Genomic DNA, 56,634 nt, shown 5'->3' with positions numbered 1-56,634 from the left:
AGACCGGCTATCATTCTGAGGGTTGTGGTCTTTCCACAGCCGGACGGCCCGAGGAGTATCATGAACTCGCCGTCCTTAATATCAAGGGTCATGTCTTTGACGGCGGTAAAGTCGCCAAACTGCTTCCACACATGGATGAGCTTAACTTCCGCCATCTCACCACCCCCTAAAATTTAAAGGAAAGGTCAGCGCCTCCCCCTGAGGAGGAGCGGCACTATTGCGAGGCCGACTATGAAGGCCGGGCCGCAGATTCCGCCACCCTCCTCAGTCGAAGTGCCTGCCTGCTCAGTAGTAGTTGTCTGCCCGGTGGTGGTCGTGGTAGTTTCCTCGTTAGTAGCATTCGTCGTAGTAGTCTCCTCAGTAGTGGTGGTTGTGTTCGTGCTCGTCTCAGTCTCAGTTGAGGTCTCGGTCTGGGTCTCTTCTGCCGGAGTCTCTGTAGAAGTCTCTTCTTCCCCGCCAGTTCCCTGGACGAGCGGTATCATGGTGACGGTTGCGAGTTTCATGTTTTTGGCGTCGTAGGAGCTGAGCTGTTCCTCCTGGGTCGGTTTGAAGCCTTCTGGGACGAGGAGGTCGTAGACTCTAGGTGCGACGCCGTTTATGACCGCGTCTGGGTCGGCTCCACCACCCTTCCACTGTTCAGCCTCGACTGCTACAGGCCTCCACTTGTCCGGGCCGTAGCCGTCCTGCGAGCCGACGAGGACTGTGGCGTAGAGCCCGTACTCTCCAACCTCTGGCAGGTACTTCTTCGGGAGTTTGACTATTATGGCGTTCTTGACGGGGTCTGCCGAAATCTGCATCTCGCCCTGCAGGGCGGTTCCGTCCGGGAGGACTATGAGGTTGCCGTAGTCCCAGCCGGCAATCCTCAGGGCGATGTCCCATGGGTGCTTCGGGTCGAGCTGGACGTTGCTTCCGGGCCCGTCTGGGAACATCTTGATTGCGCTCGTGTTGCCGCCCTGTGCAAAGTCAAAGTACACCTCTATTATCTGGAGGCTGAAGCCGTTTGGCCCGTTCCACGGGTTGTCTGCGAGGTTCTTGAAGTAGAACTCAAGCGTCCAGTCGTCGCTTCCCTCGGTCATCTTGAACTTGAGCAGGTCGAGGTGTCCCGGTTCGAAGACTTTGTCAGTTGGGTAGGTGTAGGTTCCCGGCCCGTGGTCGTCACCCGCGGGGTCGTTAACGACTATACCCTGCTTGAGGAGCGGGACGGCCTTAACGGTGGCGAGTTTTATGTTTTTGGCGTCGTAGGAGCTGAGCTGTTCTTCCTGGGTCGGTTTGAAGCCTTCTGGGGCGAGGAGGTCGTAGACTCTCGGAGCAACACCGTTTATGACTGCGTCTGGATCAGCTCCGCCTCCTTTCCACTGCTCGGCTTCAACTGCTACAGGCCTCCACTTGTCAGGCCCGTAGCCGTCCTGTGAACCAACGAGGACGCTTCCCCAGAGGCCGTAGTCCTCGCTTATGGTGATGTACTTCTTCGGGACTTTAACTATTATGGCGTTCTTGACGGGGTCTGCCGAAATCTGCATCTCGCCCTGTATGGAAGTTCCGTCCGGGAGGACTATGAGGTTGCCGTAGTCCCAGCCGGCAATCCTGAAGGCCACGTCCCACGGGTGGTCTGGGTCAAGGTTGACATTGCTTCCCGGCCCGTCGGGGAACATCTTTATCGCCGAGCTGTTTCCGCCCTCCTTGAAGTCGAGGTAGACTTCGATTATCTGGAGGCTGAAGCCGTTTGGCCCGTTCCACGGGTTGTCAGCGAGGTTCTTGAAGTAGAACTCCATGACGTAGGCGTCGGTCTGCTCAAGCACCCTGAAGCGGAGGAGGTCGAGGTGTCCCGGTTCGAAGACCTTGTCGGTCGGGTAGGTGTAGGTTCCCGGCCCGTGGTCATCTCCTTCAGGGTCGGCGATGTCAACGATTGTTACTCCTTTGACCTCTGTCGGGAGCTTAAGCTCGACAGGGGTTGTTATGACCTCAAGTTCTCCGTCCTTGACAGTGGAAACCGCGAAGTAGAAGTCCTCAGGGGTCTCTATGTAGTCGAATGGCACGACGACCTCAATTCCCTCGTCGGTCTTCCTGACGGTCGCCTCTCCAAGCTTCTCGCTCCTCTCGTAGTCGGTGGCGGTGTAGACCTCGGCCTTTCCGTCGCGGTAAACGATGTGCTTGGTTATGAGGAGGCCGACGCTGTCCTTTGAGAACGGGAACATCGAGTACCTGAGCTCGGTCGGCCTCTCCTGGAGGAGGGTGAACGTGTTGCCGACGCGCTTGCCCTTCTCCCAGATGCTCACCTCAAACTCGCTGAGGTCGCCCTTGACCGCGAAGTGGATTCCGTCTCCGTCGAAGTAGACGCTAACTCCCTCCGCGAGGGGTGACATGCTGGAGTACTCCTTCACCTGGCCCTCTCCAAGGCCGTCGAGGGCCCTCGTAACGTATGGCTCGCCGTCCGGGAAGTAGTTTCCGAAGAGGTAACTCGGCGGCTCGACTCCGGCCAGCTTGTAAATCTCATAAAGGTAGGTCTTTAGGTAGCGGTCAAAGGAGTAGTCCTGGCCGCTGTTCTGGTCGCTCCCGTACCACCAGAACCAGTCGCTCGCCTCCGCTCTCAGAAGATACTCGTAAGCCTTCTCCCAGTCCTCCTGGCTCATCTTGTCCCTGTTCTCCATTAGAGCCTTTCTCGCGAGGTAGAGCCAGTACCAGCCGTAGTTCTCCTGAGGCTCGCCTATCCATGTTGAAAGGGTTCCGTCAATCCAGCTGCTCTCTGGCCACTGCATCTCCTCATTAACTCCGGCCATGTCGTAGAGGTCGCCGAGGCTCTCGGCCTTGAGGAGGGCGTTAACGTTCTCGCCGGTAAGGTCGAGGCGCTCCATCATCTTTGGGGTGAGCCTGTTGGCCTTGTCGCCGTAGAGCTTGATGTACTCGCTTGGGGTGACGGTTCTGATTAAGCCAGCCTTCTGGAGCTCGGTGAGCTTCTTGTAGAGCGTCTCAAGGAAGAGCTGGCCGTCGTAGGGGTAGTTCTCCCACGGGTTCTCGCCGTCGAGGGTGACGACGTAGACCAGCGAGCCGTCGTAGTTCTGCTTTTGTATCTTGAGGAGCTCGTTCACGAAGTCCTCAACTGCCTCGTACTGGTTCATTCCGCCGTATGTGAACCCAACGCGGTCGCTGAGAGCGTGGTCGCGCGGGAAGAGGTAAATCTTCTTTCCGTTGAACTCGGTCACCCAGGGCTTGTAGTAGTTCTCGACGGTTCCCTCGATACCGAGCCTCTCCAGGACGAGCTGGTCTGTCATGACCCAGGTCCAGCCGTTCTCGGCGAGGGTTTCCAGAGTTTTGTCGTTGAGGGCACTCTCGGCGGCCCAGCCTCCAACCGGGACGGCGGTTCCGTTTCCAAGGTACTGCTTGTACAGCTCGTCCGCCCTCTTCACCTGGTCGTCGAAGTCACCCTCCCAGCCGAAGTCGTTGAGTATCGGCCCTATCGGGTGGGCGTAGGGGACGACGGTCACCTCAACGTTGCCGTTTTCGAGGAGGAGGTTTATCTTCTCGTGCTCCTCGAAGGTGTGGTTGAGGAGCCACATCTGGGCTTCGAGGACAGTCTTGACGTCCTCCCTCGTGTAGCCGCCCTCATCGACCTTCTCGTAGAGGGCCTTGAGCTCGGGAGTGTCCGTTATGTACTTGTAGTCAATCCAGGCGAGATTGAAGAGGACGGCGAGGTCGATGTAGTCCCCCTCGGTGAACTCGTTCGTCACAGCGGCCTTCTGCTCCTCGAGCGGCAGGTTGGCGTACTTGGCCTTTGCGGCCATCATCTTGTCCTTCAGCTCTGTGTAGCGGTTCCAGAAGTCCCTTGTCGGGTTGCCGTTCGGGTCGGCTATCGGCTCGCCGTTCCACGGAATCGTGTGGTCAAAGAACCCTCCGGGGGCCTGGAGCATGAGCCATTTCTCCTCGACGGTGAGGGGCTCGCCGTTGGCTATCTTCTCGGTGATTATCTGGTAGGTGTCCTTCTTGCCGTTCATGTAGTCCGCCAGCTGGGCTATTAGCGAGCCGGAGAGGTCAATGGCAACATGAACGTCCGGATACTGGCTCAGGTAATAGGCCATCTTCCAGTAGTTGTTCGCCGCGTGGAGTCTGACCCAGGGCCTGGTATAGACGTCCTGGATCGGGTCGTAGTAGTAGGGCTGGTGCTGGTGCCAGACTATTATGACGTTGAGCGGCTTCGGCTCGGCCGCTCCGACCGTTTTCGCGTTCGCTCCAATCAGACTCCCAACCATCAAAAAGGCAAGGAAAAGGGCAGCGACCCTTCTCATTCTATCACCTCACTCCTTTAGACCTCCAACTGTAAGGCCGCTCCTTATGTAGTTCTGGGCGAGCATAAACATCACGAACACCGGCAGGGCGAACAGCAGGGCAGCGGCCGCGAAGTAGCTCCAGTCTATTCCCCTGCCTATGCCGCCCATGAGGGTGTATATCCAGACTGAAAGTGGCTGGTTGTTCCCGGTCAGCAGCAGGCTTGCAAGGACGAACTCCGTCCAGCCGCCTATGAAGGCGAAGATTGCAACGGTCGCTATTCCGGGCAGTGCCATTGGGAGGAGGACGTACCTGATTATCTGCAGGTAGCTGGCGCCGTCGACAAGCGCCGCCTCGTCGAAGTCGGGGCTTATGGAGTCAATGTAACCCTTGAGGAGCCACGTGTTGAACGGGACGCTTCCGGCGGCGTAGATGAGGGACATCACCGGCAGTTTGTCGTATAGGCCGAGCTTGACTATCATACCGTAGAGCGCTATGAGCCCTGCGATTCCGAGACCTCCTGACACTTGAGTGAACATCAGGTAGAAGTACAGCACGTGCTCCCTGCCGAAGAACTGCATTCTGGAGAACGCGTAGGACGCTGGGACGACGAAAACGAGGGTCAGCAACACTGTTAATGTGGCTATGATGAGGCTGTTCTTCAGGTAGCCGAAGAACTTGGAGTTCACGAACTTGCCGATGGCCGTGAAGCTGACGGTTCCGCTGTTCCTGACGACAACATACTTCTCCATCGGGCCTGAGACTGAAGTTCCGTCAACTGTTCCGCTCTTCAGCTCCACGTCCTTTATTACCGCAAAGCCGATTGTGCCGTCTTCGTTTATTCTCGTGAGGGTAAAAACACCTCTAACTTCTCCCTTCAGCTGTCCCTGGACGTTCTTTTCCGCTGAGACGTCGAAGACCTTGTTTTTAACGGGGACTTCAAATACCAGTCCGGTGAATGGCCCGTACTTGACCTTGCCCTTTATCGTTCCCTCTACGAGGTACAGCTTGCCGTCCTTGATGTAGGCGCTTCCCTCGATGGTTCCAGTGAAGTTCTCACTCACCTTACCTCCGGAGAACCCGAAGAGCACCTCGCGGTATGAGTCAAGGCTGACGTTTCTGGGTATCAGGTGGAGTTCAGTGGTCGCGAGCGTTGAGCTCGGCTCCAGCGAGACTGTGAATATGTAGTACACCGGGAAGAGTATGATGAACATGACGAAGATGGCCAGCAGGGTCATGAGGAAGCTCTTAAGGACTTCCCCCTTGCGTCTCCCCATCATCCTTTGGCACCCTCCTGGAGCTTCGTTATCCTGACGTTAACGTACATGTAGACGGCAAGAACCAGCGTGGCTATCACCATTATCGCCGCGGCCCTGCCGTAGTGCGGGCTGGCGCCGAAGGCCTTCCTGTAGCCGTAGAGCAGTATGAACTTGTCCTCGAAGAGGCCCGCGTTGTAGATGTATGGCACCATGAAGTACTGGAAGCTCGCCGCGCTGGTGAGTATCGTTGCGAATGCTATCGGCTTCCCAACGACGGGCAGGACGACGTGCCTGACCCTCTGCCAGTAGTTGGCACCGTCGATTATGGCCGCCTCTATCAGGGTGTCCGGAATCGACTGCAGTGCCGCTGTTATTACAGTCACCATGAACGGGTAGGCAAGCCAGACCTCAATCAGGTTGAGTGCAATGAAGCCCCAGGTGGGGTCGCTGATCCAGTTCGGCCCGCTGATTCCGAGGGACTTGAGTACCTGGTTTATGGGGCCAAAAATCGGGTCAAACATAAACTTCCAGACGGTGACCGAGAAGAGCAGGGGCAGGGCCCAGGGGATTATGAGCAGGGAGCGGTATATCATCTTACCCTTCACGTATTTGCTGTTGTAGAGCAGGCTGAGGAGGACGCCGACGACGACTTTCAGGGTGACGCTGGTCAGGACGAATAACCACGTCCAGAGAAAGGCCCTCCTGAACTTCTCGTCACTGAGTACCCACTTGAAGTTCTCCAGTCCGACGAGCTTAAGCGGTGGCGCATTGGGGGCCTGGATAGGGAAGTTTCCGAGCTGTGCGTTGGTGAACGCCAGGTAAACCGAGTACAGTATCGGCCACATGTTGAAGAACAAAAATGCTGCAATTCCTGGGAGTATTAGGAACAGGGCAATCATTGTTGTTTTCTTCATATTTGACCCCTCCAAGAAAAATTGTAGAAAAGTAAGAAGTCAACCCTCTATGTTTTCAAGTATCTCCTGCTGGTGATTCTTGAGGATCTCGGCTATGTTGGCGTTGGTCGGGTCCTTGAGTATTTCGTTGATGGCTCCGTCAACACCGCCCCAGACTGCGCCCATCTTCGGGCTCTTTGGCATCAGGTAGGCGTGCTGGACTGCCTGGCCAAAGCCGTAGATGACGGGGTCAGCCTGGATTTCTGGGTCGTTGAGGACTCCCTTAAGGACTGGAATGTATCCGAGCTGGAGTGAGAGCTCCTTGATAACGTCGGGATTGGTGGTGAACCACTTGACGAACTTCCAGGCGGCCTCCTTGTTCTTTATGCTCGCGGCGAAGTAGATGTTCTTGACTCCGCCGTAGGGCCTCGGCCAGTACTCCTTGCCGTCCTTGGTTATCGGCGGGAGCGGGACGACGCCGAAGTCTATGCCAGCTTTCTTGACGTCGCTTATGCTCCACGGGCCGTTCACCATCATTGGGGCGCGCTTTTCAAGGAAGATGCTCTGCTGGGTGTTGTAGTCGGCGGTCGGGGCCATGTATGGCCAGATGTTCTTAAAGAAGAACTCGAAGCCCTCTATTGTTTCGGGCTTGTCAAGGCCTGGCATTTCAGTCTGGTCGTCGAAGTAGTAACCACCGAAGGCCTGGGCAATGCCGGAGATGAAGTAGGCGTTTATCGGCCAGGCTATTCCGTACTTCTCGTTGTCCGGGTCGTAGTACTTCTCCATTATGGCCTTCATATCGTCGAAGGTCTTGGGTGGCTCGCTGACCATGTCCTTGTTGTAGATGATGGCGACGGTCTCAGCGGAGAAGGGCATGGCGTAGTAGTGGCCCTTGTACTGCATTGCGTCCTGGCCCATCGGGACGAAGAGGTTTAGGATGTCGTCGGTGACGTAGTCGTCTATGGGCTCAAGAAGGCCCGCATCGGCGAACTTCCCAATCCAGTCGTGGGCCCATATGAAGAGGTCTGGGCCCTGGCCGGTCGGGATGGCGGCCTTGAGGGCGTCCTCAAGGTTCGGCTTCTGCTCGAAGACTATCTCAACCTCGGGGCACATTGCCATGTACTCCTCTGCGAGGCTCTGGAAGACCTCAAGCTCGTTGGGCTGCATTTTGTGCCAGATTACGACCTTTCCGCTTCCACATTCCGTCTCCTCGGGCGTAGGAGTGGTTGTCTCCGTGGGGGACGGGGAGCTCGTGGTTGTTTCATTGGGGCTCGAAGAGCTGGTGGTTTGGCTCGTGCTCTCCTCGTTCGAGGAGATGCAGCCGCTGGCCACTACGCTAAAGGCCATAAGGCCTACCAAAATCAGGGCAAACAGGGCCTTTTTCATACTTTATCACCCGCCTCATCTTTGGTGATTAAGTATCATTCTTGGTGATATATATATCTTGCGCTCACCTGCCCACTCTTGTGGGTCTGGATAAAAATGTACATAGGGGTCTACTCCTTGAAAGTGAGCACAGCAAAAGACCACGGGCGGAGCACAATGCGCTGTGCTCCCCTTACTTTCCGATATCCTGCAGGAAGCTCCAGTTCTGCTTCTTCTCCTGAGTAGTTTATGGCCACCATAACTTTCTCCTCCTCGTAGGCCCTCTCGTAAACGAGCAGGCCATCCTCGAACTTCAGCGGTCTGAAAGTGCCGAGCTGGAGTGCCCTGCTCTCTTTCCTCAGGTTAATGAGTGTCCTCGTGACGTCAAGGATTTCGGTGTCCCACTCTCCCAGGTTCCAGGTCATTGGAGCCCTGCCTGCGCTCAGGCCGCCGTTGAGCCGACCCTTCAGCCCTATTTCATCGCCGTAGAATATCGAGGGGATTCCCTTGTACGTCATCAGGAAGGCGAGGGCACAGAGGTACTTTTTCTTGTCCCCGACGAGGTCGAGGAAGCGTTCGGTGTCGTGGTTGTCGAGGAAGTTGTACATAGCATATTCAGCCGGGCCCAGGCGGGCGCTTAGGAGCTCAAGACCGTTAAGGAACTCCTCCGCTGTGATTTCCCTTTCCACAAAGAACCTCAGGATGAGGTCGTAAAGCGGGTAGTTCATGGTGCCGTGAAAGGCGTCGAAGACCCAGGGCCGGGCGTCGTCCATGACCTCCCCCATCAGGTACGCGTCCTCTGGGAGGGCTGACCTGACTTCCCTCCAGAGCTCAGGGGGGACGCCGTGTGCGACGTCCAGCCTCCAGCCGTCTGCCCCCCTGTCGAGCCAGTACTTCATTACATCCCTCACGAAGCTCCTTACCTCTGGGTTGTCGTGGTTGAGCCTCGGCATCGCCCATACAGAGAAGAAGGACTCGTAATTCCATTTTAGCTCCTTGAGCTTCCTGTATTTTTCCACCCCTGGGAGGTCGGAGTTCAGGACTTCCAGGAACTCTTCAGGGACAGCGGGGAAGTCCAATATCCGGTAGAAGTCCTTGTAGCGGCTCTTCTCCCCCTTTGTGAGAACGTCCTGGAAGTACGGGTGGAAAAAGCTCGTGTGGTGGAAGACCCCGTCGAGAATGAGTTTAATGCCCCTCTCTTTAAGCTCCTGGACCAGCCGGGAGAAAGTCTCGTCCCCTCCAAGCTTTCTGTCAACGTGGAAGTAGTCGGTAACGTCGTAGCGGTGGTACGTCATGGACTCGAATATGGGGGTGAGGTAGAGAGCGTTTATACCGAGCTCTTCGAGGTGCTCCAGCCTCCGCCTTACCCCCTCAAGGTCGCCGCCGTGGAACTGCTCCCCACGGAGCCCTTCTTCTGGCGCATTCTGAAGGCCCTTCTCAAACCTGTCCGGCATTATCTGGTAGAACACCCTGTCAAAAACCCATCTCGGGGCTTCCAGTTTATAGGGACTAGCCCTGAAGGGCCCGAGGGTCTCGATTTCTCCATCTTTTCTCCGGATTTCAAAGCGATATTCGATCTCGCCTTTTTTGGGCAGGACGGCCTCAAAGTACTCAAAAAGCTCATCGCCGGCTTTTCTCCTCACGGGAAAGCTCTCGTTCCCAAGAACAACGGAGGCTTCTTTTACCAGATTGGGCTCAGACCGTAATATGATGTGGGTTCTCCCGGCGAAGGAATACAGGTAGACCGCACTGGGTCTGTGGAAAAACTTCCCCGGCCCCTTGATGACGGCGACGCTCGTCTCCTTCTCGAACTTGTACGATATACGTCTGTATGCTTCTCTCCTGGGATTTTCGGGGTCTACGGTGAACTTCCCCCCAAGGGAAAACGCGTAGTGCCAGACGCCTTCAGGGAGCTCGACCGTGATGCTCCACCGTTCTCCTTTCTTTTTCATTCGGAAGGAGCCCTCGTTGAAGGCGTTGAAGCTTCCGAGGAGATACGCATACTTTTCTCCCCCATAGGGGATTGAAAACTCGACTTCGGCTACTCTGCCAAATTTCTTGTCAGCCCTGAACCCGAAAGTTTTATACACTTCCACCACCACGTATCACTACTGATGAATAAACTGCCGCCGGTGAAATTTAAAAGGTTGGAGGTCATATCATGAGGGAGGAGGAAATAATTGAAAAGCTCCAGAGGCTCGGCCTTACTAAGTATGAGAGTTTAGCTTACATAACTCTTCTCAAACTCGGCCCCAGCAAGGCCACGGACATAACGAAGGAGAGCGGGATTCCGCACACGAGGGTTTACGACGTTCTCAGCTCCCTCCACAGAAAGGGGTTCGTTGACGTCATGCAGGGCTCGCCCAGGCTTTACAAGCCCGTCAACCCTGAGGTCGTTCTGGAGAAGATAAAGGAGGACTTCATAGAGGACATCGAGAACCTCAAGAAGGCTTTCCTTGAGCTCTACCGCGAGGTTCACGGCGAGGACCTGCCGGAGGTATGGACAATCCAGGGCTTTGACAACACCGTTGAGCGCGCGGAGTATGTGATAAGGACTGCAAAGCACGAGGTTCTGATAAACACCCCGTTGGAGTTCCTTAAGCTCTTGAAGGGCGATATCAGGGCTAGAAAGGATATAATCTTTGTTATAATCACGAACGTGGGTGAGGAAATTCCGGACTGGCTCAGGGCCGACAACATACTCCTCGCGAGGACTGGAGGAGCCCCCTGGTTAATGGCCAGCTGGGTAATCGGTGACATAGATTACGCCCTCTTCTTCGGTGCCCTTCCACGGGATAAAAGACGCGAGAAGTTCTACTCCTTCTGGGCCAAGAGCCCCAAGATTATCCAGAACTACATGCACTGGTTCTACACGATTTACTTCGACAACAGCGAGGTCGTAAAGCCCCTCAACTACGAGGCCCTGCCCAAGCCCCTGTCGCTGGTGAACATCAGGACTCTCATTACAGTCCTGAAGTACGTCAAGCTCCCGAAGAAAATTGAGGTCGTTGGAAGGCTCGTTGACACCAAGGAGCCCGTTACCATTGAAGGCGAAGTAGTTGATTACGAGTACACCCCGCTGACCGCCAACATAACCGTCAGGAGCGACGGTAAGGAGCTCAAGGTCGGGGGAATCGGAAGCTACTTCGAAGACGTCGAGGGAGAGAAGTTCATACTCCTTGAGTGATTCCGCTTTTCTTTTTATGGCTCTGTTGTATACGTCGAGTATATAGCTATATCCTCAAAGGTCTTATAACCTGTCCGGTCGAGTTTTGGTCGTGGAGAACGCGTTTTTGTGGATACTCTATGGTGCAGCCGAGATTGAAAAATTGGTTCGATGTTAATTTTTGTTCTTTGGTGTACATATCGTTTCTTGTGCCTGTATCGGTACCACAAAGCATATATACTTTTAGTATACATACCATCATGAGGTGTCCTCATATGAGCATGGGGAAAAGGCCCCTCTGGGGGATAGTTCTGTTGGGTCTTGTGATATCTGCCGTGATAGCCAGCGGCTGCATTGGTGGAACCTCAGAGTCCACTACCGGCACTGAGAGCACCAAGCTTGAAGGGAAGATTGTTTTTGCAGTTGGCGGTGCTCCAAACGAAATTGAGTACTGGAAGAATGTCATTGCTGAGTTTGAGAAGGAGCATCCGGGAGTCACGGTTGAGCTTAAGAGACAGGCAACTGACACCGACCAGAGAAGACTCGACCTCGTGAACGCGCTGAGGTCCAAGTCGAGTGATCCTGATGTCTTTCTGATGGACGTCGCCTGGCTCGGCCAGTTCATTGCGTCCGGATGGCTTGAGCCTCTCGATTCTTATGTTGAGAGGGACAACTACGACCTAAGTGTTTTCTTCCAGAGCGTCATCAACCTTGCCGACAGGCAGAACGGAAAGCTCTGGGCACTTCCTGTTTACGTTGATGCCGGCCTGCTCTACTACAGGACAGACCTCCTCCAGAAGTACGGCTACGACAAGCCGCCCGAGACCTGGGATGAGCTTGTAGAGATGGCTCAGAAGATACAGGAGGGCGAGAGGCAGGGCAACCCCAACTTCTGGGGCTTCGTTTGGCAGGGTAAACAGTACGAAGGGCTCGTGTGTGACTTCGTCGAGTATGTATACAGCAACGGCGGCGAGCTCGGACACTTTGAGAATGGCAAGTGGGTTCCGACCCTGAACAAGCCTGAGAACGTCGAGGCCCTTCAGTTCATGGTGGACCTGATACACGAGTACAAGGTGTCACCGCCGAGCACCTACACCGAGATGACCGAGGAGCCCGTCAGGCTTACGTTCCAGCAGGGCAACGCCGCATTTGAGAGGAACTGGCCGTACGCATGGGGACTCCACAACGCCAACGACTCCCCTGTCAAGGGCAAGGTCGGGATAGCCCCGCTCCCGCACTTCCCTGGACACAAGAGCGCGGCCACCCTTGGAGGCTGGCACATCGGTATAAACAAGTATTCCGACAACAAGGAGCTCGCCTGGGCCTTCGTTAAGTTCGTTGAGAGCTACGAGCAGCAGAAGAACTTCGCCATAAACCTCGGCTGGAACCCCGGAAGGACGGATGTCTACGATGACCAGGACGTCTTGAAGGCCGCTCCCCACCTGAAGAACCTCAGGAGCGTTTTCGAGAACGCAGTTCCGAGGCCAATCGTCCCGTACTACCCACAGCTCAGCCAGATTATCCAGAAGTACGTTAATGCGGCCCTTGCAGGTAGCATGAGCCCACAGGAGGCCCTCGACAAGGCCCAACAGGAGGCCGAGGAGCTGGTCAAGCAGTACGGCTGAAGTTCCTGTTCTTTCTTTTTTCAGCGGGTCTGCGACGTCCAATGAGGTGGTGCCAATGGGTGGTGCAAGGTACCCCGAAGAGAAGCTCGCCTATGGAATGCTGTCCCCCATGCTGGCGTTTGTGGTGCTCTTCATCATAATACCTGTTCTTGGAACCTTCTGGATAAGCCTGCACAGGGACGTGACCTTTATCCCGGGTTTTAAGTTCGTGGGGCTTGATAACTATATTAACGTGCTCAGCAAGAGAGAGTTCTGGTACTCCCTCTTCGTTACTGTGTCGTTCTCCCTCGTGAGTGTCGGTCTTGAGACGATACTCGGTCTGGCCTTTGCGCTCATACTGAACGAGCGTATGAAAGGAAGGGGAATTTTGAGGGCTATAGTCCTTATCCCTTGGGCGGTTCCCACCATAATTTCTGCCAGAACCTGGGAGCTTATGTATAACTACAGCTACGGCCTCTTTAACTGGATTCTGAACTCAATTGGGCTGGGTGGTGTTAACTGGCTTGGAAGCCCCCTGAGCGCGTTCTTTGCGGTGGTTTTTGCAGACGTGTGGAAGACAACGCCCTTCATGACGCTCCTTCTCCTTGCGGGGCTTCAGGCCATACCCGGTGACACGTACGAGGCCGCCATCATAGACGGGGCGAACATGTTTCAGAGGTTCAGGCACGTGACCCTGCCCCTCCTCAGGCCTGTCCTGATAGTCGCGGTGACGCTGAGGACGATAGACGCCCTGAGGGTGTTCGACGTCATCTACGTCCTCACAGGCGGGGGGCCGGGCGGAGCCACGATGTCCCTCTCCATGCTGGCCTTCAACTACTACAACCTCGGTGACTACGGCGTCGGCTCTGCAATCTCGATAATCACCTTCCTGACTGTCCTGAGCTTTACGGTGGTGTACCTCAAGGTAGGACGGTTCCAGGAGGGATTGAAATGAACGAGAAGTCCCTCAAAAAGGCCCTGCTAATCATCGGGGCGGCCCTGATGGTGCTGGTGTGCCTCTTTCCATTCGTCTGGATGATAATAATCTCGTTCACAAAAGACGCGACCTTCCTGGGGTCCCCCTACGTCCGCTTCGAGTTCACGCTGGATAACTACAGGACAGTCCTCAGCGACCCGACGCTCCACTTCCTGGACTACTTCAGGAACAGCATTGTCATAGCCACCATTGTGACAATCACGACCGTCATGACCTCCGCCTTAGGAGCGTACGCGGTCTCAAGGATAAACTTCAGGGGCAGGCTCGTGGTGCCCATCTTTGTCCTTGGAGTCTCGATGTTCCCGCAGATAAGCCTGGTGGGTTACCTGTTCAAGTTCATTGAAAAGCTGGGGTGGATAAACACCTACAAGGCCCTGTTTTTCCCCTACGTGGCGTGGACACTGCCCCTGGCCCTCTGGATGCTCCTCAGTTACTTCTCCCAGCTCCCCAAGGACCTCGATGAGGCCGCCATGATAGACGGCGCATCGAGAATTCAGACGCTTTACAAGGTCATACTGCCGCTGTCTGCACCGGCCCTGTTTTCAACGGCCCTCCTGGTCTTCATAGCGGCCTTCAACGAGTTCATGTTTGCCCTGCTCTTCACGACGGACTACAGAGCCAGGACGGTGCCCGTGGGCATAGCCCTGTTCCAGGGAGTTCACGGAGAGGTGCCCTGGGGCAACATAATGGCCGCCTCTGCAATCTCGACAATTCCGCTGGTCATACTGGCGCTCATCTTCCAGAGGTATATCGTCAGCGGGCTTACCGCTGGTGCCATAAAGGGAGAGTGAGGTGGTTGCATGTTTGAGGTAACTGAGTTTGGGGGAACGGGAAAGAGGCTCCAGGACTACAAGGGAATAATCGGTGAGGAAGCCCTGAACAGGATACTTGAAAAGGCGGAGCGCGTAAAAGGCGCGACCTTTGCCAACGTGAACTCGACGTCCTTTGGAGGTGGCGTCGCCGAAATCCTTCACAACCTCGTTCCCCTGATGAGGGACGTTGGGCTGGACGCCAGGTGGTTCGTCATCGAGGGCACCGATGAGTTCTTCAACGTCACGAAGAGCTTCCACAACGCCCTCCAGGGGAACAAGGAGCTCCGCTTAACCGAAGATATGAAGCGCCTCTACATTGAGACCAACAGGAAGAACGCCGGGGACGTTGACTTGGGCTCCTTCGACTACGTGCTCATCCACGACCCGCAGCCGGCACCGCTCGTCGAGTTCTATGAGAAGAAGCGGCCGTGGATATGGAGGTGCCACATCGACCTGAGCGACCCCAACATGGAGTTCTGGAAGTTCCTGAGGCGGTTCGTGGAAAAATACGACGCGTACATATTTCACATGGAGGAGTACGTACAGAGCGACCTTGAGGGGGACAAAGTCGTCATAATGCCGCCATCAATTGACCCCCTCAGCGAGAAGAACATGGAGCTGAGCGAGACTGAGGTACTCAGGACGCTTGAGAGGTTTGACGTCGACCCGGACAGGCCAATCCTCACCCAGGTCGCCCGCTTTGACCCGTGGAAGGGCGTCTTCGACGTCATTGACGTTTACAGGAAGGTCAAGGAGAAAATCCCCGACGTCCAGCTCCTCCTGGTCGGTGTAATGGCCCACGACGACCCGGAGGGGTGGGTGTACTTCGAGAAGACCCTGAGGAAAATCGGTGAGGACTACGACGTCAAGGTGCTCACTAACTTCAACGGAGTCCACGCGAGGGAGGTAAACGCCTTCCAGAGGGCAAGCGACGTAGTCCTTCAGATGTCCATCAGGGAAGGCTTCGGCCTGACAGTTACCGAGGCGATGTGGAAGGAGAAGCCGGTAATCGGGAGGGCTGTTGGGGGGATAAAGCTCCAGATCATCGACGGGGAGACGGGGTTCCTCATTAGGGACGTCAACGAGGCCGCGGAGAAAGCCATATACCTCATCAAGCACCCCGAGGTCGCAAGGGAGATGGGCAGGAAGGCCAAAGAGAGGGTCAAGGGGAATTTCATCATCACCAAGCACCTTGAAAGGTACCTTGACCTTCTGGCCAAACTTTCTTAACACCTTTATTTTTTGTGCATGTGGGTGGTGACGAATGGAAATCCCCTCAAACCTCATGCAGGCGCTGAGCGAGATTGGCTTTACAAAATATGAAATCCTGACATACTGGACGCTCCTCGTCTATGGCCCCAGCACTGCAAAGGAGATATCAACAAAAAGCGGGGTGCCATATAACAGGGTCTACGACACGGTTTCGTCCCTGAAGGCGAGGGGGTTTGTCACAGAGATAGAGGGCAGCCCCAAAGTCTATGCTGCCTACTCGCCGAGGATAGCGTTCCTCAGGTTTAAGAAGGAGCTTGAGACGATAGTTGAGCAACTGGAAAAAGCTCTGCGCGACGTAAAGCGGGACGACCACCGGCCAGCAATCTGGAGGAGCAGAAGCCTTGATGAGGCCCTTGAAATGTTCAGGGAGGCGATAGATTCCGCCGAGAACGAGGTAATCGTTGTTGTCCCCAGCGAGTTCTGGGGGCAGCTGGAGGAAGACCTGCTCCGGACGTTCGAGCGGGGAGTAACACTTTCTGTGTACACCGACAAGGCTCCGGATCCCTCCAAGTTCAGGGGCAGGGGCAACCTGTTTGTGAGGGAGTTTCAAAGGCTCAACCACATTATAGGGATGGCCGACGGCAAGGAGGTTGTTGCCGTCCAGAACGCTGCATTCAAATCAAAGAACCTTCCCGCCTTTAGGTCAACCTACCCTGAGATAATATTCTCTCACTACAGCCTCATAATAGAGATTTTCAAGGAGTCGGCGCTGAGGCTGGAGGTGATTAACAACCCCGACGACCTCCGGTTTTTTGCCATGTTCCACGCGGTTGATTTTGCCTCCAGACACCTCAAGGACAGGCGCCTCATGGCCACAATCAGGGCCAAGCACGTTGAGACCGGGAAGGAGGAGACCATAAGCGGGCTCGTGGTGGGGTACACCCTCTCGCTCAGGGAGGCGATTAACAACCTTCACGTAGAGACTGAGGGGGGAATTGTGAAAGTTGGGGGCATGTTTGCTGTCCTGGAGGACTACGAGAGCACGGATATCAGACTTACGGTAAGCGAGCCGTTGTGATTGTGTTCACCCTTTGATTAGCATCTGGGGGTGTATCCTAATGAAAGTCTTAACGCTGGGTTTCGAGTACCTTCCGGTCAAGGTTGGAGGCCTTGCAGAGGCGATAACTAGCATAGCCGAAGGCTTAGTTAAGCTCGGCAACGAGGTCGTTGTCTTCACGCCAGACCACGGGCGGAACCTCGGGGAAGTAATCGGCTCCATTAAGGTCTCCGCCTTCGGGGAAGAAGTCGAGGTAACAGTCAGGAGGAGGGAGCAGAACGGCGTCCTCGTTTACTCCCTCGGCGGCGGGCTTTTGAGCGAGCAGGACGTCTACGGGCCGAGCTGGGAAGCCATGCTAAAAAAAACTGTCCTCTTCGGAAAAGCGGCCGTCGGGCTGATGAACGACCTCATTGAAACGTTCAAGCCGGACGTAGTCCACGCCCACGACTGGCACACCGCCTTTGCCCTCGGCCTCCTGAAGAAGTACTTCGGGGTAAGGAGCGTATTCACAGTCCACAGGCTCAACAAGGCCAAAGTCCCGGCCTGGCTCTTCCACGAGGCGAACCTGAGCGAGCTCGCCCCCTACCCGGACATTGACCCTGAGCACACGGCCGGCTACATCACAGACATGGTCACCACCGTGAGCAGGAGCTACCTGTGGGAGGAGTGGGACTTCTTCAGGAACTTTGACGGCAAGGTCACGCACGTCTTCAACGGCATAGACTGCTCCTTCTGGAATGGGGAGCTCCTTGAGAACGCGGACAAGCCGAGGGAAGAGCGGAGGAAGATAATACTGGAGCGCTTCGGCCTGAGCGACGGGAAGGCCTTCATGTTCATCGGCCGCTTCGACAGGGCCCAGAAGGGAGTTGATACGCTCCTTAGGGCTATAGAGATACTCTCTTCAGACCCGGCCTTCGAGGAAATGAGGTTCATCATAATCGGTAAGGGCGACCCAGGATTGGAGGCCTGGGCCAGGGCCGTTGAGAACCGCTTCCCGGAGAACGTTAGAGTTGTTACTGAGCTCCTCAGCAGGGAGACGGTCAGGGAGCTCTACGGCTCGGTGGACTTCGTGGTGATTCCGTCTTACTTCGAGCCCTTTGGCTTAGTCCAGCTAGAAGCTATGTGCCTCGGCGCAGTGCCGATAGGCAGTGCCGTCGGCGGACTCAAGGACACAATAATAGACCTCAACACAGACCCCGAGAACGCCACCGGACTGCTCGTCCCGCCGAGGGACGCATTTGCCCTTGCCAGGGCAATGGTGTTCGCGAAGGAGCTGGACGAGGAGACTCTGAGAAGGCTCCGCGAGAACGGACGGAAGAGGGCAACGAAAGACTTCACGTGGGAGAACGCCTGCAGGAGGTACATGAGGGTCTACGAGGGGGCCGTTGACAGGGCCGTCCCGTTCCTCCGCTAACGCCAGCCGAACTCGGCCAAAAATTTCTTTTTCAGCCTTTTTATTGTTCCGGAAACACCGAGGGTTCTGAAGATGGCCTTTGAGCCGTTTATCTCGGTCACGAGGGTCAGGGCAAAGCGGAGCTCCTCAACGTGCTTCCTGTCCACCCTGACTATCCCGGTCTGGCTCTTCTCGTCGAACTTGATGAACCAGGGCTTTGCCCTCGCCGATCCGAGGGTTCCCAGCGTTGAGAGGCTCGCGTCCCAGATTGCCCTCTTTATCTCGTCCTTCTTAAACGGCCTCTCCCCGATGACCTGGAAGGCTATGTAGCGGTGCTTCTCGCGGAGCGTCGGCGGCAGGTACTTCGGCTTCTCCCTCATAGGCATCTCCACAACTTTGCCCGCCAACCTTTTTAAGCTCTCCCCCGCGTTTAGGGTTAGCGAGGTGAGTCGATGGTCAGGGAGACGCCTTACTTTTCATACGCTGTGAGAGAGCTCCCCAAAGGCTGTCAGCTCTGCGTTAGAGGTGAGAAGCTCGTCCTCTTCACAACTGGAGCCTGCCCGAGGAACTGCTTTTACTGCCCGCTGAGCCCCTGGAGGCGTGGCGATGTCGTGTATGCCAACGAGAGGCCAGTCAAGAAAATTGACGACGTCATTGAGGAGACCATGATTCAAGAGGCCAGGGGAGTGGGCGTTACTGGCGGAGACCCGCTTGCTAGGCTCGACAGGACGGTTGAGTACATCCGGGTCCTCAAGGAGACTTTTGGAGAGGACTTCCACGTCCACCTCTACACCACCGGCGCCCTCGCCACGAAGAAGAACCTTGAGAAGCTCTACGATGCCGGCCTCGACGAGATACGCTTTCACCCTGACCTCTTCAATCCCAACTCGAAGCTCTTCAAGGTCGAGATTGAGAACATAAAAAATGCCTTCGACTTCGACTGGGACATCGGCGGCGAGATTCCCTCGATTCCGGGGCAGTTCGAGAAGATGAAGTGGTACGCGGAGTTCCTTGACAGTCTCGGCGCGAAGTTCCTCAACGTGAACGAGCTTGAGTTCAGCGAGGTCACCCTTAAGACGATGCTCGACATGGGCTACCAGCCGGTAAGCGACGAGAGTTCCGCCATAAAGGGCTCCCTTGAGCTCGGCCTCAAGCTCCTCGAATGGGGCGAGGAGAACACCTCGCTGAGCTACCACCTCTGCACCGCCAAGCTCAAGGACGCCGTCCAGCTCAGGAACAGGCTCAGGAGAATGGCGAAGAACGTGGCTAAACCTTACATGGAGGTAACGGAGGACGGGACGCTCCGCTTCGGCATCGCTGAATACGACGACCTCGACGAGCTCTACCGGTTCCTCGTGGAAGAAGCGGAGGTTCCTGAGGAGTGGCTCTACATCAACCGCGAGAAGGGCAGGATTGAGATGCCGGAAGAAGTGGCAGTCGAGCTGGCGGAGGCAATCGAGGGCGACGTGAAGTTCTTCATCGTTGAGGAGTACCCCACGTGGGACAGGCTTGAGGTCGAGAGGATTCCTCTGCCGTAAAGAGATAAGGAAAGAGAAAAATCATATCGAAACTGCGACCGCCTGGGGCACGACGCCCTGGGGCTGGAACGCAGTCATGAACTGCACGAAGACGTGGCTGTAGGCCCAGTCAGGGTCGCTGGTTCCCCTGTGGAGCGGCGAGACTTCTCCCTCAGGCCCTGGGTGGTCGCGGTCCACGCTCCAGAAGGCGAGGGACCTCAGTCCGTGCTGAACTGCCCACTCAACGAGCTGCTGGGCGTCGCTGAGCGTGAACACGCTCTTGTCGTCGTTGGTTCCGATCATCGGGGTCAGTCCTATCATTCCCCATATTTCCCTGTCCGTTTTGTTCGGGTATATCTGTTTGAGCTGTCTGAATGTGTTTTCCGCGACCTTTATCGCGTTCTCGGCGTTGGCCGGCGTCCAGTAGTAGTCCATGGTCATCGGGTTGACCCTGTCAACCTCGACGCCGTTCTTGGCGAGGCTCTCTATGAGCCCGTATCCCCTTGCGACTCCTATTCCTGGGTCCGCGGGCAGTGTAAGGCTGAACTTGACCCAGGGCCTCTCCCTCTGCACTATCTTGAGGGCCTCAATGAACACGTTTTCATTGACACCGCTCTCGATGTCAAAGTCGAGGTACGTTGCGTTGTACATGTCTATTACTTGAATGTACCACTGGGCCAGCTGTTCGGCGCTCTGGGCCTGCTGGCAGAGGTAGGGCCCAACCGCACCGCCGAACGCTATTATGACATCGCCCCCGGCCTCCCTCAGCTCCTTGACCTCCTCAACGAAGGCATCGAGCGGGAGCTTTCCGCCCCAGCTGGGTCCGTTGAATGCCTGGCTGTAGATGACGAAGGCCAGGGTGAAGTACGGCGTCCCGGTGAGGTTGTAGTAGTCCACAAGGGGCCTGTGGACGCCCAGCGTCACGTCAATGTACGGGGCAAAGAAGTGCTCCGGAAGGCCCGGGCCGGCTGGGACGTAGGTTGTGTTGTCGGGGATTGTTTCGGTCTGGTTCTGGGAGGGTGTCTGGTCGCTCTGGTTCTGGTCAGGTTGGGATATTGAGCTCCCCTCTGGCCAGATGTCCCAGATTTCCCCGTTGATTTCGAGCACCATCTGCTCCACGGGTTTGCTTCCCGTTGCTATGAAACCGAAGGTGGCCGTTGGCCCGCGGTTCCAGCTCATTGGGGTGAACACGATGTACCCGTCCTGTTCGGCCTTGTTGGTGCTCCAGTGGGAGCTTATAGATGAGCCCTCTCTGAGCTTCACTTTCAGCGTCCAGTCGTAGGTTCCCCCGAGGTCGAGTGTGACATCGTACTCGGTGTTGCCCCAGTCGTTGAGTGTAACCTTAATGGCCCCCGGTCTCACAAGCGTGACGTTGCCGGCGGGGTTCTGGTCTCCGCTTGAGTCGGTGCCGTTGTCTGTGTTGTCAGGTTGCTCGGTGTCGGTCTGGTTGTTGTCTGGGGTGCCCTCGTTTGAAGTGTCCGGCCGTGGAATCGGGCCGAGTTCTGGTGTGAAGTCCAGGGCCGGGAGGCCGCTCTGGTCTGTGTACTGGTTGAATATCCTGCTGAACTCGTAGTCCTCAATGTCGGGCAGTCCTGAGTGGCGCGGGGAAACACCGCCGCTTCCCGGGTGGTCTCTGGTCATTGACCACATCGAGAGCATTCCAACGCCGGTTGAGTTTGCCCAGTCCATGAGCTTCCAGGCGTCGCTCGGGTAGAACACCTCGCTTGTTATATCGTTCACTCCTATCATTGGGGTAATGGAGAGCATCTGCCAGATTTCAGCGTCGCTCTTGTTGGGGAACAGCTCCTTAAGCTGGTTGAACGTGCTCTTGGCTGCCTGAATCGCGTACTCGCCCATCTTTCCATCGGGGTTGGGTGCCGCCCAGTCGCCGTAGTCCATCGCCATGATGTCAACGCGGTCGATTCTGACGCCGTTCTCGATGAGGTTCTTCAGGAAGTCTATGCCTGCCTGGGTCAGGCCGCTGGGCAGAACAGGAAGGGTGAAGCTGACCTTTAGGTTCGGGTACTTCTTCTGAATCATTGCGAGGGCCTTTGCGCGCTTGTCGTTGTCTTCCATCTTCTGGAGGTACGCCCCCTCCACGTCAAAGGTGAGCCACGTGGCGTTGTACGTTGTTATGACTTCTTCTATGGCCGAAGCCAGGTCCTCCGGGGAGGAGCACTTCTCTGCCAGGTACGGCCCGTTAGCGCCTCCGAAGGCTATGAGGACGTCTCCACCCATGCTCCTGACCCTGTTTATCTCCTCGAGGTAAAACTTGTCTGAAACCTTGTAGGCCCCGGCCCACGCGGGCTCGCAGGCCCCGCTGGTGGACGCCACGATAAACGCCAGGTTGAAGAACCTGACGCCCGTTTTCTTCATCATCTCGCTTATTGATGGGGTCGGGTAGAGCGTTATGTCGACGTAGGGTGAGAAGACCTTTGCCGGCCACTGAACCTTCGCCGGGAGTGCAACGTCTCCCGGTACCGTGTTGTCGTTTGAAGAGTCCCCTGAAGACCCGTTGAGTCCGCCGAATTCCGGAGGCACAGGTGTCCCTTCGGGCCACACGTCCCACACGGCCCCGTTTACCACGAGAACCGCGATCATCTCTGGGTTGCCGCCGGTGTAGGTGAACCCAAAGGTTGCAGTTGGCCCGCGGTTCCAGCTCGGGGGCGTGAAGACAATCCAGCTTCCGTTTTCCGCTTTATTGGCGCTCCAGTGGCTGGCCAGGCTCGCGCCTTCGAGCTTTACGTAGAGCTTCCAGTCGTACTCGCCTCCGAGGTTTAGGGTTATGTCGTATTCACCGCCGGTGCCCCATGAGGTGTGCTTTACGGCTATCGCACCCGGTTTTACCGGCTCTATGGTCTGGTTTGAAGTGTCTCCGGTGTCAGTTGAGTTGTCCGGGCTCTCTTCTGGCTGGCCGCTGTCGTTACCGCCGGCCTCGTTGTCCGGCTGTCCTGTGTCGGTCTGGTTTCCGTCTCCGGTGTTGGGCTCTTCAGAATCCGTGCTGTTGTCATAGCTCGGTTCAGGGATGGTCAGGTTTGCCGGGACGCTTGCACCGAGGTAGTAGGTGTCGGGAATCCACGCCGGCGGCTTTTCTCCGAGGTGCTCCAGAACGGTGTCAAGGAGCGGGTGGTCGTTGGTGCCCGGCTTTCTATCCGCGGTTATCTCCCATACCATGACGCCTCCGATTCCGTTCTTGAGCATGTAGTCTACCTTTATGCCTATGGCCCTCGGGTCGTCAAATGTTATGAATATCTTCTTCGTCGGTGAGTACAGCCATGCGACCATTGCCACGGGGTCCCAGTAGTAGTTGTACTCCGAGCTCTTGTTTTTCTCGGCCACGTCCCAGTAGTCCATCACGCCGTAGGTTTCCCAGGCTGGCCCCCACGTTCCGTCGGGGGTTCCGCTGAAGGGCTGGTACAGGCCGTTGTTGGTGGGCGGAACGTTGGCAAAGCTCCTGCTGTAGAACGGCAGGCCGAGAACGATTTTGGTCTTGTCAGGGACGTGCTTGATGTACCACTGAATGGAAGCGTTCACGTTGAAGTTCCATTTTATGTTCGGGTCGGTGTACGGGGCGTTTGGGTCGGCGTAGAGCGGCGCGAGGTGGCCGGTGATGCTGTCCCATGCGCCGTGGTAGTCGTACGTCATCACGTTTATGAAGTCGAGGTACTTGGTGGCTTCGGCCCAGTCTATCCTTCCTGCCTTGACTGGGTCTGCCGGGACTGCCGCGGTGAGGAGGTACTCCTTGTGGTCCTCAAGCTCCGCCCTGTCGAACACCTCTCTGACGGTCTTGAGGAGGAGGACGAAGTTTTTACCGTCGTCCGGGCGCACGTGGTTTCCTTCCATTCCGCCCCCGCCCGGGTACTCCCAGTCAATGTCGAGGCCGTCGAGGTTGTACTTTCTGATGTATTCAAGGGCGCTCTCCGCGAACCTCTGCCTCTTGGCTGGGTCTGCCGCTATGTCCGAGAAGTACTTGCTCAGGGTCCAGCCGCCGACGCTGATGAGCACCTTGACCTGCGGATACTTTTTCTTGTACTCCTTCAGGTCTTCCAGGTTGAGCTCGTCGCCGTAGCTGTCGAAGAAGCTTATGCTCCCGTCCTCGTTCGGCTTCAGGAAGGCATAGTTCACGTGGGTGACCTTCTCCCAGGGGATATCGCTGACGTAGAACTTCCTCGCGTACCTGCCCCAGGAGATGTAGTAGACCACGACCCTGTACGGCTGGGCGGGCGTCGTTACGGTCAGGACGTTTGAGGGACTGCCTCTCGAGCCGTCTGCCAGAACCGGAACCACGGCGTAGTAGTAGGTCGTGTTGGCCTTGAGGTTCCACTGATCGAGGTAGTTGGTCGTCGGGACGGCGTCTCCAAGAAGAGTCCATGCATCGCCTCCGGGGACGCTCTGCGTCCAGTACTTTGCCCGCCATATTTTGCCGTTGTACTCAACGATGTCACCCTGATTGTAGACCTTTCCAGGTTCGTACTGGGGGTAACTGCTCCAGTTAACCGTCGCTACGAGGTTGCTGGGGCTCAGGATTGCGTTTGGGTCTGTTGAGCGATAGACCTCATAGGCCTTTGTCCCCTCGTAGGGGCTCCATGTCAGGTTCACGATGTCCCAGGCGATGGCCTGGCCCCTCAGTTCTACGGTCGTTGCTCCAGAAACCCAGGGGTAGTACACCTGCGGTGCCAGGGAGAGCACCAGCAGGGCCACGAGTAGCAGGGTTGCCTTTCCACTTTTCATGTCGCGACACCTCAAGGGTTGTCGCATTGGATATGCTCCAATTATTTATAACTTTTTCCAATTTTATATTTATGCCATTTTTGTAATTTTGGAACATCGTGGTCAGTGCCCCCATAATGTTGGCCATGTCGTCACACAGGCTGGGTAGAAACCAACCAAAAACATTATAAAATTGACAATTTTTATAAAACGGCGGTGGTTGAGTTGGCCTTCGAGGAGTTTGATGACTTTGAATCCGCCCTGAAAGCGCTTATAGACAAGCTGGATTTTGACCTGGAGAACCCGCTCAATGACGTGGACAAGGTTCTCTGCATTGAGCCCCACCCTGATGACTGCGTCATCGGCATGGGGGGCACGATAAGGAAGCTGACTGAGATGGGGAAGGAAGTCGTCTACCTCTGCCTCACCGACGGCTCAATGGGAACCACCGATGAAAGTGTTAGCGCCCACGAGCTGGCATTAACCCGCAGGCGGGAGGAGGAAGAGAGTGCAAAAATGCTCGGCGTGAACAGGATTATCTGGCTCGGCTACAAAGATACGGAGCTCCCCTACACCGTTGAGGCGAGGAACCAGATAATCAAGGTCATAAGACGCGAGAAGCCTGACGCCGTTCTCGCCCCCGACCCCTGGTTGCCGTATGAGGCCCACCCCGACCACGTAACCGCCGGCAGGCTCGCCCTTGAGGCAGTTTCGTTCTCCCCGTTGCCAAACGTCGTTCCGAGCGACCTCCAGCTGGGCATAGAGCCCCACCAGGTTGATGTCCTCGGCTTCTACTACACCGCGAAGCCCAACTACTTCGTTGATATAACCGACCTTATGAAGCTGAAGCTGAGGGCGGTCAGGGCCCACCGGAGCCAGTTCACCGACGATGTCTGGGAGAAGTGGGAGCCGTTCCTCAGGACTGTGGCGCTGTATTATGGAAAAAAGGTCGGGACAAAGTACGCCGAAGGCCTGCGCTTTATCCCCGGGCTGTTCCTGCACATAACGCCCTTTGCGGAGCTCATTTGAGCTCCTTCTTCACTATCCTTTCGAGCTCGCCGAGGAACTTCTCCAGGGGCATCGTGTCGAGGCCGAACTGCCTTATGGGCTCGTAGCGCTTGGGGTTGTCCGTTACGAGGAGGCTGTTGGTGCATATTGCCGTTGAGGCCGTCAGTATGTCCTCAAGGTCGAGCATGATGCCCCTCTGGAGGAGCTGGCCCTCTATCTGGGCCCCCTTGGTTATTATCCTGTCGTCGAGAGGGATTATGTTGTAGATGTCCTTGAGGACTTCCAGCTCCTTCTCGACGTTCCTCTTGAGGTAGGCCTTGGCCGAGAGGTAGCGGTAGACTGTTATTATCGAGAGGGAGACGTTGAACTTGGCGAGCGTTATTTCTAGCTGTCTCTTTCTCTTCGCTGTGTGCATTTTGAGGAGCGTTATGCTGTCGAAGGTTATGTCGGGAGGCAGCGGCATGGTCAACTCCCCTTCTTCTTTTCGAGTATGTTAATCAGAGTTTCTGCCTCTTCCTCATCAACGATTACGTTGTCCACCTTCTTGTCGAGCTCGACGAGGTGCCACGTCTCTATGAGCTTCTGAAGAACCTCGTCGTAGGAGCGGGCATCGAGCTTGTCCTTGAGCATCTTAATCTTCTTCCACGTCTTCTCATCAACCGCTATCGTCTTCATTCCAATCCCTCCTTTACAACCTTGCGGTACGTTTCAACGCTGTTCCTCCTTGGTATGCGCTCCTTTGTTATCATGTCCACTTCGTAGAGGCCGAAGCGGATTTTGAACCCCATGGCCCATTCGTAGTTGTCGGTCAGCGCCCAGTGGAAGTAGCCCCTAACGTCTATTCCGTTCTCGACGAGCCTCCTGACTTCCTCCACGTGCTCAACTATGTACCTTGGGCGGAGTATGTCCTTTGAGTCTGCCACGCCGTTCTCGGTGATGTAAACCGGCTTCCCGTACTCTGCGCCCTCCACGGTGGAGTCGTATAACCCTTTCGGATAGACCTCCCAGCCGAAGTCACTAGTCGGATTGTTGTCCGGGGAGACGCCGTTCGGGTTCCCGGAGTAGCCGTAGCCCTCAACCCCAACGAAGGTCACCATCGGGAGCTCCTTGAAGCGCGGCTCAACCCACTTGACGACCTCTCTCGTGTAGTAGTTGTTGCCTATCCAGTCGTTTCTTTCCAGGTGGGGGATTTTTACCGGGTTCCAGTCAAGCTCCAGGTCAACCCTACCCCGGTTCAGGGCCTCCAGGAAGAGCCTGTTGTGGAAGTAGTCGTAGTTCTCGGCGGCTTTGACGTCCCTGGCGTCGCTGGGGTTTAGTGGGTAGGCTGGGATTATGTTGAGTATTATCCCAACTGGCGCTTTTGTGTGCTCCTTTATCGCGTCATACGCCCTCGCGTGCGCCACCATCTGGTTGATTACAACGCGCTTCGCTGCTTCGGGGTTTAGGATTCCCGGCGGCCAGCCGACGTACGGGGCCAGATAGCCGAGCTCGACGGTCACCATGGGCTCATCGAAGGTCGCCCAGAAATCGACCAGCTCGCCGAACTTCCAGGCCGAATAGGCCGAGAACTTTACGAACTCGATTATGCTGTCCTCGTCCACCCAGCCCCTCGCCCTGCTCCCCTCGAAGTCGCTCCTCGTCCAGAGGGGGTCGTGAACCCAGATGGGCAGCGTCTGGTGGTTCAGGGTCACAAAGGTCGTGAAACCGAGCTTTTTGAGGTTCCTGAGAACCGCCAGGTAGTGGAGGATCTCCCTCCTGTTTGCGAGCCGGTCAAGTTCTTCAAGGGCTCCCTTTGTAACCTTCACGCACTTTATCAGGCCGTAGGAGTCCCTCTCGACTTTAACCTCTACCGAGCGCGTGGGGCAGGGAAATACCCTGCTCCACTCAATTGTGAGCTGGTAAGCGTTCAGTCCGAGGCCTTTAGCCAGGCGGTGGTCTATCTCGTAGAGCTCGTAGTTGTTTATCCCGTCTTCGGGCAGGTCTCCGCTCACGAGGTCGTTTTTGATGTTAAACGGGTCTCTGACCCAGTGCCACCAGTCGCTCCGGGAGTCTATATTCCTTCTTAGGGGATCTCCCATCTCGAACTGAAAAGCCGACTGCACGACACCCCAGAGGAAGTTGGACATATCCTTTCACCGCTTTTTGTTTTATAACTTTGTAATTATTTGTGGTTCTTATGGCTTTTATAGTTTTTGAGTGTGGCGGGGCACATTTCTGTAATTTGCGCACAGTTTATGCATTGAGGGACATAAACGTCCGCCAAAAGCTTTATATAGAATCCCAAAATGTTATAAAATTGACATTGTTTATAATGAGGTGACAAACTATGAAAACTGCAAAACGGTATCTGGCCATGGCCGTTGTGGCCGTGATGCTCGGTAGCGTTTTTGGTTTTGCTCCAGTCAGCGCCGCTTCGATGTATCCAAGGAGTGAGACGCTGTACACTGCCAACAGTGCTCCTCCGACAAACGCAAACCCGTTCCAAGGCGGCAATATCATCGGTCTCGATGGCCTCATATTCGAGCCCCTCGCGATGCTGAACTTCATGACCGGCGAACTTAAACCCTGGCTCGCCGAAAGCTGGGATTGGGTGGAACCAAACGTTTTCCAGGTCAAGCTCCGCTCAGGGCTCAGATGGCAGGACGGTGAGCCCCTCACCGCTGAGGACGTTAAGTTCTCCTACGAGTACTACCAGGAGATTGGGCTGAGGGACTGGACTGCCCTCGGCCTGAAGGAGATAAAAGTTGTGGATGACAGGACAGTCGAGTTCGTGTTTGACGGCACCCCTAACTACCAGCTCTGGCAGCTTCAGCTCTTCTACGGCTGGGGGCAGGGTGCCCTCATAATTCCGAAGCACATCTTCAAGGACGTTGACCCCAAGCAGATACCCAAGATGACGTTTCTCGGTGACGAGAAGAAGTACCTTGTCGGTTCTGGCCCTTACAAGCTTGATGAGGTCGTGGAGCAGCAGAAGGCGATTCTCGTCAGGAACGACGACTGGTGGGGCAACGACGTCTTCGGCAAACCGGCTCCGAAATACATCATCCAGCTCTACGTTAAGGACAACTCCCAGGCCGCGAACATGTTCATCAAGGGAGACCTCGACGTTGGAACCTACTACATTGACATCGTCCAGGCAAAGAAGCAGAACCCGAACCTCGCCAGCTGGCTTGAGGAGCCTCCGTACTTCCCGCCGGTTGCCCCGGTTCTGCTCTACTTCAACACCAAGAAGCCTCCAATGGACAACCCGCAGTTCAGGAAGGCCATAGCCATGGCCATAAACCCAGACCAGATTGTTAAGAACGGTCCCATCGGCGGAAAGCCCGCGGAGATACCCTTTGGAACCGGTCTCCTCCAGAAGTGGGCCGACAAGATAGACCTCGACGGCCTCGTTGAGAAGTACGGCTGGAATTACGGGGACATCGCCGAGGCCAACAGGATACTCGACGAGCTTGGAATGAAGAAGGACTCGAACGGCTGGAGAACCTACAACGGCAAAGAAATCGAGCTCCACCTCGTCACCTGTGCCGGCTGTTCTGACTGGATTTCGGCCGCGGAGATAATCCAGAACCAGCTCAGGGCCCTTGGAATCAAAGTCGTCATAGACAAGTACGACTGGGGTGCAATGATGGACAGGTACCACAACGGCGAGTTCGACCTCGGTCTCCACTGGTCCGGAACCTTCCAGCCGACCGCCTACGCTGTCTACAACGCCCTTCTCAGCGAGGGGGGTGTTGCGAACTTCGGAAACTACACAAACTCCGAGGCCCAGGGTGTGCTTGACGAGTTCTCTAAGACCACCGATCCAAACAAGGAGGCAGAATACGTAAAGAAGCTCAGCGAAATCTGGCTCAAAGACGTTCCCGCCGTCCCGGTTTACATGGCCACCCTGTTCTACGAGGCCAACACCAAGTACTGGACCAACTGGCCCAACGAGAAGAACCCCTACGGCGTCCCGATATTCTGGGCCAAGTATGGAACCTGGGGAACCGCCCTGGCGCTTCTGGGAGTTAAGCCGGCCGGCGAGGCTCCAGCAACGACCACGGAGTCTCATACAACTTCACCCTCGCAGTCCCAGGAGACCACGAGCACGCCCTCCAGCTCGACCAATGAAGAGGGTGGAGGAATCTGCGGCCCGGCCCTCATTGTGGGCCTTGCAGTCGTCCCGCTCCTGTTGAGACGCAGAAGGTGATGTCTCCTTTCCTTTTCCTTATCTATACAACAAACGCGGTGGGGGTAACAATGGGGTTCAAGAAATACCTCGCACGAAAGGTCTTTGTGTATGTGATAACCCTCGTGTTTGCCGTGACTCTCAACTGGCTCCTCCCAAGGCTTATGCCGGGAAACCCAATCGAGGCGATGATGTCGCGGAGCGGTAGCGCCGCGGGCCCTCAGCTCGTGAAGTTCTACGAAGAGCTCTACGGCTTAAACCAGCCGCTCTGGAAGCAGTTCATAAACTTCTGGTCCAACCTCTTCCACGGGGATTTGGGGTACAGTATGCTGTACAACGCCCCAGTTTCGAGTATAATCGGGCACGCCCTCCCCTATGATATAATCGTCCTCCTGCCTGCAATCGTTCTGAGCTGGCTTGTTGGAAACTGGCTCGGTGCAATCGCGGGTAAAAACAAGAAGTATGACAGGTACACGATGCCGGTCTTTTACTTCCTCGCGAGTATGCCCTACTTCTGGTTCGCGATGATTCTCGTCTACGTTATAGGTGTTAAACTCGGCTGGCTCCCGTATTCTGGCGCCTACGCGCCCGACATGGTTCCAAGCTTCTCGTGGGCGTTCATCAAGAGCTTCCTCAGCCACTGGATTCTGCCCTTCCTGAGCCTTTTCATAGTCATGATAGGCAGCTGGGCGATAGGAATGCGCAACATGATAATCTACGAGCTTGAAGCCGACTACGTCCGCTACCTTGAGGCCCTTGGCGCGAGCGAGAAGCTGATGACCAAGCACGCCTACAGGAACGCTATTCTGCCCCAGGTCACGGGTCTGGCCTTACAGCTCGGAATGATGGTTGCTGGGGCTATTGCGACGGAGATAGTCTTCAACTACCCGGGAATAGGAGTGCTCATAATGAACGCCGCCCTCAACCAGGACTACTTCCTCCTCCAGGGAGCGTTCCTGATCGTCGTCATCTCAGTCCTCGCGGCCAACTTCCTGATTGACATAATTTACGCCTTCATAGACCCGCGCGTCAGGGCCAGCTACACGGAGGGTTGAATATGCCCAGGAGGAAACGGTTCGAGGTCGTTAAAATCGCGTTCAGGAACAGAAAGTTCCAGTTTGGCTTTGGCCTCCTGATGTTTTTTGTAGTGTTCTCTCTCATAGGCCCGCTCCTCACTCCGTTCGCGTGGGACGGCCTCTACTATACAAAGGTCGAGGGCGTTAAAATAGCCTCCTACGGTGAGAAGACCCTCCCGCCGATGAGCAGGGAGGTCATAACGACGTACACGGGCAAGGAGGTCGAGGTTCTCCATATCCTTGGCACGAACATCAACGGCCAGGACCTCTACGCGAGGCTCGTCTACGGCCTGAGGACGAGCCTGTGGATAGCGTTCCTCGCGGCGGTTATAGGAACGGCCCTTGGAATAACGATAGGCCTTTTCGCGGGCTACAAGGGTGGCTGGGTGGACGAGCTCCTGATGATGTTCACCAACATAATGCTCGTTATCCCCTCTATCGTGCTCCTCATCTTGGTCGCGGCATACCTGTCCGCAAGGACGCCGGAAGTCCAGGCGGTCATCATAGGCCTCACCGGCTGGCCCTGGGTCGCAAGGGCCGTTAGAAGTCAGACCCTCTCGCTCAAGAACAGGGAGTTCGTCCACCTATCAAAGCTTGCTGGACTCAGCGACCTGAAGATTGTCTTCACAGAGGTAATGCCCAACATGATTTCCTATGTCTTCATGGCCGGAATCCTGCAGTTCAGCGGGGCAATCCTCGCGAGCGCCACCCTCGACTTCATAGGCCTGGGCCCGACCACAATGGTCTCGCTCGGAAACATCCTCCAGAGGGCAATAGCCTACAACGCGCTCCAGTTTGGCTGGTGGTGGTGGTTCATTCCGCCGGGGCTGATAATCACCCTCATCATCACGGCGTTGTTTTTCATCAACATCGGCCTTGAGGAAGTGTTCAACCCGCGCCTCAGGAGGGAGTAAAATGGCAATGCTCAACGTTGAAGACCTCAGGGTGTACTACTCAACGCCCCTTGGACACGTTAAGGCCGTTGATGGCGTCTCATTCGAGGTGAGGGAGGGGGAGGTCTTTGGAATAGCCGGCGAGAGCGGCTGTGGGAAATCGACGCTCGTCCACTCCTTAATCCTCAGAAAGCCCCCGATGGTGCACATGGGCGGTAGGGCCCTGTTCAAGGGCAGGGATTTGATGACGATGGACGTTAGGGAGTCCCGGAAAATCCGCTACACCGAGCTCTCCATCATCCCCCAGTACGCCATGAACGCCCTCAACCCCACGAAGAAAATCAAGGACATCGTTTGGGACTTGGCGAGAGAACACGGCCGCACAGACCGCGAGGAGGTTGAGAAGCTCCTCCGTGAGAGGCTTGAGATGGTCAAGCTCTCCCCAAAGGTCGCCGAGATGTACCCCGTTGAGCTCAGCGGCGGCATGCGCCAGCGCGCGACAATGGTCGTTTCGACCCTCCTCAACCCCGATTTACTCATCGCGGACGAGGTCACCTCTGCCTTAGACGTTACCACGCAGCGCGTCGTCATCGAGCTCCTCCACTACTTCATGGAAGAGGGAATCGTCAAGTCAATAATCTTCGTCACCCACGACTTAGCGTTGCTCGACAAGATAGCGGACAGGATAATGGTGATGTACGCCGGCAAGGTCGTCGAAATCGGCCCGACGGAAGAGGTCATCAACGAACCGAGCCACCCCTACACCCAGCTCCTCCTCAACTCCCTGCCGAGAATGGGCGTGCAGTACAAAAAGCAGAAGCTCAAGGGAATTCCCGGCTACCCGATAAGCCTTCTCAACCCGCCGAAGGGCTGCCGCTTCTACACGCGCTGTCCCTACGCCCTCGACAAGTGCCCGCACGTCGAGCCTGGGCTCGCCAAAGTGAGTGAAGAGCACTACGCGGCCTGCCACCTTCTCGGGGGTGAGGACTGATGAGCGAGCTTCTGAGGGTTGAGCACCTCACGAAGACGTTCACCTCCGGCCTAATCGGGGGCTTTGAAATCAGGGCCGTTGATGATGTCAGCTTCACCATGAAGAAGGGGGAGATAGTTTCCCTCGTTGGAGAAAGCGGCAGCGGGAAGACGACCATCGGAAAGCTCATCCTGCGCCTAATCCAGCCGACGGGCGGGAGGATACTCTTCGAGGGCAGGGACGTCCTCCAGATGAGCAAGAAGGAGCTCCGGCGGGACTACTACCGCCAGGTTCAGGCCGTCTTCCAGGACCCCTTTGCGAGCTTTAACCCCCTGTACCCGATAGACAGGTCCTTTGACCTTGTATTTGACTCGTACCTCCCTGACGTCAGCAGGGGCGAGAGGGACGAGGCAATCAACAAGGCCCTCGTCCAGGTCGGCCTCAACCCAGACCAGATTCGCGGAAAGTTCCCGCACCAGCTCAGCGGCGGCCAGCTCCAGAGAATCCTCATAGCGAGGGCCCTGCTGTTGAAGCCGAAGCTCCTCATAGCGGACGAGGCCGTCTCGATGCTCGACGCAAGCACGAGAATTGACATTCTCAACCTTCTCGGCGACTTCAGGGACAGGTACGGGACTTCTATCCTCTTCGTCACCCACGATTTGGCCCTCGGCTACTACATCAGCGACTCTACGATTATCATGTACCGCGGGACAGTGGTGGAGATGGGCGACACCGAGAAGGTCTTCTACAACCCGCTCCACCCGTACACGAAAATGCTCCTTGAGAGCGTCCCGGATTTGAACGTCAAGTGGGAGTTCAAGGGCATAGAGCCGGAGAAGGAAGAGGAAACCGTGTATTCCCTCCAGGGGTGCCGCTACGCCCCCAGGTGCCCCAGAGCCAGGAAAACCTGTTTCAGGTCGCGCCCGGCCCTTCTTGAGGTTGAAAAAGATCACTGGGTTGCCTGTCATCTTTACGGGGGTGAGTGAGGTGCACTCGACGATTAAGGAGATTAGAAAGACTCCTGAGGGAATAATGAAGGCCCAGAAAGCGTTTGAGGACTTCGTGGCCAATCACGACTTCCGGTTACCGAGAGAGATAGTGTATACAGGTTGCGGCAGTTCCCACTTCCTGTCGCAGCCGCTGGCCATGGCAACCACCCGCCTCGGGGGCAGGGGGTTCAGCGCCCCCTGCTCCGAACTTCTCTATTCACGCGAGTGGTACAGCATTGGGAGCCCCGAGCTCCTCGTTGCGATATCCCGCTCGGGGGAGACGACCGAGGCCGTTGAGGCCCTTAGGGTTCTTGATGTCCCCAAGTTCGCACTGACGGCCTACGAGAGCACCCTTTCAAGGGAGGCAGACTACGCCCTTGTCGTCCCGGCCCACGAGGAGAGCGTCGTCATGACTCACTCGTTCCCGGCCTTTTACTTCGCTTACCTCCAGCTACTGCTCCACTCCTACGGGGGGGAGACCCTCGACGCCGGTCACGTTGCAACCCTTACAGAAGAGGTTCTCGGGAACGAGGGCTACGTAAGGGAGCTGGTTGAGGGCTTCGATTTCAGAAACGTTATCTTTCTCGGCTCCGGGATACTCTACCCGATAGCCCTTGAGGCCATGCTGAAGATGAAGGAGATGGCCCTCTTCTGGAGCGAGGCGTACCCGACGTTCGAGGTCAGGCACGGATTCAAGTCAATCGCCGACGACGGAACCCTCGTTGTTCTCCTTGTAACGGAGCCCTTTGACTGGCACGAGAAGCTCACTAGGGAGTTCCAGAACCAGGGGGCGAAGGTTTTCACCGTCGGAAGGCGCGACACCGGGGCGGACTACTTCATCGAAGTCCCCGAACTGGACGAGCTTGCAAGTCCCGTCATCTACCTGCCGATAATTCAGCTCCTCGCCTACTACAAGGCCGTATCGCGCGGTTTGAATCCGGACAATCCAAGGTTTCTCAGCAAGGTGGTCAAGTGGTGATGGTGATGAAGGTTGGCTACGATGGTAAGACTTACATACTGGACGGGGAGCGCTTCCTCATCTACGGGGGGACGCTCCAGTTCTTCAGGGTGCCGAGGGAGAGCTGGCGAGACAGACTGGAAAAAATGAAGAGGCGCAACCTCAATACCGTGGACACCTATGTCGCCTGGAACTGGCACGAGCCGGAAGAGGGGAGCTTCGACTTCACGGGCGAGACGCACCCCCAGAGAGACCTTGTGGGGTTCCTTGAGCTGGCGGACAAAGTTGGCCTTAAGGTCATCATAAGGCCCGGCCCGTACATCTGCGGCGAGTGGAGGAACGGCGGAATCCCGGACTGGCTTATCCAGAAACACCCGGAGATACTCGCCAGGGGCCCCAACGGCCCGCTTCCTGGAGACATCTACTACCCGCCGATTACCTATCTCCACCCGACCTACCTGGAGGCAGTCTCGAAGTGGTATGACGCTGTCCTCCCAATAATCAGGGAGTACCTCTACACCAACGGCGGACCGATAATAAGCGTGTCAATAGACGATGAGCCGTCCTACTGGGAGACAATCTTTCAGCCCTTCCTGACGGACTACAACGAGGTCATAATAAGACCCGGCGGCCTATGGGAGAGGTGGCTGAGGGACAACTACACCCTTGACGAGCTGAGCGAGCGCTACGGGACGCCCGTGGGGGACTACTCGGAAGTCCGCGCCCCCGCGAGCGAAGACGAGCCCCTGCCGAAGATACTCGACTGGCACCACTTCAAGATATGGATGACCAACCGCTACGTGGAAACCCTCTACGACCACCTCAAGCGCTACGTGGACGTCCCAATAAGCATACTCGACCCGTACCTGCTCCTCGCGGCGTGGAGGCACTTCTACCGCTATGTAACTGAGAGGGGCCTCAGCGTCCACCTGTGGACTGAGTTCTGGTACTCATTCTACCGCTCCTTCGACCTCAAGGAGGACAGGCTCGGCCACATCTACTACAAAACTGGAATCTACCGCTTCTACCAGAAGAGGCTCGGAACGCCGCCGCTGAGTATAGAGACCCAGGCTTCGCTCGCCCACACCATCGAGCCGGACGAGGCCGAGCACCTCTACTCGCTGATAGCCGCCCTTGGAATCCACAACATCAACTACTACCTCTACGTCGGCGGTGAGAATCCCAAAGGCTACGAGTCCCACAACGGGGTGACGTGGGACGTTTATTCGCCCCTCAGCCTTGACGGGGACGAGCGCCCTCACGTGGAGCCAATAGAGTGGCTCGGCGAGTTCCTGCTCAACAACCCCGGCTTTGCCGGCTCAGAGCTCCGGCCTAAGGTCGCCTTCGGTACCTACGAGCCGTACGAGGCTCTCTCAACCTTCGGACTCCGGGACGGTCTGACGGAGAGCGTGAACCTCAACGAGTACCTTTTCGGCGAGCGCGGGCTCTTGACGCTCCTGGCAATGAGCAACGTCCCCTTTGACGTCCTAGACCTTGAAGAGGCAAGCGTGGAGGAGATGCTGGGCTACGGCCAGCTCTGGGTTTACTCCCTCGACTTCATGTCCCGTGAAGTCCAGGACAAGCTCGCTGAGTTCGTCGAGAGGGGCGGAAACCTCGTAATCCTGCCGATGCTTCCGTATCTCGACGAGAACATGAAGCCCTACTCGTCCCTGGCAGAGTTCCTGGGCGTCGAGGTTGAGAGGGTTGAGGCGAGGGACAACGTTAGGCTTATCCAGTTCACGAGCGTTGAGAGCGACGGAATAGACAGAATGCTCGTCAGGAACACGGTTCGGGAAGTCAGGGGAGGGGAGCCCTTCGTCTTCCACTACGGGAAGCCCGCGGGAACGCTCGTTAGGAAGGGGAGGGGGAGTGCCATCGTCCTCGGCTTCAGGCTCCAGTACTACACAAGCTACCACGACCTGCACCGGAAGTTCGTTGACAGGCTTTTGGAGATGCAGGGGGTGGACAGAGACTTCAGCGTGACCGACAGGGACATGATAGCGATTCCGCGCGGCAACTACCTCGTCGTGCTCAACCCCCGCGGCCACAGGGTCTTCGGAAAGGTGAAGTATAGGGGAATCGAGGTTCCGAAGCTCCTAGACGGCATCGAGATGAGAAAGCGCGGGGCTCTCTTCATGCCCTTTGGCGTTAAGGTCGGGGGGGTTGAGGTCGTTTACTCGACTGCCACCCTGCTCGGCGGGGACAGCAGAACCCTCCGCTTCAGGAACCACCTGAGCGGTGCAAGCGAAGTCGCGCTGAGGGGCGTTGAGGAAGTCAAGGCGATTGAGGGTAGAATCGTGGACGAGAGCTTTGAGAATGGGGTTCTCAGGGTTGCCGTTGAGCATGGGGACGAGTTTGAGCTCCTAATCTGACATCTCTATTCGTTTTTTCTGTTTTCACTGCCCTACCTGTTACAATTCAAGATTTCTTTTGGGTGGCATGACTCCTTTCAGGAGGATTGAGAAAAGTTGTCTGCCTTATTAGGAATACCAGCATCCATGCGGGTCTTTGTTAGGGACTACCTCATGCCGTGGCTCCTCACCGTGGGCTTCTGGGTTGTGCTCTGGACGATTTCATCAGAGATGAGGGACAACTTAAGCCCCCTCGGCGTCATTGCAGTCGTGGTCCTTCTGGTGCCCTTTCTCATCGCGGCCCTTCACTTCGTCGGGAAGGCCTTAGAAAGGTACGGCTACTCGCGGGAGGACTTAAAGCGCCTTCCAGAAATCATTGAGAAGACCCACGGCAGGCTCTACCTCGCCAAGGAGATTTTTGATATTATTGGAAAAACCCTCGTGTTCTGGGGCCTCTTCTCGACTGTCGTACTGCTGGCTGGCGACCCTGTTAGGGGACTCCTCAACGGAATAGCCCTTTGGGCATACATCTTTGCTTTCTTCATTGTGCTCGTCTCCATGGTTATCTGGGTGATGGTATTCCCGCTTTCCCTCTACAGGCTCATTACCGGCAGGGAGCCAGATAGAGGTTTGCTTATTGAGGTCACAATAAAGCAGAACCTCCTTTATACGGCAGTTCTCGTTACTGTCAGGCTCATCGCGCTTCACTTATCTTACCCCAGCGGTGACGATTTAATTGGTCGGCTCTTTGCCCTTGGCAGAAGTACGAGGTTGTGGAGTTTCTCCTCAAGCTGGCGGGTCTAAACTTCCTCTTTGGCCTTGTGGGTCTCTACGGGTCGAAGAAGAGTAGAGTAATGACTGCGTTAGCGCTTGCACTGATCGTCGTCGCCCAGCTGTGGATTACGTGGAAGATGTTTGCCGGCAATCTTTAAATATTTCGTGTGTGCATGCACTTATAGGTGAGGGGATTTGGGAAAGACGATAACCATAGCCGATGACGTTTACTATGAGCTCGTGAAGATGAAGGGTAACAAGAGCTTTTCCGAGATACTGCGGGAGCTTATAGGCAAAAAAAAGAAGGGCAACCTTGACGTGCTCATGATAGCTTTTGGAACGAGAACCCCCGAAGAGCTTGAAGAGCTCAAGAAGGAATTGAAGGAGGTCGAAGAATGGATGGACTCCTGGACACCAGCGTGGTAATCGAGCTCTTCGGCGGGAACGGAAAGATTGTGGAAGAGCTCTATCAAGAAGGGAACAGGGAATATCATTTACCAACGATTGTCATTTTTGAACTTCACTGTGGTCATCTCAAAGAGAGGGAGGAACTAATGCTTGAGATGATGCCCAAGGTTGAATTCGATGAAAACTCCGCAAAGGTAGCGGGAGCGATTTTCAGAGACCTCATGAAGAAAGGAAAACGACCTCCCCTGAAAGACCTTCTCATAGCTTCCACTGCCATAGCCAACAACGCAACGCTCTACACCTGCGATGAGGGCTTCAAGCGCTTCGAGGAGTACGGATTGAAGGTGAAAATTTTGGAAAAGTGATGTGACTGAATGGAAAAGGAAAAGCAAAAGCCCAACCAGTGCAATCAGGCTCTATGACCCTCTCAGGATTAGCTTAATCACTGGGTCGGCCAATCTGTACTCCCCGTTCTCCTCCTCAATCCACCCCATCTTCTTCAGGTTCTTGAGAAGTTCGTATAACCGTGGTTCGGGAGTTCTCATACCCTTCACGGCGAGGTAGTCTCTTATCAGGCTCCACCTGTTGTAGCCGAGGGCTATCGCCCGTAAAATCTCAGTGTACCTCCTGCTCCTCCTTTCAAGCTCCTCCAGCTCACCGAACAGCAGGCCCTTTGCAACGTTGAGCGTTGCTTCCATCGCCTTTTCGAAGTCTCTCGTTTCAAGGTATTTCACGCCGAAGAGGACGAGCCAGCCAGGGATTCCGTCAATGATTGATACGGCGCGGTTTATGGTGTCGTCATCCACATCGAGGCCGGCTTCTCTAAAGCCTGTTCTCAGGAACTCCTTTGAGGTTTTTTCGTCGAAGGGCCTGACGTAGATTTCGCCCCCGACCCTGCCGTAAAGCGGGCTCTCGTAGTCGTCTATGCCAAGAAAGTCATGGAGCAGGCCAACTTCCGAGCCGGTTAAGATAATCCTGAGGTTTGGCAGAGTGTCGTAGGTGTGGGCAAACAAAGCCAAAAGCTCCTTCCCGCCCCGTGAGCCGTAGAAGCGCAGGTACTGGGCCTCGTCAAAGGCTATTATGAGCCTCCCCGTTTTCTCGCCGACTTCGTTCAGCCCCCTGAAGACCTCCCTCAGCGAGGCCTCTTCCGGTTCTATCTCAAGAAACCGGAGGTTCAGCTTTACCCTGAACCGGGCAAGGGTTCTCTGGAGGGGTCCCCTTTTCGACTGAATTTCTCTTATGAGGTCATCTTTCGTTATGTGCCCGCTCTCGGCGTAGAGCTCCCTGCAGTCTATCAGAATCCCGGGGTTCTCGTTGAGGTAAGCCCTGAGTATCGAGCTCTTGCCCACGCGCCTTATTCCGAGAAGGAGAGTCAGAGGATACCTCTCAACGCTTTTCTCAAGGTCCTTGAACTCCTTTTCCCTGTCGAAAATATCCTCTCTCCTCTCCTTCGGTCTGAGGTCAAACAGCACTTACGCCACCGTAAGTAACTTATGGGGGCATAAGTTATAAGGGTTTCGAAGGGGTGTTGGCGATAATCGCCGTTGTTGGGCTGTGAATGGGCTGGAAGAGTTCTCCTTTTGAACATATGTCTGACAGGAGGTGCCCCTCAATGCGGGAGAAGAAAGGTAACATTGACGTTCTGATGATTGCGTTTGGAAGCATGAGCGAGGAAGAGGTTGAAAAACTCAGAAAAATGCTGAAAGAAGTTGAGGAATGGATGAATGAGTGGGTTCCTCGAAGCTGGCGAGACGACGATTCTTAGTCATCTCCGTACCTCTCGAAGTATTTCTCCATTGCTCTATAGCAGATGTCCTTGACGTTAAGTCTGATTAACTCAAGCTTCTTTTCTTTCAGTTTGCTGTTCTCATTGAAGTTGTAGTAGTTGAACTGGGGTTCAAGTCTTAGTTTTAGTCGTATATATACGTCTCTCTCACATACAGAAAAGTGGGCGTTCGCTATGATTGCTTTGCTACTTGGGTTGTAGCTGGTTGAGACGTATATGTCTCCCAGGATTCTCTCCTTTTCGCTAACTCTCCGCTTTAGGTCTTCAATGATGTCATCAATGTTCTCAATCGGGAACACGTTAGTGAACAGTCTCAAAAATCCTTTTCTATCGAACCTGAAGAAAACGTTCTCGCAGAAGGTTTCCTGATTCTCCTTGCAATACTTGCGGAGCCGTTCAAGCTCCATGAACACCATATCAGAAAGCCTCTCAGGGTCGTAGAAATAGAACAGCTTATCCTCTCGTATCAGCCTGTCGAAGTCTCTCACGACTTTTCCTCTGTTTAGCTTCTTTTCAATGTCTTTCATGGCTTTCTTAATGTCATCGCTCCACCCTCTCAGGAAAAACGTTGTGGTCATCATGAAAGTCCATTTCTCGAATTCCTCGTCGGACAGTTCTCCAAACCTCTCCCTCATGGCTTCCCTGAACTTCTCGTTCGACCGAAGAGCGCTCAGGTAGTACTCCACGGGGTCTCTCGGCTCGTCTCCCTGCGTTAGCAACATGTACGACGCCCATTTTGAGTTCAGCATCTTAGTGGTTTCCCTGATGTAGTCGAGAAGCTTCTGGGTGGTCAGCTTTTCCTCTAAGTTGAGAAGAATGTAGCTTACATCAACGCCTTCCCTGTAAAGGTTCCAGACCGCTTCGCTTAGGTCTCCGTATTCTTCGGTCTTCGGAGTCATCGTGATGACAAAGACCTTTGTGTTCATCGGGCTTGAAACCCTGATTAGTCTTCCGAGCCTCTGGTAGAACCTCAGCGGGCTCCTTGGAACGTCGGTCATTACAAGAACTCCTGCCTCGGGGATGTCCACGCCCTCCTCTCCAACGAGCGTCGAGATTATTATGTGAACATCGCCCTTTTTGGCCCGCGAGATTAACTCCTTTCTCTGTTCCTTCGAAAGGTCGCTCGTCAGGACTTCAACTTTGTGGTGGGGTATGTTAAGCTCCCCGACTATGGCGTCTTTAAACTCGTATGCGGTGGCCTTCCGTGATGTAAAGACAATGACCGGCCTTAGCTTCGGGTTTTCTTCGGGGTGGTACACCGTCAGAACGTCGAGCAGTGCGCGGGCCTTGTGCGAGGGTTTGTCGCTCCTGCAGAAGCCGTTGATTTCCTCCACATGTTGAGATTTCGGTATCTTTTCCTTTTCTACCGCCCTCGAAAAGCTCTCACAGAACGCCTTTTTCCCGTACCTTGAAAACGTTCTTTCAAGGAAGTAGATTGCCTTTGAGTCCCCAGGTAGCCTCCCGAAGTAAAGAAGGTCGTACAGTTCTCTCTCCCTTTCGTCTAATTCCGAGTCGAACACGTCCACAAGTGCTTTGGGAGGGTTAAACTTGGAGTCAATCTTACTGAGCTCCTGAAAATCGTAGTGGAGCAGTTTTAACTCCCCAACAACTTTCCCGATTTTGCTAACGCTGGCCTTGTAAGCCTTCTCACTCGGTAGCAACGCCGTAAACCCGATGACAACTTTTGGCCTTAGCTCCGAGATGAGCTCGTTGTAGTACTTTCCGGTAATCGCGTGGTGAACCTCGTCTATTATTACGGCATCGAACTCTCCTTGAAGATTTGAAACGCACTTTAAAGCCGTCTGGGGCGTTGAAATAACCACTTTGTAGTCCCTTAAAAAGCTCCAGCAGTTCCCCTCGTACTCCTTGCCCGTTTCCACCAGCAGTTTCCACTTTGGGTGCATCTGGTCGCAGAGGAAGCGCGTTGGCTCCAAGACGAGTATCCTTCCGTACCCCTTATTGAGAAGGTACTCCGCCGTTAACATCTCAAGAATGGTCTTCCCGCTCCCCGTTGGCATTGACACCGTGATGAACCTCTCCCCCTTTTTCAGCTGGTTTATGATGTCCTCAGCGACCGCCTCCTGATACCTGTGAAGGGTGAACCCAAATGCGTTTTCAAGCTTTCTGTTAAACTCTGAGATAAAATCCATGGCTGTCCACCACATTAGGAAACGCCCAGGAGAACTTATACTTTTTGGTGTTGCAACTACAAGAATGGTTGGAAGTTAAAAGAGAAAAACGCCGGAAAGTGCTTACTCAACCTTCTCAATCCCTATCTTCGCCTGCACTTCGGGCCACTCGACGACGAATCCTTTCGCCTCGCCGAAGATTATCTCGGTCGCCCTAGTCTCCTTCTTTATGTAGTCAAGGTTCTCCTCGAGCAGTTCGCGGTTTTCTTCGCTCGTCTCTATGGTGACGGCGATTCTGTCGTTCACGTCCAAATCAAGGCGCTTGCGCATCTCCTGTATCCTCCTGACGAATTCCCTGGCGAGGCCCTCGGCGAGGAGCTCTCTGGTGAGGGTCTTGTCCACGAAGACCCTTCCGCCCTCGAACTCCTCGGCGACGAAGAAGTCGGGCAGCTTCTCTTCTATGGTCAGGTGCTCCCTCGTGAGGTGGAAGGTCTTTCCTTCGAGCTCTATCTCAACCTCGCCCCTCTCGTAGAGCTCCCTTCCGTGCTCGTTTATCCAGGCTATCACGAGCTTGGCGTCGCCCTTGAACTCCGGGCCAACTTTCGCGAAGTTCGGCTTGATGACGAGCTCGCGCTCGACCTTTCCGACAACCACTTCTTTGGCGTTGAGCTGGTCGCGCAGGATTCTGTTGAGCCTCTCGACGGCCCTCTTTACCGTCTCGTCCTCGGTCTCGACGATTATTCTCCTGACCGGGTAGCGGAGCTTTATCTTGGCCCTCTGCCTCGCCGAAGAGCCGGCCTCGACTATCTTCCTTACCGCCTCCATCTCGCGCTCGAGCTCCTCGTCTATGGCTTCCTCGTCAGGCTTCGGCCAGTCGAGCATGTGGACGCTCTCCACGCCGAGGAACGGCCTGAGCATGTTCTGGTATATCTCCTCGGCTATGTAGGGCGTGAACGGGGCCATTAACCTGAGAAGGACGTCGAAGACCTTCCAGACTGTGTAGTAGGCCGCTAACTTGTCTGGGTCATCTCCCTCGACCCACATGCGCTTCCTGATTAAGCGAACGTACCACCTGCTCAGGTCCTCGACGACGAAGGTGTAGATGGCTCTCGTTGCTTTCGTCAGCCTGAAGGTCTCTATACCCTCTTCGACGTCCTTTATGAGCCCGTTGACCCTGCTGAGTATCCACCTGTCTTCCTCGCGGAACGGAAGCTCCTCTGGCTTGAGCTTCGTCGGGTCAAAGTTGTCGAGGCTCATGTATGTGGCGCTGAGCACGTAAACGTTCCAGAGTATGTTGAGCATTCTCTTGACCTGAGCCAGGCCCTTCCAGCTGAAGCGGAGGTTCTCCCAGGGGTTGGTGGCCCAGAGCATGTAGAACCTGAATGGGTCCCTTCCCTCCTTCTGGACGACCTCCTCGGGCCTTATGATGTTGCCGAGGCTCTTGCTCATCTTGTCTCCCTTCTCATCGAGGACGTAGCCGTGCATGGCCACCTTCCTGTACGGCACGGTGTCGAAGGCTATGACGCTCGCGGCCTGCTGGGAGTAGAACCACTTGGTGACCTGGTCTTCGCCCTCGACTATGAAGTCGGCCGGCCAGAGCTTCTCAAAGAGCTCCTTGTTGCGCGGATAGTCGAGCGACGCCCAGCTCGCTATTCCGCTGTCGAACCAGACGTCGACGACGTCTTTAACGCGCCTCATTTCCTTGCCGTTGACCTTTATGATGAAGGCATCGACGTAGGGCCTGTGCAAATCTTCTGGGCCAAGCTTCTCCTCTATGACCCTGAGCTTCTCGTTGTAGTCCTCCGGAAGTTCTATCCTCTCGCCGTTAACCTCTATGGCCACAGAAAGTCTTACAAGCTCCTCAAAGCTTCCAACGACGTATATCTCGCCGTCCTCGCTCTGCCATATCGGGAGCGGTATTCCCCAGTACCTCTGCCTGCTTATGACCCAGTCGCCCGAGTTCATGACGCCGTTGTCGTACCTTACTTTGACCCACTCGGGATACCACGTAACCTTCTCGTCGTTCTCCTTGATTATCTTGTCCTTCACCTTGCTGACCTTGAGGAACCACTGGTCAGTGGCGCGGAAGATAAGCGGGGTCTTACAGCGCCAGCAGTGCGGGTACTTGTGCTCTATCGTTCCCGCCTTCACGAGGTAGCCCTTCTCCTTGAGGTGCTCGATTATCTCCGGGTCTGCATCCTTTACATAGACGCCCTTCCACCTGCCCTCTGTGTACCTACCTTGGTCGTCGACCGGGCTGTAGACGGGTAAACCGTACTTCTGCCCGACTTCGAAATCCTCCTCACCGTGTCCAGGAGCGGTGTGAACCAGTCCTGTACCGTCCTCAAGCGTCACGTGCTCGCCGAGGATAACCCTGTGCGCCCACTCGTACTTCTCGCGGAACTCCTTCTGGGTAGGATACTCCTCCATGAGGACGTGGACGTAGCGGAGCCCTTCAAGCTCCTCTCCTTTGAACTCTTCGACTACTTCGCCCTTGGCCCCGACCTCAGCAAGAACGCGCTCGACGAGGGCCTTCGCGATTATCCAGTACTCCTCGCCGTCCTCTGTCTCGACCTTTACTTTGGTGTAGTCGTACTCGGGGTGGACAGTGACAGCGAGGTTGGCTGGGAGCGTCCAGGGTGTCGTTGTCCAGATGAGGAGGTACTCGTTCTCCCTGCCCTCGACCGGGAACTTGACGTAGATGCTCGGGTCTTCCCTCATCTTGTACTCGCCGCGGACCTCGTGCTCGGCCAAGGCAGTCTCACAGCGCGGGCACCAGTGGAGGACGCGCTTGTCCTTCTCCAAAAGCCCCTTCTCCCAGGCCTTCTTGAGCGTGAACCAGCCCGATTCGATGTACTCGTTCTTTATGGTCATGTAGGGATTGTCCCAGTCCATCCAGATGCCGAGCATCTTGAACTGCTCGGTCATGACCTTGAGGTTGTTGAGCGCGAACTCCTTGCACTTCCTGATGAAGTTGTCAACACCTATCTCGGTCTCTATGTCCTTCTTGGTCTTGAGGCCGAGGGCCTGCTCGACCTTAACCTCTATCGGCAGGCCGTGCATGTCGAAGCCCGGCTGTCTCCTAACGTTGTAGCCCTGCATGGTCCTGAAGCGGATTATCATGTCCTTGATTATCTTGTTCCAGGCCGTTCCGAGGTGTATCGCACCGCTCACATAGGGTGGTCCGTCGAGGAAGTAGTACTTCGGGCCGTTCGCCCTGCTGGCCTTGACCTTCTCGTAGGTGTTGTTCTCTTTCCAGAACGCCTCTATCTTTTCCTCAAGCTTGCCTGGGTTGTATTCTCTAAACTCTGGCTCCTTAATCATCCCAGAACCCTCCAGAAGTGATAGTTACGGCTAACCCAGAAGAGGGCTTAAGCCTCGAAACGGGCGGAGCGAAGGATAAAACACTCCCCCCTCATGGGTATCGGGCCAGAATTGGGAAGCGAGCTTATAAGGTTTTCTACCAACTGGCTTCGGTGGTGGTATGAGAATCGCGGTCGGCTCAACCAACCCAACGAAGGTCAAAGCCGTTGAGAACGTGATGAGACGGATTTATGGCGACGTTGAGGTCTTTGGCGTTGAAGTGGACAGCGGCGTTTCAGACCAGCCTATCGGTCTGGAGGAGACAACGCGGGGAGCAGTTAACAGGGCAAAACAGGCCTTGGAGAAGACCGGTGCCGACCTCGGCGTGGGAATCGAGGCGGGGATATACCCGTTCCCAAAAACGCTGACGGGCTACCTCGATATTCAGGTCTGCGCGGTGGCGAGCCCAGATGGGATGATAACCGTCGGCCACGGGCCGGGCTTTGAGTACCCGCCGGTCGTCATCGAGAAAGTCCTCAATGAGGGCGTTGAAGTGGGAATCGCTATGGGCGAGCTCGTGGACGACCCGGAGCTCAAGAAGAAAATCGGCGCGATAGGCGTCCTGAGCAAAGGGCTCCTTCCAAGAACCGAGCTGAACGAGATTGCAGTCCTGATGGCGATGATACCGAGGCTGAACCGTGAGCTCTATTTCGAGAAGGAATAACGGGAGTGTACCCTCCCCGACCGCCCCCCGCTCACCTCTCACGGGGGTGTGAGGGGGGAGGGCGGTTAAGGTTAGGCTTTCGGGTTTTAAGATTTTATGGAGTTTTAGCCAAGCACTGTCAACGGTAGAGTTTTATAATCCGTCGCGGATAAAAGAATGGGGAGAGTTATGGCGTCTGATGTGAGGGCGATTGAGTTAATGCTTAAGACCGACGAAGAAGCCAGGCGTTCGGTTAGTGAATGGATTGTCCAGCTCGCGAGGAAAATTCATGAGAAGCCCGAGGACATAGTGTGGTTTTTTGAGATGAAACGACTGATGAGGGAAGTTGAAAGGCTGGCCACTACCGTTACTGATGAAGAGCTTGAAAAGTGGGAACGTGAACTGGAGGAGGAGCATGTTGGGATAGATTACAACCTTGAGGAACTTATGAAGATAGGTGAGCGGAGCTTTAAGAAGTTTAAACGCATCGAGGTGAAGTTGAGAGAGTTAGGAGTTGTTTGAGATGGCGGGTAAAATCAAAGTTGTGTTAGATACATCCGTCCTTATTAGTGCGTTGAAGTCTAAGGACCTTCCAAAATCTCCAGCGTGGCATATATTAAAGGCCCTTCAAAGGGGCTATATCGTAAATTTTGTCTCAGATGAAATCATCGAGGAAATGAAAACTCAGGTTCTCGGCATCGGTATGGAAACGGGGTTTACGAGACGTGCATTGCGGATTTTGGCGATGGTTATTAAAAACAGTGTCATGGTTCGTCCTCGGCGAAAGTTCTCCGATGACCCTGAGTTCCTAAAGAACCTGGGGGACCCGAATGACGCTAAGTTCTTTGACGTGGCCTACGCCAAGAAAGTGGATTATATTATCTCGGAAAACACGAAGCACATCGTCCAGATGAGGGATGAAGCCACCAAAACTTATCGTTTTGATGGAAGAAAAGTTAAAATCCTGAGGGCGGAAGAATTTGTAAGAGAAGCCTTACGATGAAGCTTTCTCCTCGACCTGTCTCTCCTCCTCGGGCTCGCCCCTTCTCCTGCTCTCGTTCTTGATGACCTGAATGACGTAGTCGATGAACTTCCTGACCTCCTCAAGGTCTTCCTCGGGGATGTCCTGGATTTTCTTGTTCTTGGTCTTGTACGTCAGCAGTTTAAGGAGCGCGAGCCTTCCGAGGGCCGTCTTGGTGCTTATCTCTCCGTTCTTCCAGTCGCGCCATATGGCGTTTGCTATGCCGTAGAACTCCGGGATGCTGTCAAGCCCGGGATCGTCAACGTCTATGACTTCCTTTCCCAAGTACTTGTAGCGCTTCTCCTTTTCTTCCTTTGAGAACTCTCTGGTCTTCTTCTTGATGTAAGCGTGCACCATGGCAACCACCTCCGGAAAATGGTTCGCTCTGATAATTTATTAACCTTTTGTTTTCAAATCTCTCTACCGGTGGTTCCGTATCTCGTTCCAAATGCTTGCCATGATTAAAGCCGCACCGAGGTAGCCCTTGAGGCTCAGGACTTCTCCTATCGTCAGAAAGGCCGATATGTGGCCGAATATCGGCTCGGCAGAGTATATCAGCGCCGCTTTATGGGCCTTCGTGTTCCTCTGGTGCTTCACCTGGAGTGTGAACGCTATAACGGTAGCGAATACCGAGGTGTATAAGATGCCGAGCCAGGGGAGGGGGTTCTTTGGAAGTACGAAAGGTTCAAAGATGAGGGCAAACGCCAGCGAGAGGACGAAGTTCCAGAATATCTGCCAGAATGCCAGGCTGAGGTAGTCTTTCTCCCCGAACTTCTGGATGAGAACTATCTGGAAGGCGAAGCTGAGGGCGCAGAACACTGTGAGCAGGTCGCCGTAGTTGAAGTCCAGGCTCGCCCCTGAAATCAGGTAGAGACCTGCCAGGGCCACCGCCAGCGAGATTACATCCCGTGGCTTGAGCCTATCTCTGAGAATGAAATACGCTATGAACGGTGTAAAGACGACGTAGAGCGAAGTGATGAAGGCTGAATTCGAGGCTGTAGTGTATTTGAGGCCCACTATCTGGAACCCGTGGCCGAAGAACAGAGTGAGCCCAACGATAAACCCCTCCTTGAGTGTCTCCTTCTTCAAGACCTTTGACCTGAAAACGAGGAGCATCAGGAGGGACGCCAGACCGAAGCGGTAAGCTAGAAAGAGTATCGGCGGGAGGTAGTCAAGGCTAACCTTCATCGCGGGGAATGTAAAGCCCCATATCGCCGTGATGCCGAGGAGTATGAGCTCCGAGCGGTTCATCGCGTTCGTTACTGTCCCTGTGTGTTTATAAACTATTTCATCGAAGAAGACAATTCAGATGAATATTGGGTCGTTAAGGCAGGAGAAGCTGAGGAAATCAAAAAGCGCCTGAGTCTTTAACCTTTTCTTTTAAACCTCTGGTTTTGGTGGCCTTTTTAAGGCATTACTGCCAAAGTAATAACGGTGATGTTATGGTCGAGTATAAGGACATGGTTCTAAAGGTTGTTGGAGAGAGGCTCTCCCCGACCAAGATGAAGGTCAAGGCCGGAGATTTTGAGATAGTGATGGACAAGCTCGGTGGAGAGGCTCCTAGCCCAATAGACTACGTTCTTGCCGCCCTCGCCGGCTGTATAAACATAGTTGCCACCCTTGTTGCCAAGGACATGGGGATAAACATCGAAGACCTGAGCGTTGAGGTCGAGGGCGTCTTCAACCCCGGGAAGCTCTACGGCAAGGGGGACCAGAGGGCCGGATACAAGGAGATAAGGGTCAAGGTTAAGGTGAAGACCGACGCGGACGAGGAGACCCTCAAGAAGTGGCTTGAGCAGGTCGAGGAGCGCTGTCCGGTCAGCGACAACCTGGCCAACCCGACCCCCGTAAAAGTCGAGTTCGAGAAGTGCTGAGCGTTTTTAACTTCCTGTTTTTATCTTCCTTCTGATATCTGCCTCAGAACTCAAAAAGTTTAAGCGCGGTTTCTTGGAGCAGGTGTAGGAGTGGTGCCCATGAAAGTGACGCTTGTTCTCTACGGCCACAATGTATTGAAACACGGCCCGCGGAAGGAGCTTGAGGTCGGGGAAGGCAAAAGGGTCGGCGAACTCCTCAGGGAGCTAGGGATAAGGGCCGACGAACACCACATCCTCGTGAACGAGGGAAAAGTTGACAGAGACTACCAGCTCAGGGACGGGGACGTCGTCAAGGTGCTCCCGATAGTCTACGGCGGCTCATTCACCGGGCCCATTGACACATGACATGTTCATAGCCAGGAGCATCTCGACGTAGCCTGATTCGAGGTTTTTCTTTATTTTGTCCGCCAGCTCCCTGAACTCCTCAACTGTGAGCGGCCTCTTGGTTTTGAGCCACTTAATCTTGCCATCGTTCTTGTCGAGGACTACCACCTCTTCTTCAGTTATGAGCGGGACGTAGTTCATCTTCACCCCGTACAGCTCCTCAGCAAAGGCCAGCTTCGCCCTCAGAAGCTCAAGGTAGTTGGCAAGGTCTTCCCCCAGAATCTTCCTGAACTCGCGCTCCATCTTTCCACCGCTGAAATTTCAATGCACAGGTTTATTAATCTATCGGGCACATCTGTGTAAAAATGCCCTTTAATTTTTCCGAAACTGAGATAAGGCCGAGGGATGTATCACCACAGGTGAGACAATGAAGATGAAGTATGCCCACCACTTCCACGCATACCAGCCTGGTGACATAGTTTACGTTAAAGATGGAGACGGCTCCGGGCCGATAGAGTATGAGGAAAGAAAGAGCCCCGTAGCGATAAAAATCCGGGGGGAGGAAGTTAAGGGTGAGAACTGGACGAAGGCGATGCTCTACTCCTATGAGCACATAGCGGACACGCTCTCGCGCATGAAGGGCATCAGCGTTGACATAGAGCCCTTCACGTTCCTTATGCTCCTCCACTACCATAAGAGCGCCTTCGAAGACGCCGTTGAGCTTCTGGGGAAGTTTGACGCTGTTCCAACGACCCCGTTCCACCCGATAGTCCCCCACTTTGACGAGTTCGAGCAGAGAATCCTCGCGAGAGTTTCATTCGACTTCTACGCCCCCCTTATCGGCAACAAACCTGTAATCGGCTACTGGCTCCCCGAGGCGGTCATAACACGCCGCAGTGCCGAGCTCATCGAGTCCTCAACCGACAGGAAGCTTGTGTTCCTCCTCGACGAAAGGCAACTCCTCTACGACTTCCCCCAGGCCAAGCACTCCTGCAACCGCTACGGCAACTCCTTTGTCTTCGGGAGGGAGTGGAGCATAAGCGACGCCTTCGCCTTCAACACCCTCGACGTCCCCGGCCTGGTTTCGGCCACCCTCGCCCTCAGGGATGGGCACAAGGAGAAGCTCGGCGTCCCCTATTTGGTCTTCACCGCGAGCGACCTTGAGAGCCTCCTCGGGAACCCCGCCCAGCTCGACCGCTTCACCGCCTGGATGGAGGGACTTGAGAGGAACGGCGTCGAACGGGTCTCGGCAATGGAGTTCGTGAGGAAGAAGCTCACCGGGGGGTTCAAGCGCTTGGACGGCGAGTGCTCCTTTGAGATGGGCGTCAAGGACTACTCAAGCTGGAGCGACTACTTTGACCTGAGCACGGACGGCAAGACGAGCGACTGCCGGTGGCTTGGATACAGGAGGGCAGACGGAAAGGTCTTCGCGAGAGAAGTGAACGGCAGGAAAATCTCTCAGCTCTGGAAGGTCGCCTTCACACGCCTCTTCGAGGAGCTGAACAGGGTGGTGAGGCGGGGAGTCTTGAAGGGCCTCGAAGGGCTTGGGGCCAACGCTGAGGAGTTCCTCGTCCGCTACGCTAGGGTATTCTTTAGGGACTACTACGATTACTTCGGCATGGATACTTCGCTCGACTACGTGCTTGAGCCTGCTGGCGGAGACAGAAATGCCCTGAAGCTCGGAAGGGTTTACTACCTCATGCTCCTCGCAAACCACTCCTGCCCGCGCTTCTGGGAGAACCTCGACACCCGCGTCGCCTTCGGCAACGTCGCGGTAATGACGAAGGCTTTAATAGAACTCATAGACTACTTTGACGGGAATGAGCTCCAGAACCTCTTCGTGGAAGCCTACCTGAAGCTACTCAACTTTGAGAGCCTATATCACATCTGGAACTTCGGGGCGATGCCTTCCCTGGAGGGATGGGAGACGAGTGAAGACGCCTGGAGGGACGCTCTTAGACCGGAAGTCCCCAACAGCGGCTACAACGTGGTGACGAGGGCCGCTCTATACGTCGGCAGGCGCGACCTTGGGGGCGAACTGAGGGCACTCATTGAGGGCTATAACCTCGACTGGGCAGTGGCTGATACCGGCCACATACCGGGCGAGAGGCACGGCCACTGGGAGAACCAGGAGTGGTGCGAGCACAGGAGATGAGCCTTGTGTTATCTCCTCTTTCCAATCCTGTGGAGGTGGCGGTGTTGGAGGAGAAGAAAAAGGAGTGCCCCGAAGAAGTGCCCTCCGACTGCATTTCCCTGCTGACGAAGCTCGGTGGAGAGGATTGCTTGAAGCTCAAGCGTATACTGGAAGACATTAAAGAAAAGATGGCGAGGAAAGAAACCCTACTGCTGGCCCTTCAGGTTCCACTTCTCTCTGCTCAGGAAGAGATATGCGTCCTCCTCCAGCTCCTTGGGAACGTAGTCTAGCAGGATTTTTGCGTTTTTTATATCTTCCCTCACGTTCTTTCCCAGCGCGACCTGGTTCTTCTCTATGAGCTCCAAGATGACGTCAATGATGTTCTCCTTAACTCTCTTCTCAGCGTAGAGTCTCTTGCCGATGACCCACACCTTCTCGTTCTTCCTGTAGAAGTCCCAGCCCCTCTCGGTGAAGAACTCCGGCCCGGGCTTTATCGTGACCTTCTCCCTTTCTCTCCTGTCCACCTCAAGCATCACGAACGCCTCCCCGGCCCTGTGCCCGGCGTCCCAGCCGAGGACTCTGAACCCTTCCCTTGATAGAGCCCTCTCAAAGCCCCTGGCGCTCCTCTCCAGCTGTGGGAGGAGGACGTCATCAACGAGGTCTGGCTTTGGAAACATTATGGTAACGAGGTGGGTTCCCTTCCTTCTGAGCTCTTCTAGATAGTTCCCCGTTTTCTGAGTTTTTCCAAAAAAGAACTCTTCAGAGGGGTTTTCCAGGAACTGGTGCGCCTTGAAGTAGAAGATTCCGTAGCGCTCCCAGCTCAGGTTGGCTGAAACGTTCCGCCTCGGGTCGACGGGGTCTATAACTATCAGCGGTTTATCCTCCTCGGTCTCCCTCTTCACGGTCTTTAGCGCTATCTCTGGCTCCTTCTTCAGCCAGTTCTCGGGGTCTATTACCTTCTGCCTCAGCATGAAATCCGCTTTCTCCAGGACGTCCAGGAACGAGCCGTACTTGATGATGAGTATTTCGGCCAGGTAGCCGGAGAAGCCCCTCACATAAATCTCGCTCCCGTAGGCGTTTATCCCCTTGAGGAAGCGCTTCAAGAGCCTGACCTCGTCGTTCCTGCCGCTGAGGTTCTCAAGGGCCCACTTCGTGTGGAGTATCGAGCGGTCAACGGCCGTCCTAACCTCTTTCCAGCTTCTGACGTCGTAGCAGGGCACGAGGTCAACGCTCACACCCTTATATTTGGCCCTCACGTAGGGGTGCTCAGCGTAGGCCACTTCATAGCCGTCAAGGCCTTCAGCAATGGCCTTTCCGAGCTCAAGGCCCCTCTCTCTAAGCTCTTCGAGGGGGGTATCGAGGGGAAAAGCAAGGAAAAGGTCAACGTCGTGGTCTCCGGCCAGATAAGTATCCTTGGCTAGGGAGCCAACGAAGTAGGGCTTGACGTCGAGGCCCAGCCTTTCGATTGCTTCTTTTGCGATTTTCCCTAATTCTCTCACCAGCCCTTCAACAAAGGCCCTCTCTTCCTCCGTTGGGCGGATTCTCTGGAGGACTTGCCCTATCACTGCCTTGACGTCCATTTCAACACCTCACTCCGCCAGCTCGAACCTCGCGACGGTCTCGTAGATGGGGCCCTTCGGGGTCAGTGTGCTCTTCTTCAGCTCTATTGCCTCAACCTCAAACTCGCCGAAGTCCTCGTTGGCAAGGTCTTTGAGCGCCATCGCCAGTTCAACCTTATCGCGAACGAACTTGACGCGCCCGATTGTTATGTGGGCCACGAAGTCTTTGTCCTTCTTGAAGCCGAGCCTCCTCATCTCGCGCTCTACGTCATTGGCTATCGCCTTAATGCCTTCGTCGTTCTCGATTCCGGCCCATATTACCCTAACGTAGTTCGGGTTCGGGAAGACGCCGATGCCCTTAACGCGAACGCGGTGCTTTTTGTGCTTCCTCGCTATCTCCTCCAGGGCCTTCTTAACCTCTTCCGCCGTTACCTCGTCAATCTCGCCGAGGAACTTGAGCGTGACGTGGAAGTTCTCCCTCTCGACGAACTTTATTTTCGCTGCTTTGTTTCCAATCCTCTCCTGAGCCTTAATGAGGTTATCCCTCACCTTGTCGCTAACATCAATAGCTATGAACGCCCTCATACCACCACCGAGAAAAGTTGGAGGATGGGTTAAAGAGGGTTTCGAATGACCTGTTCACAGTTCCCCGGAGCGTCACGGCTCGCGTTTAGCCAACATCAGAGCGGTTCCAATTAGTATTGCGATTAAAAGGACGACACTGAAGTATTCCTGGCCGTCCCGCTGTTTTTCGGAATGTATTTTGGGCTGACGGTTTGTTCTCTGTAGTGTCAGCACTTGCAGGGGAGCGTCGGGAGTACTGAACTTCGTGGGGTGGATTTCCACTTTGACAGGTATTTCTCTGAAAGGGATTCCTACTGTGTAGCACTTTTCTGTTCCTTCACTTTGGTTGAGAGGGATTGTGAGTAGTGTCCAGTTCGAGAGTATGAGTGCTGAGTCATTAACGATTCCTGTAACCTTCCCCGAAACGTTGAGGTATATAGGGAAAGTTCCATCAGTATCAAGGACAAAAGTTCCAGTGGTGGTTCCAAGAACGCAAATCTTTTTGTTGCAAGATAAGCCCAGTACTTTCATGCTCCAAAAGTCGTCCCAGTCCTTCTCGTGGGGGCAGGTGTAGGAGTTGAACCACTCGATTCTGCCCTCTGTGGATACCTTCAGAACGAAGTAGTTGGCTATCCACGGCGCGTCGCTTCCACCCCCGTAGACCCCTGCGATGACCGCGTGCTCTCCGGAGCGGAACGCTCCATCAACCCTATCGTAATAGTCTGTGTTGAGAACCTTTGTCCATAGCAGGCTCCCGTTCAACGAAACCGCCCCGATGAGGATATGGGACTTTGGGTCTCCTGGAAAGCTGACGGTTCCGGTTACGATGAGGGCATTGCCGAGGGGCACAGCATCCTCCAGGTAAATGCCAGTTCCTGGGACTGTTTCCTCGGTTCCGTTCAGGAGAAGTTGGTAGGCCCTTATAGTGGCTCCTTTTGGGTCTATAACCCCTAACAGGTTCTCGCTCACAAAAACGACACTGCCATCGGGTAGTACTCCGGCATCGTCTGCACTCATGTTTTTTGCCCAGAGGAGGCCTCCATCACCGTCAATTCTGGCGAGGACACCGCCGACGAGAGTTACTCCTTCAGGGGCAGGTGCGAGGTAAAATTTGATCCCTCCTGAAAGCTCTGCCTCCCAGAGGGCTTCCAGCTCTTCCGTAACCTTCATGAGAGTGCCGTTATCGGTTAAAACGTATATGCCGTCCCCTGAAACCACCGCATCTTCGAGCGTCCAGTCCTGGGCGAGTGCGTGGTTTGGGCAACACAACGGAAGCAGGGTTATTAAGAGAACGATGTAATGGAACCTCGGCGTGTTCCTGTTTCCCTGTTGCATAGCACTTACCCGTTTCTAAAAGTACATGTCCACGCTTATATAATTTTCCCCAAGTTTTAGTAATGAGAAATACTGCCTTTCTGGGTGATAGTGTCTTGGTGGGTTTTGATGGGTCGCCCAAAATGACCGAAGGTGGATAAAGTCTAAAGAGAAAGAGCTCATTCCCTGACAACGACCGGGAACTCCTCCCAGGGGAAGACTATCCATTTGTCCGTCCTGAAGACGTAGAAGTCGGGAACGACCTTCGTCCAGGGCTTCATGCTGAGGCAGGCGACCTTAACCTCCTCTGCCCCGGCCTTCTTGACCTCCTCGATGACGACTTCGAGGGTCTTCCCTGTGTCGCTGACGTCGTCCACGATAACTACCTTCTTGCCCTCTAGTGAGCCGTGGAGCGGAATCGTAACGACAGGCTTTTCCATCCTCTCGTCTATGCCCTTGTAGAACTTTACGTCTATGACCTTGAGCTCCACATCGCCCAGAACGTGGCTCAGCCTCACCGCTGGAATAAGCCCGCCCCTCGCGATTCCGACTATCACGTCGGGCATGAAGTGCTTTCTCAGTTCTTCGGCGAGCGCGAAGACGGCCCTATCAATCTGCCACCAGGTTAGGTAAACCTTGTCCATAGGAACACCTCCGAATAGCGTGAGTTCTCAACGCCGAACTTAAGCTTTGGGTGAGTGGTAGAAGTTAAAAGATAGGCCTTAAAAAACCTATTTTGGCAGGAGGATGTTAAAAGGTGCTCGGGGGAATGAAATTAGGGGGCAAAGAAAACGGAAGAAACCCTCAGCTGATGACACACTTGCTCCATCCACAGCGCGGGCAGGTGGCGCAACCGCTCTCCATCCTCAGCTCGACGAGCTCACCGTCCTTCTCGTAGCAGACCGGGCAGTAAGCCACTCCAAGGAGCTCCTTAATCTTCTCCTCGGGAATCTCCGGTTTCTCCGCATGGTGCGGGTGCTCTGGCGTCTTTGGCGTGATGGCCTTTGCCGTGCTCAGGGAAAAGCTGAGCGCCGGCGCTTCCCTCTTCTTCCCGTTGGTGCCGTTGAGGATGGCTTCGACGTTGATGAACTTGGCCAGCCAGGGCTCGGCCTCGACAACAGCCTTCAGCTTCTCGACCGCGTACCTGCTCGGTTTGGCCGGGACGCGCTTCCTCTTCTCTCCCTCGACGCTGTAGACCTGCACCGAGAGCGAGCCGTCGCGGTAGACTGTTATTCCCTTACAGCCGAGCTTGTAAGCTAAAAGGTATGCCGCTTTAACGTCCTCCACCGTTGCGTCGTTCGGCATGTTTATCGTCTTGCTCGCGCTGTCGGTGAGCCAGAGCTGTATGTTGGCCTGAGCCAGGATGTGGTCGAGCCAGTGGATGTCCATTGAGGTGACGAAAACTCTCTGCATGTCCTCTGGAATCTCCTCAAGGCCCTGTACTGAACCGTAATTGTCGCTTATCTTCTTGAGTATCTCGTCGCTCCAGAGACCGCGCTTCTTGAGCTCCGCCTCAAAGACTGGGTCAACGTAGTAGAACTCGCCGACGGTGACGCTCTTCTTGTAGACGAGGGCAAAGATTGGCTCGATTCCGCTGGAGGTGTCCGCTATCATTGAAACACTTCCCGTTGGCGGGCAGGTAGTTACCATGCCGTTCCTGACTCCATAGCGTTTGATTTCCTCGACGAGCTCGTCCCACGGGAGCGTCCATATCTCGCGGTGGTAGAAGCCCTCGACCGGTAGCTCGCCGTCCTTGTATTTGCTCTTCTCGTAGAGAGGGAACGTTCCGCGCTTTTTGGCGGCCTCAACGCTGTACTTGTAGGCGTAGAAGGTGAGGTACTCGGTGGCCTTCCTCATGAAGGCGAAGCCTTCCTCGCTGTTGTAGGGTATGCCGAGCTTGAAGAGCGCATCTGCCAGTCCCATCATTCCGACGCCTATTCTCCGGGTTAGCTTGGTGTTGTGGTCTATCTCTGGGAGCGGGAAGCGGTTGACGTCGATGGCGTTGTCGAGGTACTTGGCGACCTTCTGAATCACGTAGGCGTACTCGTCCCAGTCGAAGTAGGGCTTTCCTTCGTCGTCA

At 55.1% G+C, this 56,634-nt stretch carries 50 protein-coding genes (2 of these 50 only partly in view); 28 read left to right on the top strand and 22 right to left on the bottom strand.

What is annotated here, in order from left to right:
- The 6 genes from ACZ5ER_RS01210 to ACZ5ER_RS01185 form a co-directional block, all read right to left on the bottom strand.
- Positions 1–155: the start of an ABC transporter ATP-binding protein gene (locus ACZ5ER_RS01210; RefSeq protein ID WP_464934621.1), read on the bottom strand. The gene continues 964 nt to the left of window position 1, outside the view; the window shows 155 of its 1,119 coding nt (coding positions 1–155); its start codon is at positions 153–155; its stop codon lies beyond the left edge, outside the window.
- 30 nt (positions 156–185) lie between these two features.
- Positions 186–4,280, bottom strand: coding sequence for a glucodextranase DOMON-like domain-containing protein (locus ACZ5ER_RS01205; protein WP_464934619.1), 4,095 nt, complete (start codon positions 4,278–4,280; stop codon positions 186–188).
- Positions 4,281–4,289: 9 nt separating this feature from the next.
- A complete protein-coding gene (locus tag ACZ5ER_RS01200) occupies positions 4,290–5,540 on the bottom strand; it encodes an ABC transporter permease subunit (protein WP_050002464.1) in 1,251 nt (416 codons plus the stop codon).
- On the bottom strand, positions 5,537–6,433 hold the full coding sequence (locus tag ACZ5ER_RS01195; RefSeq protein WP_050002465.1) for a carbohydrate ABC transporter permease: 897 nt from the start codon (positions 6,431–6,433) through the stop codon (positions 5,537–5,539). Before ACZ5ER_RS01195 ends, ACZ5ER_RS01200 begins: the two co-directional genes overlap by 4 nt.
- A gap of 39 nt (positions 6,434–6,472) precedes the next feature.
- Positions 6,473–7,798 (bottom strand): extracellular solute-binding protein, encoded by a 1,326-nt coding sequence (locus tag ACZ5ER_RS01190; protein WP_050002466.1) that lies wholly within the window; start codon positions 7,796–7,798, stop codon positions 6,473–6,475.
- A 110-nt stretch (positions 7,799–7,908) separates the two neighbouring features.
- A complete protein-coding gene (locus tag ACZ5ER_RS01185; protein ID WP_050002467.1) occupies positions 7,909–9,867 on the bottom strand; it encodes an alpha amylase N-terminal ig-like domain-containing protein in 1,959 nt (652 codons plus the stop codon).
- 71 nt (positions 9,868–9,938) lie between these two features.
- Between ACZ5ER_RS01185 and trmBL1 the strand changes: the two genes are divergently transcribed.
- From trmBL1 to ACZ5ER_RS01150, 7 genes are all read left to right on the top strand, one after another.
- Complete coding sequence (gene trmBL1, locus ACZ5ER_RS01180) at positions 9,939–10,964, top strand: HTH-type sugar sensing transcriptional regulator TrmBL1 (RefSeq protein ID WP_050002468.1); 1,026 nt, start codon at positions 9,939–9,941, stop codon at positions 10,962–10,964.
- Positions 10,965–11,224: 260 nt separating this feature from the next.
- A complete protein-coding gene (locus tag ACZ5ER_RS01175; protein ID WP_394297636.1) occupies positions 11,225–12,568 on the top strand; it encodes an ABC transporter substrate-binding protein in 1,344 nt (447 codons plus the stop codon).
- A 55-nt stretch (positions 12,569–12,623) separates the two neighbouring features.
- Positions 12,624–13,502 (top strand): carbohydrate ABC transporter permease, encoded by an 879-nt coding sequence (locus ACZ5ER_RS01170; RefSeq protein ID WP_050002470.1) that lies wholly within the window; start codon positions 12,624–12,626, stop codon positions 13,500–13,502.
- Positions 13,499–14,335 (top strand): trehalose/maltose ABC transporter permease MalG, encoded by an 837-nt coding sequence (malG, locus tag ACZ5ER_RS01165; protein ID WP_464934618.1) that lies wholly within the window; start codon positions 13,499–13,501, stop codon positions 14,333–14,335. Before ACZ5ER_RS01170 ends, malG begins: the two co-directional genes overlap by 4 nt.
- A 9-nt stretch (positions 14,336–14,344) precedes the next feature.
- Positions 14,345–15,586, top strand: coding sequence for a trehalose synthase (treT, locus tag ACZ5ER_RS01160; RefSeq protein WP_464934617.1), 1,242 nt, complete (start codon positions 14,345–14,347; stop codon positions 15,584–15,586).
- 34 nt (positions 15,587–15,620) lie between these two features.
- A complete protein-coding gene (trmB, locus tag ACZ5ER_RS01155) occupies positions 15,621–16,646 on the top strand; it encodes an HTH-type sugar-sensing transcriptional regulator TrmB (protein ID WP_050002473.1) in 1,026 nt (341 codons plus the stop codon).
- A gap of 40 nt (positions 16,647–16,686) precedes the next feature.
- Positions 16,687–18,039 carry a glycogen/starch synthase gene (locus ACZ5ER_RS01150; protein WP_464934616.1) on the top strand — a complete coding sequence of 451 codons (1,353 nt, stop codon included), beginning with the start codon at positions 16,687–16,689 and terminating at the stop codon, positions 18,037–18,039.
- Here ACZ5ER_RS01150 and ACZ5ER_RS01145 read toward each other — a convergent pair.
- Entirely contained in the window at positions 18,036–18,398 is a 363-nt protein-coding gene (locus tag ACZ5ER_RS01145; protein WP_050002475.1) for a ribonuclease P protein component 2, read from the bottom strand. The genes ACZ5ER_RS01150 and ACZ5ER_RS01145 overlap by 4 nt on opposite strands.
- 72 nt (positions 18,399–18,470) lie before the next feature.
- Here ACZ5ER_RS01145 and ACZ5ER_RS01140 point away from each other — a divergent pair, with 72 nt between their 5' ends.
- The gene (locus ACZ5ER_RS01140) at positions 18,471–19,556 is read left to right on the top strand and encodes a radical SAM protein (protein WP_050002476.1); all 1,086 of its coding nucleotides are present in this window, start codon (positions 18,471–18,473) and stop codon (positions 19,554–19,556) included.
- Positions 19,557–19,577: 21 nt separating this feature from the next.
- Here ACZ5ER_RS01140 and ACZ5ER_RS01135 read toward each other — a convergent pair whose 3' ends face one another.
- On the bottom strand, positions 19,578–24,266 hold the full coding sequence (locus tag ACZ5ER_RS01135; RefSeq protein WP_464934615.1) for a glycosyl hydrolase family 18 protein: 4,689 nt from the start codon (positions 24,264–24,266) through the stop codon (positions 19,578–19,580).
- 204 nt (positions 24,267–24,470) lie between these two features.
- On the opposite strand from ACZ5ER_RS01135, the gene ACZ5ER_RS01130 reads away from it, so the two are divergent.
- Complete coding sequence (locus ACZ5ER_RS01130; RefSeq protein WP_050002477.1) at positions 24,471–25,274, top strand: PIG-L deacetylase family protein; 804 nt, start codon at positions 24,471–24,473, stop codon at positions 25,272–25,274.
- Here the strand turns inward: ACZ5ER_RS01130 and ACZ5ER_RS01125 are convergent.
- The 3 genes from ACZ5ER_RS01125 to bgaS are packed head-to-tail and all read right to left on the bottom strand — an operon-like array spanning position 25,267 to position 27,379.
- Positions 25,267–25,716 carry a type II toxin-antitoxin system VapC family toxin gene (locus tag ACZ5ER_RS01125; protein WP_050002478.1) on the bottom strand — a complete coding sequence of 150 codons (450 nt, stop codon included), beginning with the start codon at positions 25,714–25,716 and terminating at the stop codon, positions 25,267–25,269. The two genes, ACZ5ER_RS01130 and ACZ5ER_RS01125, sit on opposite strands and share 8 nt — an antisense overlap.
- A gap of 2 nt (positions 25,717–25,718) precedes the next feature.
- On the bottom strand, positions 25,719–25,928 hold the full coding sequence (locus tag ACZ5ER_RS01120) for a hypothetical protein (RefSeq protein WP_050002479.1): 210 nt from the start codon (positions 25,926–25,928) through the stop codon (positions 25,719–25,721).
- On the bottom strand, positions 25,925–27,379 hold the full coding sequence (bgaS, locus tag ACZ5ER_RS01115; RefSeq protein WP_050002480.1) for a beta-galactosidase BgaS: 1,455 nt from the start codon (positions 27,377–27,379) through the stop codon (positions 25,925–25,927). The genes ACZ5ER_RS01120 and bgaS overlap by 4 nt, the downstream gene beginning before the upstream one ends.
- Before the next feature lie 200 nt (positions 27,380–27,579).
- Between bgaS and ACZ5ER_RS01110 the strand changes: the two genes are divergently transcribed.
- The 11 genes from ACZ5ER_RS01110 to ACZ5ER_RS01060 all read left to right on the top strand — a co-directional run bounded on the left by ACZ5ER_RS01110 (position 27,580) and on the right by ACZ5ER_RS01060 (position 38,208).
- The gene (locus ACZ5ER_RS01110) at positions 27,580–29,445 is read left to right on the top strand and encodes an ABC transporter substrate-binding protein (protein ID WP_464934614.1); all 1,866 of its coding nucleotides are present in this window, start codon (positions 27,580–27,582) and stop codon (positions 29,443–29,445) included.
- Between the two features lie 50 nt (positions 29,446–29,495).
- On the top strand, positions 29,496–30,479 hold the full coding sequence (locus tag ACZ5ER_RS01105) for an ABC transporter permease (protein WP_050002482.1): 984 nt from the start codon (positions 29,496–29,498) through the stop codon (positions 30,477–30,479).
- A gap of 2 nt (positions 30,480–30,481) precedes the next feature.
- On the top strand, positions 30,482–31,414 hold the full coding sequence (locus ACZ5ER_RS01100; protein WP_050002483.1) for an ABC transporter permease: 933 nt from the start codon (positions 30,482–30,484) through the stop codon (positions 31,412–31,414).
- 1 nt (position 31,415) lies between these two features.
- Positions 31,416–32,384 carry an ABC transporter ATP-binding protein gene (locus tag ACZ5ER_RS01095; RefSeq protein WP_050002484.1) on the top strand — a complete coding sequence of 323 codons (969 nt, stop codon included), beginning with the start codon at positions 31,416–31,418 and terminating at the stop codon, positions 32,382–32,384.
- Entirely contained in the window at positions 32,384–33,349 is a 966-nt protein-coding gene (locus ACZ5ER_RS01090) for an ABC transporter ATP-binding protein (RefSeq protein WP_050002485.1), read from the top strand. The genes ACZ5ER_RS01095 and ACZ5ER_RS01090 overlap by 1 nt, the downstream gene beginning before the upstream one ends.
- Positions 33,342–34,331: a glucosamine-6-phosphate deaminase gene (gene glmD, locus ACZ5ER_RS01085; protein WP_320407206.1), complete on the top strand. Its 990-nt coding sequence runs from the start codon at positions 33,342–33,344 to the stop codon at positions 34,329–34,331. The genes ACZ5ER_RS01090 and glmD overlap by 8 nt, the downstream gene beginning before the upstream one ends.
- A 5-nt stretch (positions 34,332–34,336) precedes the next feature.
- The gene (gene glmA / locus ACZ5ER_RS01080) at positions 34,337–36,682 is read left to right on the top strand and encodes an exo-beta-D-glucosaminidase (protein ID WP_464935043.1); all 2,346 of its coding nucleotides are present in this window, start codon (positions 34,337–34,339) and stop codon (positions 36,680–36,682) included.
- 126 nt (positions 36,683–36,808) lie between these two features.
- On the top strand, positions 36,809–37,465 hold the full coding sequence (locus ACZ5ER_RS01075) for a hypothetical protein (RefSeq protein WP_227738762.1): 657 nt from the start codon (positions 36,809–36,811) through the stop codon (positions 37,463–37,465).
- On the top strand, positions 37,435–37,593 hold the full coding sequence (locus ACZ5ER_RS01070; protein ID WP_227738763.1) for a hypothetical protein: 159 nt from the start codon (positions 37,435–37,437) through the stop codon (positions 37,591–37,593). The genes ACZ5ER_RS01075 and ACZ5ER_RS01070 overlap by 31 nt, the downstream gene beginning before the upstream one ends.
- A 37-nt stretch (positions 37,594–37,630) precedes the next feature.
- Positions 37,631–37,861, top strand: a complete 231-nt coding sequence (locus ACZ5ER_RS01065; protein ID WP_050002487.1) for an antitoxin VapB family protein — start codon at positions 37,631–37,633, stop codon at positions 37,859–37,861.
- Positions 37,831–38,208 (top strand): type II toxin-antitoxin system VapC family toxin, encoded by a 378-nt coding sequence (locus ACZ5ER_RS01060; RefSeq protein ID WP_050002488.1) that lies wholly within the window; start codon positions 37,831–37,833, stop codon positions 38,206–38,208. Before ACZ5ER_RS01065 ends, ACZ5ER_RS01060 begins: the two co-directional genes overlap by 31 nt.
- A gap of 51 nt (positions 38,209–38,259) precedes the next feature.
- Here ACZ5ER_RS01060 and ACZ5ER_RS01055 read toward each other — a convergent pair whose 3' ends face one another.
- Positions 38,260–39,315, bottom strand: a complete 1,056-nt coding sequence (locus ACZ5ER_RS01055; RefSeq protein WP_050002489.1) for an AAA family ATPase — start codon at positions 39,313–39,315, stop codon at positions 38,260–38,262.
- A gap of 140 nt (positions 39,316–39,455) precedes the next feature.
- Here ACZ5ER_RS01055 and ACZ5ER_RS01050 point away from each other — a divergent pair, with 140 nt between their 5' ends.
- Positions 39,456–39,608, top strand: a complete 153-nt coding sequence (locus ACZ5ER_RS01050) for an antitoxin VapB family protein (RefSeq protein WP_464934613.1) — start codon at positions 39,456–39,458, stop codon at positions 39,606–39,608.
- Here ACZ5ER_RS01050 and ACZ5ER_RS01045 read toward each other — a convergent pair.
- The gene (locus tag ACZ5ER_RS01045; protein ID WP_464934612.1) at positions 39,605–41,779 is read right to left on the bottom strand and encodes a DEAD/DEAH box helicase; all 2,175 of its coding nucleotides are present in this window, start codon (positions 41,777–41,779) and stop codon (positions 39,605–39,607) included. The genes ACZ5ER_RS01050 and ACZ5ER_RS01045 overlap by 4 nt on opposite strands.
- 102 nt (positions 41,780–41,881) lie before the next feature.
- On the bottom strand, positions 41,882–45,082 hold the full coding sequence (gene ileS / locus ACZ5ER_RS01040) for an isoleucine--tRNA ligase (protein ID WP_464934611.1): 3,201 nt from the start codon (positions 45,080–45,082) through the stop codon (positions 41,882–41,884).
- Between the two features lie 160 nt (positions 45,083–45,242).
- On the opposite strand from ileS, the gene yjjX reads away from it, so the two are divergent.
- From yjjX to ACZ5ER_RS01025, 3 genes are all read left to right on the top strand, one after another.
- Positions 45,243–45,785, top strand: coding sequence for an inosine/xanthosine triphosphatase (gene yjjX / locus ACZ5ER_RS01035; protein ID WP_464934610.1), 543 nt, complete (start codon positions 45,243–45,245; stop codon positions 45,783–45,785).
- 156 nt (positions 45,786–45,941) lie between these two features.
- Positions 45,942–46,286 carry a hypothetical protein gene (locus ACZ5ER_RS01030; protein ID WP_144244810.1) on the top strand — a complete coding sequence of 115 codons (345 nt, stop codon included), beginning with the start codon at positions 45,942–45,944 and terminating at the stop codon, positions 46,284–46,286.
- 1 nt (position 46,287) lies between these two features.
- Positions 46,288–46,767: a putative toxin-antitoxin system toxin component, PIN family gene (locus tag ACZ5ER_RS01025; protein ID WP_464935042.1), complete on the top strand. Its 480-nt coding sequence runs from the start codon at positions 46,288–46,290 to the stop codon at positions 46,765–46,767.
- Here ACZ5ER_RS01025 and ACZ5ER_RS01020 read toward each other — a convergent pair.
- Together ACZ5ER_RS01020 and ACZ5ER_RS01015 are read right to left on the bottom strand one after the other, a co-directional pair.
- Positions 46,759–47,142, bottom strand: coding sequence for a hypothetical protein (locus ACZ5ER_RS01020; protein WP_050002495.1), 384 nt, complete (start codon positions 47,140–47,142; stop codon positions 46,759–46,761). The genes ACZ5ER_RS01025 and ACZ5ER_RS01020 overlap by 9 nt on opposite strands.
- Before the next feature lie 63 nt (positions 47,143–47,205).
- On the bottom strand, positions 47,206–48,036 hold the full coding sequence (locus ACZ5ER_RS01015) for a DMT family transporter (protein ID WP_464934609.1): 831 nt from the start codon (positions 48,034–48,036) through the stop codon (positions 47,206–47,208).
- Between the two features lie 191 nt (positions 48,037–48,227).
- On the opposite strand from ACZ5ER_RS01015, the gene ACZ5ER_RS01010 reads away from it, so the two are divergent.
- Entirely contained in the window at positions 48,228–48,659 is a 432-nt protein-coding gene (locus ACZ5ER_RS01010) for an OsmC family protein (protein ID WP_050002497.1), read from the top strand.
- A 99-nt stretch (positions 48,660–48,758) separates the two neighbouring features.
- The gene (locus ACZ5ER_RS01005) at positions 48,759–49,004 is read left to right on the top strand and encodes a MoaD/ThiS family protein (RefSeq protein WP_464935041.1); all 246 of its coding nucleotides are present in this window, start codon (positions 48,759–48,761) and stop codon (positions 49,002–49,004) included.
- Here the strand turns inward: ACZ5ER_RS01005 and ACZ5ER_RS01000 are convergent.
- A complete protein-coding gene (locus ACZ5ER_RS01000) occupies positions 48,978–49,286 on the bottom strand; it encodes a hypothetical protein (protein ID WP_050002499.1) in 309 nt (102 codons plus the stop codon). The two genes, ACZ5ER_RS01005 and ACZ5ER_RS01000, sit on opposite strands and share 27 nt — an antisense overlap.
- A 124-nt stretch (positions 49,287–49,410) precedes the next feature.
- Here ACZ5ER_RS01000 and ACZ5ER_RS00995 point away from each other — a divergent pair, with 124 nt between their 5' ends.
- Positions 49,411–51,138: a glycoside hydrolase gene (locus ACZ5ER_RS00995; protein WP_464934608.1), complete on the top strand. Its 1,728-nt coding sequence runs from the start codon at positions 49,411–49,413 to the stop codon at positions 51,136–51,138.
- Between the two features lie 44 nt (positions 51,139–51,182).
- Positions 51,183–51,407, top strand: coding sequence for a hypothetical protein (locus ACZ5ER_RS00990; RefSeq protein ID WP_144244812.1), 225 nt, complete (start codon positions 51,183–51,185; stop codon positions 51,405–51,407).
- Here ACZ5ER_RS00990 and cca read toward each other — a convergent pair.
- The 5 genes from cca to ACZ5ER_RS00965 all read right to left on the bottom strand — a co-directional run.
- Positions 51,324–52,697 (bottom strand): CCA tRNA nucleotidyltransferase, encoded by a 1,374-nt coding sequence (gene cca / locus ACZ5ER_RS00985; protein ID WP_050002501.1) that lies wholly within the window; start codon positions 52,695–52,697, stop codon positions 51,324–51,326. The genes ACZ5ER_RS00990 and cca overlap by 84 nt on opposite strands.
- A 9-nt stretch (positions 52,698–52,706) precedes the next feature.
- Positions 52,707–53,261, bottom strand: coding sequence for an RNA 2',3'-cyclic phosphodiesterase (gene thpR, locus ACZ5ER_RS00980; protein ID WP_050002502.1), 555 nt, complete (start codon positions 53,259–53,261; stop codon positions 52,707–52,709).
- A gap of 72 nt (positions 53,262–53,333) precedes the next feature.
- Positions 53,334–54,575 carry a hypothetical protein gene (locus ACZ5ER_RS00975; RefSeq protein WP_050002503.1) on the bottom strand — a complete coding sequence of 414 codons (1,242 nt, stop codon included), beginning with the start codon at positions 54,573–54,575 and terminating at the stop codon, positions 53,334–53,336.
- A gap of 158 nt (positions 54,576–54,733) precedes the next feature.
- Positions 54,734–55,198 carry a phosphoribosyltransferase gene (locus ACZ5ER_RS00970; protein ID WP_050002504.1) on the bottom strand — a complete coding sequence of 155 codons (465 nt, stop codon included), beginning with the start codon at positions 55,196–55,198 and terminating at the stop codon, positions 54,734–54,736.
- Positions 55,199–55,358: 160 nt separating this feature from the next.
- A protein-coding gene (locus tag ACZ5ER_RS00965; RefSeq protein ID WP_464934607.1) for an adenosylcobalamin-dependent ribonucleoside-diphosphate reductase crosses the window boundary here: on the bottom strand, positions 55,359–56,634 show its 3' end. 3,908 nt of this gene lie beyond the right edge of the window; 1,276 of the gene's 5,184 nt are visible here — the last part of the coding sequence; the start codon falls outside the window, past its right edge; its stop codon occupies positions 55,359–55,361.

It is taken from the genome of Thermococcus marinus (assembly GCF_055389025.1).
The sequence above is the reverse complement of the archived record's forward strand: the minus strand, read 5'-3'. Positions and strand labels throughout refer to the sequence as shown.

What these genes read in the sequence shown, in the direction of transcription:
- ACZ5ER_RS01170 (WP_050002470.1), top strand. Translation starts at nt 12,624, where the DNA reads ATGGGTGGTGCAAGGTACCCCGAAGAGAAGCTCGCCTATGGAATGCTG.
- ACZ5ER_RS01050 (WP_464934613.1), top strand. Translation starts at nt 39,456, where the DNA reads ATGCGGGAGAAGAAAGGTAACATTGACGTTCTGATGATTGCGTTTGGA.
- ACZ5ER_RS01030 (WP_144244810.1), top strand. Translation starts at nt 45,942, where the DNA reads ATGGGGAGAGTTATGGCGTCTGATGTGAGGGCGATTGAGTTAATGCTT.
- ACZ5ER_RS00995 (WP_464934608.1), top strand. Translation starts at nt 49,411, where the DNA reads ATGAAGATGAAGTATGCCCACCACTTCCACGCATACCAGCCTGGTGAC.
- ACZ5ER_RS01100 (WP_050002483.1), top strand. Translation starts at nt 30,482, where the DNA reads ATGCCCAGGAGGAAACGGTTCGAGGTCGTTAAAATCGCGTTCAGGAAC.
- ileS (WP_464934611.1), bottom strand. Translation starts at nt 45,082, where the DNA reads ATGATTAAGGAGCCAGAGTTTAGAGAATACAACCCAGGCAAGCTTGAG.
- trmBL1 (WP_050002468.1), top strand. Translation starts at nt 9,939, where the DNA reads ATGAGGGAGGAGGAAATAATTGAAAAGCTCCAGAGGCTCGGCCTTACT.
- ACZ5ER_RS01110 (WP_464934614.1), top strand. Translation starts at nt 27,580, where the DNA reads ATGAAAACTGCAAAACGGTATCTGGCCATGGCCGTTGTGGCCGTGATG.
- ACZ5ER_RS00975 (WP_050002503.1), bottom strand. Translation starts at nt 54,575, where the DNA reads ATGCAACAGGGAAACAGGAACACGCCGAGGTTCCATTACATCGTTCTC.
- ACZ5ER_RS01020 (WP_050002495.1), bottom strand. Translation starts at nt 47,142, where the DNA reads ATGGTGCACGCTTACATCAAGAAGAAGACCAGAGAGTTCTCAAAGGAA.
- ACZ5ER_RS01190 (WP_050002466.1), bottom strand. Translation starts at nt 7,798, where the DNA reads ATGAAAAAGGCCCTGTTTGCCCTGATTTTGGTAGGCCTTATGGCCTTT.
- ACZ5ER_RS01025 (WP_464935042.1), top strand. Translation starts at nt 46,288, where the DNA reads ATGGCGGGTAAAATCAAAGTTGTGTTAGATACATCCGTCCTTATTAGT.
- glmA (WP_464935043.1), top strand. Translation starts at nt 34,337, where the DNA reads ATGAAGGTTGGCTACGATGGTAAGACTTACATACTGGACGGGGAGCGC.
- ACZ5ER_RS01045 (WP_464934612.1), bottom strand. Translation starts at nt 41,779, where the DNA reads ATGGATTTTATCTCAGAGTTTAACAGAAAGCTTGAAAACGCATTTGGG.
- cca (WP_050002501.1), bottom strand. Translation starts at nt 52,697, where the DNA reads ATGGACGTCAAGGCAGTGATAGGGCAAGTCCTCCAGAGAATCCGCCCA.
- malG (WP_464934618.1), top strand. Translation starts at nt 13,499, where the DNA reads ATGAACGAGAAGTCCCTCAAAAAGGCCCTGCTAATCATCGGGGCGGCC.
- treT (WP_464934617.1), top strand. Translation starts at nt 14,345, where the DNA reads ATGTTTGAGGTAACTGAGTTTGGGGGAACGGGAAAGAGGCTCCAGGAC.
- thpR (WP_050002502.1), bottom strand. Translation starts at nt 53,261, where the DNA reads ATGAGGGCGTTCATAGCTATTGATGTTAGCGACAAGGTGAGGGATAAC.
- trmB (WP_050002473.1), top strand. Translation starts at nt 15,621, where the DNA reads ATGGAAATCCCCTCAAACCTCATGCAGGCGCTGAGCGAGATTGGCTTT.
- ACZ5ER_RS01095 (WP_050002484.1), top strand. Translation starts at nt 31,416, where the DNA reads ATGGCAATGCTCAACGTTGAAGACCTCAGGGTGTACTACTCAACGCCC.
- ACZ5ER_RS01120 (WP_050002479.1), bottom strand. Translation starts at nt 25,928, where the DNA reads ATGAAGACGATAGCGGTTGATGAGAAGACGTGGAAGAAGATTAAGATG.
- ACZ5ER_RS01060 (WP_050002488.1), top strand. Translation starts at nt 37,831, where the DNA reads ATGGATGGACTCCTGGACACCAGCGTGGTAATCGAGCTCTTCGGCGGG.
- ACZ5ER_RS01135 (WP_464934615.1), bottom strand. Translation starts at nt 24,266, where the DNA reads ATGAAAAGTGGAAAGGCAACCCTGCTACTCGTGGCCCTGCTGGTGCTC.
- ACZ5ER_RS01015 (WP_464934609.1), bottom strand. Translation starts at nt 48,036, where the DNA reads ATGAACCGCTCGGAGCTCATACTCCTCGGCATCACGGCGATATGGGGC.
- ACZ5ER_RS01000 (WP_050002499.1), bottom strand. Translation starts at nt 49,286, where the DNA reads ATGGAGCGCGAGTTCAGGAAGATTCTGGGGGAAGACCTTGCCAACTAC.
- ACZ5ER_RS00970 (WP_050002504.1), bottom strand. Translation starts at nt 55,198, where the DNA reads ATGGACAAGGTTTACCTAACCTGGTGGCAGATTGATAGGGCCGTCTTC.
- ACZ5ER_RS01175 (WP_394297636.1), top strand. Translation starts at nt 11,225, where the DNA reads ATGGGGAAAAGGCCCCTCTGGGGGATAGTTCTGTTGGGTCTTGTGATA.
- ACZ5ER_RS01010 (WP_050002497.1), top strand. Translation starts at nt 48,228, where the DNA reads ATGGTCGAGTATAAGGACATGGTTCTAAAGGTTGTTGGAGAGAGGCTC.
- ACZ5ER_RS01125 (WP_050002478.1), bottom strand. Translation starts at nt 25,716, where the DNA reads ATGCCGCTGCCTCCCGACATAACCTTCGACAGCATAACGCTCCTCAAA.
- ACZ5ER_RS01200 (WP_050002464.1), bottom strand. Translation starts at nt 5,540, where the DNA reads ATGATGGGGAGACGCAAGGGGGAAGTCCTTAAGAGCTTCCTCATGACC.
- ACZ5ER_RS01145 (WP_050002475.1), bottom strand. Translation starts at nt 18,398, where the DNA reads ATGAGGGAGAAGCCGAAGTACCTGCCGCCGACGCTCCGCGAGAAGCAC.
- ACZ5ER_RS01150 (WP_464934616.1), top strand. Translation starts at nt 16,687, where the DNA reads ATGAAAGTCTTAACGCTGGGTTTCGAGTACCTTCCGGTCAAGGTTGGA.
- ACZ5ER_RS01105 (WP_050002482.1), top strand. Translation starts at nt 29,496, where the DNA reads ATGGGGTTCAAGAAATACCTCGCACGAAAGGTCTTTGTGTATGTGATA.
- ACZ5ER_RS01075 (WP_227738762.1), top strand. Translation starts at nt 36,809, where the DNA reads ATGCGGGTCTTTGTTAGGGACTACCTCATGCCGTGGCTCCTCACCGTG.
- ACZ5ER_RS01195 (WP_050002465.1), bottom strand. Translation starts at nt 6,433, where the DNA reads ATGAAGAAAACAACAATGATTGCCCTGTTCCTAATACTCCCAGGAATT.
- ACZ5ER_RS01205 (WP_464934619.1), bottom strand. Translation starts at nt 4,280, where the DNA reads ATGAGAAGGGTCGCTGCCCTTTTCCTTGCCTTTTTGATGGTTGGGAGT.
- ACZ5ER_RS01005 (WP_464935041.1), top strand. Translation starts at nt 48,759, where the DNA reads ATGAAAGTGACGCTTGTTCTCTACGGCCACAATGTATTGAAACACGGC.
- ACZ5ER_RS01090 (WP_050002485.1), top strand. Translation starts at nt 32,384, where the DNA reads ATGAGCGAGCTTCTGAGGGTTGAGCACCTCACGAAGACGTTCACCTCC.
- ACZ5ER_RS01140 (WP_050002476.1), top strand. Translation starts at nt 18,471, where the DNA reads ATGGTCAGGGAGACGCCTTACTTTTCATACGCTGTGAGAGAGCTCCCC.
- bgaS (WP_050002480.1), bottom strand. Translation starts at nt 27,379, where the DNA reads ATGTCCAACTTCCTCTGGGGTGTCGTGCAGTCGGCTTTTCAGTTCGAG.
- yjjX (WP_464934610.1), top strand. Translation starts at nt 45,243, where the DNA reads ATGAGAATCGCGGTCGGCTCAACCAACCCAACGAAGGTCAAAGCCGTT.